The sequence below is a fragment of the Pseudorhodobacter aquimaris genome, from assembly GCF_001202025.1.
In the GTDB taxonomy this organism is placed as follows: Bacteria; Pseudomonadota; Alphaproteobacteria; order Rhodobacterales; family Rhodobacteraceae; genus Pseudorhodobacter; species Pseudorhodobacter aquimaris.
The window spans coordinates 1-56,978 of record NZ_LGHS01000029.1; the positions used below are offsets into that span (position 1 = coordinate 1).

At 58.8% G+C, this 56,978-nt stretch carries 50 protein-coding genes, 1 tRNA gene and 1 pseudogene (1 of these 52 running past the window's edge); 25 read left to right on the forward strand and 27 right to left on the reverse strand.

The window, feature by feature from the left end:
* Window positions 1–21: 21 nt before the first annotated feature.
* The 4 genes and pseudogenes from AKU94_RS18990 to pyrH all read right to left on the reverse strand — a co-directional run.
* Window positions 22–799 (reverse strand): annotated as a pseudogene (locus AKU94_RS18990) (transposase); the annotation flags it as partial.
* A gap of 330 nt (window positions 800–1,129) precedes the next feature.
* On the reverse strand, window positions 1,130–2,653 hold the full coding sequence (gene adh, locus AKU94_RS03765) for an aldehyde dehydrogenase (protein WP_050526004.1): 1,524 nt from the start codon (window positions 2,651–2,653) through the stop codon (window positions 1,130–1,132).
* A gap of 126 nt (window positions 2,654–2,779) precedes the next feature.
* Window positions 2,780–3,739 carry a GAF domain-containing protein gene (locus AKU94_RS03770; RefSeq protein ID WP_083444915.1) on the reverse strand — a complete coding sequence of 320 codons (960 nt, stop codon included), beginning with the start codon at window positions 3,737–3,739 and terminating at the stop codon, window positions 2,780–2,782.
* A gap of 96 nt (window positions 3,740–3,835) precedes the next feature.
* Window positions 3,836–4,573 (reverse strand): UMP kinase, encoded by a 738-nt coding sequence (gene pyrH / locus AKU94_RS03775; protein WP_050526005.1) that lies wholly within the window; start codon window positions 4,571–4,573, stop codon window positions 3,836–3,838.
* Between the two features lie 191 nt (window positions 4,574–4,764).
* On the opposite strand from pyrH, the gene miaA reads away from it, so the two are divergent.
* The 3 genes from miaA to AKU94_RS03790 all read left to right on the forward strand — a co-directional run bounded on the left by miaA (window position 4,765) and on the right by AKU94_RS03790 (window position 8,456).
* On the forward strand, window positions 4,765–5,637 hold the full coding sequence (gene miaA, locus AKU94_RS03780) for a tRNA (adenosine(37)-N6)-dimethylallyltransferase MiaA (RefSeq protein ID WP_050526086.1): 873 nt from the start codon (window positions 4,765–4,767) through the stop codon (window positions 5,635–5,637).
* A 124-nt stretch (window positions 5,638–5,761) separates the two neighbouring features.
* Window positions 5,762–6,559: an AraC family transcriptional regulator gene (locus AKU94_RS03785; RefSeq protein ID WP_050526006.1), complete on the forward strand. Its 798-nt coding sequence runs from the start codon at window positions 5,762–5,764 to the stop codon at window positions 6,557–6,559.
* A gap of 253 nt (window positions 6,560–6,812) precedes the next feature.
* Window positions 6,813–8,456, forward strand: a complete 1,644-nt coding sequence (locus AKU94_RS03790; RefSeq protein ID WP_050526007.1) for an ABC transporter substrate-binding protein — start codon at window positions 6,813–6,815, stop codon at window positions 8,454–8,456.
* Window positions 8,457–8,521: 65 nt separating this feature from the next.
* On the opposite strand, the gene der is transcribed toward AKU94_RS03790, so the two are convergent.
* From der to AKU94_RS03805, 3 genes are all read right to left on the reverse strand, one after another.
* Window positions 8,522–10,000 carry a ribosome biogenesis GTPase Der gene (gene der / locus AKU94_RS03795; protein WP_050526008.1) on the reverse strand — a complete coding sequence of 493 codons (1,479 nt, stop codon included), beginning with the start codon at window positions 9,998–10,000 and terminating at the stop codon, window positions 8,522–8,524.
* A 60-nt stretch (window positions 10,001–10,060) separates the two neighbouring features.
* On the reverse strand, window positions 10,061–11,425 hold the full coding sequence (locus AKU94_RS03800; protein ID WP_232295673.1) for a PQQ-like beta-propeller repeat protein: 1,365 nt from the start codon (window positions 11,423–11,425) through the stop codon (window positions 10,061–10,063).
* 81 nt (window positions 11,426–11,506) lie between these two features.
* On the reverse strand, window positions 11,507–12,166 hold the full coding sequence (locus AKU94_RS03805; RefSeq protein WP_050526009.1) for a hypothetical protein: 660 nt from the start codon (window positions 12,164–12,166) through the stop codon (window positions 11,507–11,509).
* Between the two features lie 291 nt (window positions 12,167–12,457).
* Here AKU94_RS03805 and AKU94_RS03810 point away from each other — a divergent pair, with 291 nt between their 5' ends.
* Both AKU94_RS03810 and AKU94_RS03815 read left to right on the forward strand, forming a co-directional pair.
* The gene (locus tag AKU94_RS03810) at window positions 12,458–13,690 is read left to right on the forward strand and encodes an efflux RND transporter periplasmic adaptor subunit (RefSeq protein WP_050526010.1); all 1,233 of its coding nucleotides are present in this window, start codon (window positions 12,458–12,460) and stop codon (window positions 13,688–13,690) included.
* A complete protein-coding gene (locus tag AKU94_RS03815) occupies window positions 13,687–17,364 on the forward strand; it encodes an efflux RND transporter permease subunit (protein WP_050526011.1) in 3,678 nt (1,225 codons plus the stop codon). The genes AKU94_RS03810 and AKU94_RS03815 overlap by 4 nt, the downstream gene beginning before the upstream one ends.
* Before the next feature lie 82 nt (window positions 17,365–17,446).
* Here the strand turns inward: AKU94_RS03815 and AKU94_RS03820 are convergent, their stop codons facing one another.
* The 4 genes from AKU94_RS03820 to fabD all read right to left on the reverse strand — a co-directional run bounded on the left by AKU94_RS03820 (window position 17,447) and on the right by fabD (window position 20,306).
* Window positions 17,447–17,818 carry a hypothetical protein gene (locus AKU94_RS03820; RefSeq protein WP_050526012.1) on the reverse strand — a complete coding sequence of 124 codons (372 nt, stop codon included), beginning with the start codon at window positions 17,816–17,818 and terminating at the stop codon, window positions 17,447–17,449.
* Between the two features lie 278 nt (window positions 17,819–18,096).
* Window positions 18,097–18,330: an acyl carrier protein gene (locus tag AKU94_RS03825; RefSeq protein WP_050526013.1), complete on the reverse strand. Its 234-nt coding sequence runs from the start codon at window positions 18,328–18,330 to the stop codon at window positions 18,097–18,099.
* 274 nt (window positions 18,331–18,604) lie between these two features.
* Window positions 18,605–19,342 carry a 3-oxoacyl-ACP reductase FabG gene (gene fabG, locus AKU94_RS03830; protein WP_050526014.1) on the reverse strand — a complete coding sequence of 246 codons (738 nt, stop codon included), beginning with the start codon at window positions 19,340–19,342 and terminating at the stop codon, window positions 18,605–18,607.
* Between the two features lie 34 nt (window positions 19,343–19,376).
* Complete coding sequence (gene fabD / locus AKU94_RS03835) at window positions 19,377–20,306, reverse strand: ACP S-malonyltransferase (protein ID WP_050526088.1); 930 nt, start codon at window positions 20,304–20,306, stop codon at window positions 19,377–19,379.
* A 238-nt stretch (window positions 20,307–20,544) separates the two neighbouring features.
* On the opposite strand from fabD, the gene rpsF reads away from it, so the two are divergent.
* From rpsF to rplI, 3 genes are read left to right on the forward strand one after another with little or no spacing between them, the layout of a single operon-like run.
* Window positions 20,545–20,901, forward strand: coding sequence for a 30S ribosomal protein S6 (rpsF, locus tag AKU94_RS03840; protein WP_050526089.1), 357 nt, complete (start codon window positions 20,545–20,547; stop codon window positions 20,899–20,901).
* A gap of 27 nt (window positions 20,902–20,928) precedes the next feature.
* Window positions 20,929–21,156, forward strand: coding sequence for a 30S ribosomal protein S18 (rpsR, locus tag AKU94_RS03845; protein ID WP_011747229.1), 228 nt, complete (start codon window positions 20,929–20,931; stop codon window positions 21,154–21,156).
* Between the two features lie 12 nt (window positions 21,157–21,168).
* Complete coding sequence (rplI, locus tag AKU94_RS03850) at window positions 21,169–21,756, forward strand: 50S ribosomal protein L9 (RefSeq protein ID WP_050526015.1); 588 nt, start codon at window positions 21,169–21,171, stop codon at window positions 21,754–21,756.
* 77 nt (window positions 21,757–21,833) lie between these two features.
* On the opposite strand, the gene AKU94_RS03855 is transcribed toward rplI, so the two are convergent.
* From AKU94_RS03855 to AKU94_RS03865, 3 genes are all read right to left on the reverse strand, one after another.
* Entirely contained in the window at window positions 21,834–22,577 is a 744-nt protein-coding gene (locus tag AKU94_RS03855) for a PGN_0703 family putative restriction endonuclease (RefSeq protein WP_050526016.1), read from the reverse strand.
* Between the two features lie 82 nt (window positions 22,578–22,659).
* Window positions 22,660–23,994 carry a trigger factor gene (gene tig, locus AKU94_RS03860; RefSeq protein ID WP_050526017.1) on the reverse strand — a complete coding sequence of 445 codons (1,335 nt, stop codon included), beginning with the start codon at window positions 23,992–23,994 and terminating at the stop codon, window positions 22,660–22,662.
* A gap of 24 nt (window positions 23,995–24,018) precedes the next feature.
* Window positions 24,019–24,103: transfer RNA gene (locus tag AKU94_RS03865), tRNA-Leu, on the reverse strand.
* A 197-nt stretch (window positions 24,104–24,300) separates the two neighbouring features.
* On the opposite strand from AKU94_RS03865, the gene AKU94_RS03870 reads away from it, so the two are divergent.
* Window positions 24,301–24,771, forward strand: coding sequence for a Hint domain-containing protein (locus tag AKU94_RS03870; protein WP_050526018.1), 471 nt, complete (start codon window positions 24,301–24,303; stop codon window positions 24,769–24,771).
* A gap of 19 nt (window positions 24,772–24,790) precedes the next feature.
* On the opposite strand, the gene AKU94_RS03875 is transcribed toward AKU94_RS03870, so the two are convergent.
* Window positions 24,791–26,395: a bifunctional ADP-dependent NAD(P)H-hydrate dehydratase/NAD(P)H-hydrate epimerase gene (locus AKU94_RS03875; protein WP_050526019.1), complete on the reverse strand. Its 1,605-nt coding sequence runs from the start codon at window positions 26,393–26,395 to the stop codon at window positions 24,791–24,793.
* Between the two features lie 178 nt (window positions 26,396–26,573).
* On the opposite strand from AKU94_RS03875, the gene AKU94_RS03880 reads away from it, so the two are divergent.
* The 6 genes from AKU94_RS03880 to AKU94_RS03905 all read left to right on the forward strand — a co-directional run bounded on the left by AKU94_RS03880 (window position 26,574) and on the right by AKU94_RS03905 (window position 33,375).
* Window positions 26,574–26,912, forward strand: coding sequence for a P-II family nitrogen regulator (locus AKU94_RS03880; RefSeq protein ID WP_050526020.1), 339 nt, complete (start codon window positions 26,574–26,576; stop codon window positions 26,910–26,912).
* 31 nt (window positions 26,913–26,943) lie between these two features.
* Window positions 26,944–28,353, forward strand: coding sequence for a type I glutamate--ammonia ligase (glnA, locus tag AKU94_RS03885; RefSeq protein ID WP_050526021.1), 1,410 nt, complete (start codon window positions 26,944–26,946; stop codon window positions 28,351–28,353).
* A 157-nt stretch (window positions 28,354–28,510) separates the two neighbouring features.
* The gene (locus AKU94_RS03890) at window positions 28,511–29,737 is read left to right on the forward strand and encodes a bifunctional alpha/beta hydrolase/OsmC family protein (protein WP_050526022.1); all 1,227 of its coding nucleotides are present in this window, start codon (window positions 28,511–28,513) and stop codon (window positions 29,735–29,737) included.
* A gap of 104 nt (window positions 29,738–29,841) precedes the next feature.
* Window positions 29,842–31,143 carry an adenylosuccinate lyase gene (gene purB, locus AKU94_RS03895; RefSeq protein WP_050526023.1) on the forward strand — a complete coding sequence of 434 codons (1,302 nt, stop codon included), beginning with the start codon at window positions 29,842–29,844 and terminating at the stop codon, window positions 31,141–31,143.
* A gap of 120 nt (window positions 31,144–31,263) precedes the next feature.
* Window positions 31,264–32,343, forward strand: coding sequence for a flagellar motor switch protein FliG (locus tag AKU94_RS03900; protein WP_083444917.1), 1,080 nt, complete (start codon window positions 31,264–31,266; stop codon window positions 32,341–32,343).
* Between the two features lie 165 nt (window positions 32,344–32,508).
* Complete coding sequence (locus AKU94_RS03905) at window positions 32,509–33,375, forward strand: lysophospholipid acyltransferase family protein (protein ID WP_050526024.1); 867 nt, start codon at window positions 32,509–32,511, stop codon at window positions 33,373–33,375.
* A gap of 3 nt (window positions 33,376–33,378) precedes the next feature.
* Here AKU94_RS03905 and AKU94_RS03910 read toward each other — a convergent pair whose 3' ends face one another.
* Window positions 33,379–34,080 (reverse strand): DUF1223 domain-containing protein, encoded by a 702-nt coding sequence (locus AKU94_RS03910; protein ID WP_050526025.1) that lies wholly within the window; start codon window positions 34,078–34,080, stop codon window positions 33,379–33,381.
* Window positions 34,081–34,329: 249 nt separating this feature from the next.
* Between AKU94_RS03910 and acnA the strand changes: the two genes are divergently transcribed.
* The gene (acnA, locus tag AKU94_RS03915; RefSeq protein ID WP_050526026.1) at window positions 34,330–37,107 is read left to right on the forward strand and encodes an aconitate hydratase AcnA; all 2,778 of its coding nucleotides are present in this window, start codon (window positions 34,330–34,332) and stop codon (window positions 37,105–37,107) included.
* Window positions 37,108–37,302: 195 nt separating this feature from the next.
* On the opposite strand, the gene AKU94_RS03920 is transcribed toward acnA, so the two are convergent.
* Both AKU94_RS03920 and AKU94_RS03925 read right to left on the reverse strand, forming a co-directional pair.
* A complete protein-coding gene (locus AKU94_RS03920) occupies window positions 37,303–37,518 on the reverse strand; it encodes a DUF2842 domain-containing protein (RefSeq protein WP_050526027.1) in 216 nt (71 codons plus the stop codon).
* 17 nt (window positions 37,519–37,535) lie between these two features.
* Window positions 37,536–38,828: an adenylosuccinate synthase gene (locus AKU94_RS03925; RefSeq protein WP_050526028.1), complete on the reverse strand. Its 1,293-nt coding sequence runs from the start codon at window positions 38,826–38,828 to the stop codon at window positions 37,536–37,538.
* 188 nt (window positions 38,829–39,016) lie between these two features.
* On the opposite strand from AKU94_RS03925, the gene secG reads away from it, so the two are divergent.
* On the forward strand, window positions 39,017–39,397 hold the full coding sequence (gene secG / locus AKU94_RS03930) for a preprotein translocase subunit SecG (RefSeq protein WP_050526029.1): 381 nt from the start codon (window positions 39,017–39,019) through the stop codon (window positions 39,395–39,397).
* 166 nt (window positions 39,398–39,563) lie between these two features.
* The gene (locus tag AKU94_RS03935) at window positions 39,564–41,207 is read left to right on the forward strand and encodes a CTP synthase (protein WP_050526030.1); all 1,644 of its coding nucleotides are present in this window, start codon (window positions 39,564–39,566) and stop codon (window positions 41,205–41,207) included.
* 54 nt (window positions 41,208–41,261) lie between these two features.
* Here AKU94_RS03935 and AKU94_RS03940 read toward each other — a convergent pair whose 3' ends face one another.
* Together AKU94_RS03940 and parE are read right to left on the reverse strand one after the other, a co-directional pair.
* Window positions 41,262–41,570: a hypothetical protein gene (locus tag AKU94_RS03940; protein ID WP_050526031.1), complete on the reverse strand. Its 309-nt coding sequence runs from the start codon at window positions 41,568–41,570 to the stop codon at window positions 41,262–41,264.
* 218 nt (window positions 41,571–41,788) lie between these two features.
* Window positions 41,789–43,744, reverse strand: a complete 1,956-nt coding sequence (gene parE / locus AKU94_RS03945) for a DNA topoisomerase IV subunit B (protein WP_050526032.1) — start codon at window positions 43,742–43,744, stop codon at window positions 41,789–41,791.
* Window positions 43,745–43,983: 239 nt separating this feature from the next.
* Here parE and ppk2 point away from each other — a divergent pair, with 239 nt between their 5' ends.
* On the forward strand, window positions 43,984–44,943 hold the full coding sequence (ppk2, locus tag AKU94_RS03950; protein ID WP_050526033.1) for a polyphosphate kinase 2: 960 nt from the start codon (window positions 43,984–43,986) through the stop codon (window positions 44,941–44,943).
* A gap of 86 nt (window positions 44,944–45,029) precedes the next feature.
* Window positions 45,030–46,391, forward strand: coding sequence for an MATE family efflux transporter (locus AKU94_RS03955; RefSeq protein ID WP_050526034.1), 1,362 nt, complete (start codon window positions 45,030–45,032; stop codon window positions 46,389–46,391).
* Here AKU94_RS03955 and AKU94_RS03960 read toward each other — a convergent pair.
* Window positions 46,388–46,684: a DUF1330 domain-containing protein gene (locus AKU94_RS03960; RefSeq protein WP_050526035.1), complete on the reverse strand. Its 297-nt coding sequence runs from the start codon at window positions 46,682–46,684 to the stop codon at window positions 46,388–46,390. The genes AKU94_RS03955 and AKU94_RS03960 overlap by 4 nt on opposite strands.
* Window positions 46,685–46,689: 5 nt before the next feature.
* Window positions 46,690–47,469: a 23S rRNA (adenine(2030)-N(6))-methyltransferase RlmJ gene (gene rlmJ, locus AKU94_RS03965; protein ID WP_050526036.1), complete on the reverse strand. Its 780-nt coding sequence runs from the start codon at window positions 47,467–47,469 to the stop codon at window positions 46,690–46,692.
* 111 nt (window positions 47,470–47,580) lie between these two features.
* On the opposite strand from rlmJ, the gene AKU94_RS03970 reads away from it, so the two are divergent.
* The gene (locus tag AKU94_RS03970) at window positions 47,581–48,045 is read left to right on the forward strand and encodes a DMT family transporter (RefSeq protein WP_050526037.1); all 465 of its coding nucleotides are present in this window, start codon (window positions 47,581–47,583) and stop codon (window positions 48,043–48,045) included.
* Here AKU94_RS03970 and AKU94_RS03975 read toward each other — a convergent pair.
* The 5 genes from AKU94_RS03975 to proS all read right to left on the reverse strand — a co-directional run bounded on the left by AKU94_RS03975 (window position 48,023) and on the right by proS (window position 52,655).
* Window positions 48,023–48,670, reverse strand: coding sequence for a DUF3047 domain-containing protein (locus AKU94_RS03975; RefSeq protein ID WP_050526038.1), 648 nt, complete (start codon window positions 48,668–48,670; stop codon window positions 48,023–48,025). The two genes, AKU94_RS03970 and AKU94_RS03975, sit on opposite strands and share 23 nt — an antisense overlap.
* A gap of 81 nt (window positions 48,671–48,751) precedes the next feature.
* Window positions 48,752–49,432 carry an ABC transporter ATP-binding protein gene (locus AKU94_RS03980; RefSeq protein WP_050526039.1) on the reverse strand — a complete coding sequence of 227 codons (681 nt, stop codon included), beginning with the start codon at window positions 49,430–49,432 and terminating at the stop codon, window positions 48,752–48,754.
* Window positions 49,425–50,675 carry a lipoprotein-releasing ABC transporter permease subunit gene (locus AKU94_RS03985; protein WP_050526091.1) on the reverse strand — a complete coding sequence of 417 codons (1,251 nt, stop codon included), beginning with the start codon at window positions 50,673–50,675 and terminating at the stop codon, window positions 49,425–49,427. The genes AKU94_RS03980 and AKU94_RS03985 overlap by 8 nt, the downstream gene beginning before the upstream one ends.
* Before the next feature lie 126 nt (window positions 50,676–50,801).
* The gene (locus AKU94_RS03990) at window positions 50,802–51,299 is read right to left on the reverse strand and encodes a DUF2937 family protein (RefSeq protein ID WP_050526040.1); all 498 of its coding nucleotides are present in this window, start codon (window positions 51,297–51,299) and stop codon (window positions 50,802–50,804) included.
* Window positions 51,300–51,317: 18 nt separating this feature from the next.
* Window positions 51,318–52,655 carry a proline--tRNA ligase gene (gene proS, locus AKU94_RS03995; protein WP_050526041.1) on the reverse strand — a complete coding sequence of 446 codons (1,338 nt, stop codon included), beginning with the start codon at window positions 52,653–52,655 and terminating at the stop codon, window positions 51,318–51,320.
* Window positions 52,656–52,802: 147 nt separating this feature from the next.
* Between proS and AKU94_RS04000 the strand changes: the two genes are divergently transcribed.
* From AKU94_RS04000 to AKU94_RS04015, 4 genes are all read left to right on the forward strand, one after another.
* Window positions 52,803–53,885, forward strand: coding sequence for an AI-2E family transporter (locus tag AKU94_RS04000; RefSeq protein ID WP_050526042.1), 1,083 nt, complete (start codon window positions 52,803–52,805; stop codon window positions 53,883–53,885).
* Window positions 53,882–54,553 carry a P-loop NTPase family protein gene (locus AKU94_RS04005; RefSeq protein WP_050526043.1) on the forward strand — a complete coding sequence of 224 codons (672 nt, stop codon included), beginning with the start codon at window positions 53,882–53,884 and terminating at the stop codon, window positions 54,551–54,553. Before AKU94_RS04000 ends, AKU94_RS04005 begins: the two co-directional genes overlap by 4 nt.
* Window positions 54,554–54,605: 52 nt before the next feature.
* Window positions 54,606–56,792, forward strand: a complete 2,187-nt coding sequence (locus tag AKU94_RS04010) for an RNA degradosome polyphosphate kinase (protein WP_050526044.1) — start codon at window positions 54,606–54,608, stop codon at window positions 56,790–56,792.
* Between the two features lie 66 nt (window positions 56,793–56,858).
* Window positions 56,859–56,978, forward strand: the beginning of a protein-coding gene (locus AKU94_RS04015) for a Ppx/GppA family phosphatase (protein WP_050526092.1). The gene runs 1,461 nt beyond the window's last position; 120 of the gene's 1,581 nt are visible here — the first part of the coding sequence; it begins with the start codon at window positions 56,859–56,861; its stop codon lies beyond the right edge, outside the window.

Here is a 56,978-nt window from a genome sequence, read left to right on the forward strand (position 1 = left end):
TGTTTACATGCGCGAGAGGGAGGTCATGTTCGGCGCTTCTGGCACCACCTGCGCGTCGGGCTTGTCCCGCTTCATCCTTTTGCGGGGTTTGATCTGTTACCCGGCAGGGCATTGCGTAGCAATGGCCCGAAAGGGCGCAGGTTCAGTTCAAGTTCACAGTAGATGCGGTAAACTCTTTTGTGCCTTCTCATGCATGTGAACATGCACTGCCAGGTAACAGTATCCAAGGCTGCCCCTTCACGTTGCGCAGATGCAGAAAGCATAATCCAGATCCCCAAGTCTTCCGGGCTTCGGTCAGCCCAACAAGCAGATCGGCAATATGCTCATTCTCGTCGCTCAGCAGCGGGCTGTAACGATAGCAGGTCTCGCTGACACCAAAGGCGCGGCAAGCCAGCGCAATGCTGACTGCGCAGCGCGCCACAGCATTCACGGCCATCTCTCGGCGTTGAGATGGCCCGCCTACTTTTTTCCAAGAGCTTCCTTCAGCAAATCAGCCTGCATGCTCAGGTCCGCATACATCCGCTTCAGCCGACGGTTCTCGTTCGGCGCGCTCTCGGACCAATGGCGTTTGCGCCTCACTCCATGGCCTTCATCTGGCTGATCATGGACGCGTCTGTTACCCGGCAGGGTTTTGCAAAGCAAAAGCCCGAGAGGGCATGCCGCCATACTTCGCCCGCCATTTATAGAAGGACGCGTTGCTCATACCGTGCTCGCGGCACAGCTCTGCCACCGGCACGCCACCTTCGCCCTGGCGCAGGATCGAAAGGATCTGCGCCTCAGTGTATCTGCTTTTCTGCATTCAAAATCTCCTCAGACATCTTGCCGAGAAAATTCTACTTATGAAGCCCCTTAATTTTGGGGGGGGATTACCAATAAACTTCGCCATGAAGTGCGCGGTGGTCTCGTTCTGGAACGCATGGATGACTATTGCGCAACGCCCTCTTGCGGTACGCCCGGTGATCCCAACCAGCCAATCGCTGGCTATGGCCGAAATTGCTTATCGTTTCATAGGTGCGATCAGGCGCAGTTTTCACCGCTGTTCAAAAGCCAATTCGCTGCTACGCCATCGGAATGCTGTCCGCCCGTAAAAGGTCTGGCCCCCGCGATAGGATACGGGGGCCAATCAGGATTAGAAGAAACCCAGTTTGTTCGGATTATAGCTGACCAACATATTTTTGGTCTGCTGATAATGATCCAACATCATCTTGTGGTTCTCACGCCCGATACCCGATTGCTTGTAGCCGCCAAAGGCCGCATGGGCGGGATAGGCGTGATAGTTGTTCACCCAGACGCGGCCCGCCTCGATCGCGCGGCCCATGCGGTAACAGGTGTTCATGTCGCGTGACCAGACCCCCGCGCCAAGCCCGTACATCGTGTCATTGGCAATTGCGAGGGCCTCGGCCTCATCCTTGAAGGTGGTGACGGAAACAACGGGACCAAAGATTTCCTCCTGGAACACGCGCATCTTGTTATGGCCTTTGAGGATTGTCGGCTCGATATAATTGCCCCCTGCCAGCTCACCCTTAAACTGCGCGGCCTTGCCGCCGATCAGGACCTCGGCCCCTTCTTCGCGCCCGATGGTGAAATAGGACAATATCTTTTCCTGCTGTGCCTTGCTCGCCTGCGCGCCGACCATGGTTTCAGGATCGCGCGGATCGCCGTGTTTGATGGCTTTGACCCGCTCAATCACCCGCTCCATGAAGGCGTCATAGATATCTTCCTGCACCAGCGCGCGCGACGGGCAGGTGCAGACCTCACCTTGGTTGAAGGCAAAGAGGACAAAGCCCTCAACCGCCTTGTCCAAAAAGGCGTCATCCTCACGCATGATGTCCGAGAAGAACACATTGGGGCTTTTGCCGCCCAGCTCAAGGGTGACAGGGATCAGATTTTCGGTCGCCGCCTGCATAATCGTGCGGCCGGTGGCGGTAGAGCCGGTAAAGGCGATCTTGGCGATCCGTTTCGATGTGGCCAAAGCCGCGCCAACCTCGGCACCGTATCCGTTGACGATATTCAAGACACCGCCAGGCAGCAGGTCATTGATGATCTCGGCCAGCACCATGATCGCCGCCGGAGTTTGTTCAGCCGGTTTCAGGACAACGCAATTGCCCGCCGCCAGCGCCGGCGCCAATTTCCACGCCGCCATCAGGATCGAGAAATTCCACGGGATGATCTGGCCGACAACGCCAAGCGGCTCATGATAGTGATAGGCCACCGTATCGGCGTCGATCTCGCTCATGGAGCCTTCTTGCCCGCGCAGAACGCTTGCGAAATAGCGGAAGTGATCGGCAGCCAGCGGGATATCGGCGGCCATTGTCTCGCGGATCGGCTTACCGTTGTCCCATGTCTCGGCGCGGGCGATCAGCTCCAGGTTCGCCTCGATCGCATCGGCAATCTTGAGCAGCACATTCGCACGCTCGGTGGCTGATTTGCTGCCCCATCCGGCCTTGGCGGCATGGGCAGCATCCAGCGCCAGTTCCACATCAGCCGCGTCCGAGCGTGCGACGTCATTGATCTTTTCACCTGTGATCGGCGTTACATTCTCAAAATAGCGACCATTGACAGGGGCCACGAACTTGCCGCCGATAAAGTTGTCATACCGTGTTTTGAAGGGCGACGTATATGTGCCCGCCTCGGTGTGCGCGATGTCTTTCATGATTGTTCCTCCAAACGTCCCAAGTCCTCCACCTGGGATTAGGACCATCATGACCAGCTTTAAGGCCCGCGTCATCATGGCAAAACCGGAACTCTGCCAGTTGTGTATCAGGGGTGAGACAGTCCGTCAGCTTTCGTGCAAGCCAAGCCGTTTCATCCGGCGGTAAAGCGTGGCGCGCCCCACCCCAAGCTGACGTGCCGCCTGTGAGACATTGCCATCCGCCCGCGCCAAGGCCCGCACCACGGCGGCCTTTTCGGCACGCTCAAACCCTGTCGGGCCATCCTCTCGCCCAAGAATATCGCGCGCAGGGCGCGGCGTCAGCGGGCCGGTCGCGGCCAGACCAAAGGCTCGGCGCGCCTCACGCGTGGCGCCGATCACAAGGTCGTGGTCATCAATCGCCAAAAGCGTGGCAGAGCCGGTATCATCGCAATCGGCAACCACAATCCGTGCCGCGTTAAATGTGGCGCGAAAATTGGCCTCCTCAATCGCGCGGGCGGTTTGGGCAACCTGCGCGGCGATCAGCCGGTTAAACGCCTCGGTCTGGTCCACCCGCGCCGAGGATACGTCCAGTGCCGCCATAATCTGCCCCTGCGCGCCAAAGATCGGCGCGTCGATGCAGCTCATCCCCGTGTTGCGGGCATAGAAATGTTCGTCCTGATGGATGATGACCCGCCTGCTTTCGGTCAGGCAGGTGCCAATGCCATTGGTGCCCTCGCGTTGCTCACTCCAATCGGCACCTTTGCGCAGGCCCCAACTGTCGAAAACCGGCTTGTCGGCCGCGGATATACGTTGATCCAGCACCACGCCATCCACATCCGACAGTAAAACCGCGCAACCCGACTGCCCCACCAGCGAATAAAGCATATCCAGACGCGGGGCTGCGATCATCATGAAGGTGTCATTCGCCGCAAGACGCGCCGAGAGTGCGGCCTCTTCGATCACCTCGGGCGGGCGGCGGTCATCAGGGTCCAGCCCGTATTTCAGGACCGAACGATGCCAGCTTGCCGCAATTTGCGACCGTGCCGCCGCCGAGGCAGAATCCGCTACCTCAAGAACTTTGCCCGCATGGGAGGTCTTATGTCGCATGGATATCCCGACCAAGAGCTGTGTTTCAGGATGTTACGAAACCTTTGCAGATTTCGCAACAATCCTGTTTACCCCCGCAGGATGCCCACGCCCGGCTTAGCCATGCACCTTGGTATAGGTGCCCTGTCCGGCCAAAATCCCGCGAAAACCGCCGGGCTCATCAAGGCTGAACACGATGATCGGCAGGTTATTATCTCGCGCCAATGCGATGGCCGAGGCATCCATGACCCCAAGATGCTTTTGCAAGACCTCGTCATAGGTCACGTTCTCATAGCGTTTGGCATCGGCAAATTTCTTGGGGTCTTTGTCATAGACGCCGTCAACCTTGGTGCCCTTGAAGATCGCCTCACAGGCCATCTCGTTGGCGCGCAGCGTGGCCGCCGTGTCGGTGGTGAAATAGGGGTTACCGGTGCCCGCAGCAAATATGCAGACGCGCTTTTTTTCAAGGTGGCGCACGGCGCGGCGGCGGATGTAGGGTTCGCAAACCTGATCCATTGGAATGGCGGAAATCACGCGGGTGTGGATCTTTAGCGCCTCCAAGGCCGCCTGCATCGCCAGCGCGTTCATCACCGTGGCCAGCATGCCCATGTAATCGGCGGTCGTCCGCTCCATCCCTTGGGCCGAACCTTGCAACCCGCGAAAGATATTGCCGCCGCCGATCACCATGCAGATCTCGACGCCCAGATCATGCACCGATTTCACCTCTTGCGCGATGCGGGCAACGGTTGGCGGATGCAGCCCGTAGCCTTGATCCCCCATCAACGCCTCACCCGAGATTTTGAGCATGACACGGCCATGGGTGGTGACGGGCAATTCAGTGAGATTGACGGGCATTGCAGCATTCCTGACAGGCTGGCGCCGGTTCACCGTGACGCGCAGCCACGGCTGTGCAATGAGGGAATCCAGACGGGGTTTATCTGTCGCGTAAAATGTCGCAAAACGGCGGCAGGTTCAACAGTCCAAAACCCGCAAGCCGCCAAAAGCCCGTCCGGAACCGCGACAGCCCAGAGAAAAGTGAGCCAAACGTGATCGAAACCATCTCAACCGAGCGTCCGGTCTTGATCGCCGGCCCGACGGCAAGCGGCAAATCGGCGCTGGCCGCCGCGATTGTGGAACGCTCGGGCGGGGTGGTGGTCAATGCCGATGCCTTGCAGGTTTACGGCTGCTGGCGGTTGTTGACCGCACGGCCAAGCAAGGCCGAAGAGGCCGCCCTGCCCCACCGGCTTTACGGGCATATCGGGCGCGATGATCCCTATTCCGTTGGCCACTGGCTGCGGGAGGTGGCACGCGTGATTGCTGAGGGCGCGCGCCCTGTGATCGTGGGCGGGACGGGACTTTATTTCAGCGCCCTGACCGAAGGTCTGGCAGAGATCCCGGAAATCCCGCCCGCGACCCGCGCCCTTGCCGATGCCCGCCGGCTCCATGAGGGAATGACAGGCATGCTGGACGAGCTCGACGCCCCCACCCGCGCCCGCATCGATCAGCGCAACCCCGCAAGGGTGCAGCGCGCTTGGGAGGTTCTGCACGCCACCGGCCGCGGTTTGGCGGATTGGCAGGCCGATACAGCCCCCCCGTTGATGCCGCTGGCGGATGTGGAACCGATTGTGCTGCGCCCCGATGTCGGTTGGCTCAATGCCCGTATTGACCGGCGTTTCGATATGATGATGACCCAAGGCGCGCTGGAAGAAGTGCGCGCCGAATTGCCGACATGGGATCCCTTGCGCCCTTCGGCCCGTGCCATTGGCGCGCCGGAACTGGTGGCTTATCTGCGCGCCGAAACCGGGCTGGATGAGGCGATTGGCGCGGCCAAGCTTGCCTCGCGCCAATATGCGAAACGACAACGGACATGGTTCCGCAATCGGATGAAAAACTGGATCTCGCTCGATCCCGCCGCGTAAATTGGTACTTGCATGGCAAACCTGTGGATAAATCTGTGGATGTGTTCGATTTTCACTATTTTTAGCTTGGGACATGACCCCGCTGCTGCTTAAATTGCATCATCAAGCAAGGGATAGCCCCGATATGAATGATCTTTCAGCCCTGTCACAATTGCGCTTTGTCGCGATCCCCCGTCTTGCCGCGCAAGGGCGCTGGCGTGTGGAGGCGATGCGGTCCCTGTCCGAGCCGGTGCTGCTTTGGTTCACCAAAGGGCAAGGCCGGATCACCATCGCCGGATCGACTCGGGGCTATACCGCGCATAACGCGGTGTTCATCCCGCCAGGCGTCATGCATGGGTTCGAAGTGGGGCCACAGGTTTTTGGCACGGCCGTGTTCTTTGGCCGCAACTGCAGCCTGCCCTTGCCCAAGGCGCCGCAACACCTGCGCATCCGTGAGGCATCGGCCCAGCAAGAACTGAACATGACGCTTGATGCCATCCAGCGCGAAATGAACAGCGATACCCCCGCCCATGACCGCGCGACACTGCACCATCTTGGCTTGCTGAGCGTCTGGCTGGAACGTCAGGTCCATAAAGCAGGCGGCGAGATGCGCGACAGCGACGCCGCAGGGCGGCTGGTTGCACGCTATGCCAATCTTTTGGAACGCAATTTCAAATCAGGCATGGGCGTTGCCGAATTTGCCGAAGCCCTGGGCGTGACCCCGACGCATTTGACCCGCTGTTGCAAACAGACCTGCGGCAAGCCTGCCTCGAATCTGCTCCATGACCGCCTGATCTTTGAGGCGAGCACGCTGCTTTGCGACACCAAGACACCGGTTGGCAAGATCGCATCCGATCTCGGCTTTGCCTCCCCCGCCTATTTCACCCGCGCCTTTCAGCACAAGACCGGGAAATCCCCTTCGGCGTTCCGAAAACAGGCCTGACCGGTTGCACCGCAAAGGCACAGTGGCTAACAGTGATAAATGTTGTTTTTTTTGACAAGTTCTCGCCCTGCTGGTGACAGGCAACTGCGGTTTTGAATCGTTTTGGGCAGCGCTACGGATTGACTGCCGGGAAAAACCGCGCAGAATTAGAGATCTGCCAAGGTCTTCTGTCATCACCCACCAATTTACCAAGATGCGATCCGCCCCGGCCTGAAAGACCGAAGCGAAGTGCCAAACATTCGGGGAGAATGCTGTGACACAGACGACGCGAAACCTACATCCGGCGGCCCTTGCCTATGCCGCCGAAGTTGGCGCAGGCACGCTTGATCGGCGTGACTTCCTGACACGCGCCTGCGCCTTGGGTATCGCAGCCCCCACAGCTTACGGCCTTTTGGGCCTTGCCGCCCCGCAAGCCAACGCTGCAACGCCCATACCGGGCGGCGTTTTGCGCATGGCGATGGAGACCAGAAACCTTAGGGATCCGCGCACCGCTGACTGGTCGCAGATCGCCAATTTCACACGGGGATGGCTGGAATATCTGGTGGAATACAACGCCGATGGCACGCTTCGCGGCATGTTGTTGGAAAGCTGGAAAACAAATGAGGATGCGACTGAATACTGGCTGACCCTCCGCAAGGGGGTAACCTGGAACAATGGCGATGCCTTTACCGCCCATGATGTCGCCCATAACATCACCCGCTGGTGCGATGGCAGGGTCAGGGGCAACTCCATGTCCGCACGTATGAGCGCGCTAGTTGACCCCGCAATCAACACCGCAGCCGAGGGTGCAATCTCGGTCATTGATGACCACACCGTCAAGCTGACGCTGAACGCGCCAGATATCGCCTTGATTGTGAATATGTCCGACTATCCTGCGGCAGTGGTGCACCCCTCTTATGACGATGGCGACCCCTCGTTGAACCCGATCGGAACCGGTCCCTATTTGCCTGAAACCAATCTGGTTGGTCTACGCCAAAGCTTGCTACGCAATAGCGCGCATGGATGGTGGGGGACAGAGGTTTACGGCGGACCATATCTGGATAGAATTGATTACATCGACCTTGGCACCGACCCCGGTGCCGCCATCGCGGCCGCGCGTGCAGAAGAAATTGACGCGACCTATCAATCCATTGGCGATTTTATCGAAATTCTCGATGATCTCGGCTGGGAAAAATCGGAAATCGATACAGCCGCCACGATTACTCTGCGTTTCAACCAAAACGCCGAGGAATACAAGGACCTGCGCGTCCGCCGCGCGCTTGCGATGGCCGTCGACAATGGTATCATCCTTGAGCTTGGCTATAGCAACCTTGGCACGGTTGCACAGAACCATCATGTCTGTGACATCCACCCCGAATATGCCGCGCTTCCGCCTTTGAAGGCAGATCCGAAGGCGGCTCTGGCCCTTCTGACAGAGGCTGGGATGGCGGATTTCGAGTTTGAGCTGCACTCCCTTGATGACACATGGCAAGCCAGAACAAGCGATGCGGTGGCGGCCCAGTTGCGCGATGCCGGCATCAGGGTAAAGCGGACGATGCATCCGGGTATAACCATTTCTACCGACTGGAAAAAATTTCCCTTCTCGGCAACCGAATGGAATATGCGGCCCCTTGGCGTGCAAATCCTGACGCTCGCTTATCGCACGGGCGGCGCATGGAATGAGACAGCCTTTTCAGATGCAGAATTCGATACGCTTTTGGCACAGGCCAATGCCATCGCCGACGCCGATGATCGCCGCGTGGTGATGAAACGGCTGGAGGAAATCCTGCAAGACCAAGCTGTCATGATACAGCCCTACTGGCGCAAGCTTTATAGGCACGTCGATCCAAAGGTGAAAGGTGCCGAAATGCACCCGACCTTTGAGCACCATCATTACAAATGGTGGATTGAAGTCTGACCCAAGCAAACGGGATAAGATTTCCGCATGCGCAGCAAAAAAGGGGGCCAAGCCCCCCTTTGATTTCAAAACCGTTTATCGGGATCTTTTGACGCCTTGTGCTTGCGCAAGCGGCTTGGCGTGTGAAATTTCTTGTCCTTAAAGGGGTTCCTGTCGCCCTGCCCGCGCAGCGTGATACGAATCGGCGTGCCTGGCATATCAAAGTGATCGCGCAGCCCGTTGACCAGATACCGCTTATAGCTTTCCTGCATCAAATCGGGATGGGAGCACATGACAACAAACCCCGGTGGACGGGTTTTCACCTGGGTCATATAGCGCAGCTTGATCCGCCGCCCGCCCGGTGCCGGTGGCGGGTGCGCCTCGGTCATGGCTTGGAGCCAGGTATTCAGCCGGTTGGTCGGAATACGCCGGTTCCAGATGTCATGCGCACGCATGATCGCCCCGTGCAGACGGTCCAACCCGCGCCCCGTTTTGGCCGAAACGGTCACAAGCGGCGCACCCCGAAGCTGTGGCAATAACCGCTCAAAGCTTTCGCGCAGCTCGGCAAGCTTTTCCTGCTTTTCGTCTTCAAGGTCCCATTTGTTGACCGCCACAACAACGGCGCGGCCCTCGGTCTCCGCGAAATCGGCGATGCGCAGGTCTTGTTGTTCAAAGGGGATCTCGACATCCAGCAGGACCACGATCACCTCGGCAAAACGCACCGCACGAAGCCCGTCCGAAACCGACATCTTTTCCAGCTTGTCGTTGATCCGCGCTTTTTTGCGCATCCCAGCGGTATCGAAAATCCGCGTTGGCGTGCCGTACCAATCTGTTTTGACCGAGATCGCATCACGGGTGATCCCCGCCTCCGGCCCTGTCAAAAGTCGCTCTTGCCCGATGATCTTGTTGATCAGCGTCGACTTTCCGGCATTGGGGCGCCCGATGACTGCGATTTGCAACGGCTTGTCAATGGTCGGCTTGTGCCATTCGGGATCGGCCTCAAGATCGGCCTCATCCTCGGGGATATCCACATCGACAATGGGCGCATCTGCCTCGGCGCGGGCCTCGAACTCGGAACTGATCGGGCGCAACACGTGATAAAGGTCATCGACCCCTTCGCCATGTTCTGCCGACAAGCGCAAGGGTTCGCCCAGACCAAGCGACCAGGCATCAATCGCGCCGACATCGCCCGCCTTGCCCTCGGCCTTGTTCACGCCCAGAATAACCCGCGCCCCACGTTTGCGCAGGATATCGGCAAAGACCAGATCCGTCGCGGTCACGCCTGCACGCCCGTCAATCAGGAACAGACAGACATCGGCCATATCAACGGCACGTTCCGTCAGGCGGCGCATACGCCCCTGAAGGCTGTCATCGGTCACATCCTCAAGCCCCGCCGTGTCGATCACGGTAAAGCGCATGTCAAATATCTTGGCATCGCCTTCGCGCAAATCACGGGTCACGCCGGGTTGGTCATCGACCAACGCCAGCCTGCGCCCCACGAGGCGGTTGAAAAGAGTAGATTTGCCCACATTGGGGCGGCCAACTATGGCAAGGGTAAAGCTCATCTCGGCCCCTCCGGGGGCTTGGGTCAGGTCATCAATCCTTGGCCATACACCGCTTGGGCCTTAACGGAAAGCGTGAAGTTGGCCATTTTCCGAAACGATATACATTACCCCGCCTGCAAAGGCAGGTGCCGCAGCCGCGCCGCCGGGCAATTCCACCGTTCCGACAAGCGCGCCGTTGACGGGGTTGAACATCCGAACCACGCCATCGCCCGAAGCAACAATCAGCCGCCCGCCTGCCAGTACCGGCCCGTAATGCGCCGTGATCCGCGACAGTTTCTTGGCCTTTGTGGCCTCAAAATAAGGCATCTCAACGGACCAGATCGGTTCGCCGGTCTCGGCGTCCAGCCGCACCAGCCTTGCCTCATCCGAGATCAGAAAGACAGAGCCGCCGACCGGCAGAACCGCACCATAAGCCGCCTCGCGGGCCGACCATTTCTCGGTTCCCGATGCGGTTTCCACCGCCATCAAACGCCCGCTTTGGTTGCCCATATAGGTGGTCTTGCCATCAACCACCGGATCGCCGGTGATATCGGTCACACCCGTATGCCCACGACCAAGGCGCTGCCCCACCACATTTGCCGTCCAAAGCTGGATACCGCCGGTTTTCAGCGCGGCCGTCACCGTCCCGTTACCCGAAGGAATCAGCACCGTTCGTGCCGTCACCGCAGGGGCTGCCGAAGCGATCATACCCGAAGGAGACGGTACCCCCGGCAGTTGCCATTGCACCTTGCCGGTTTTGGCATTGATCGCCCAGGCCGTATTGTTCCGCCCGACGACATAGACCACACCATCCGCCACCGTCGGCGTTCCCGCCGCAGGCGAATTGATGTTCTGCCGCCAGATCACGCCGCCGGTTGCCGGGTCAATCGCCACCACCTCGCCGTGGGCCGTGGTCGCAAACAGCCGCCCCTCGCCGAATGCAAGCCCGCCACCCGACACATCACCGCGCGCGCTCTCTGGTTTCAGGTTCGCAGTCCACAGCAACGCGCCCGAGGTCGACACCGCCGAGACCCCCGTGGTGGCATCCATTGTGAACACCCGCCCCCCCGCAACGACAGGCGCGGCAGAAATGCGGTATTTGCGACTGTTGCCACTGCCGATATTCGCCGACCAGATCCGTGCAGGTGCCGATGACAGGGCCACATGCGGCATCAGATGCGCGGCATTGCCGGCCCGGTGGGTCCAATCAGCATTGGCACGCGCAGCAGGCAGGTTGATCGCGACAGACCGGTTTTCAATCATGCCAAAGCTGTCGGTTGGCTGCGCCTCACCCTCGGCGCGGATCGAATCAGAGAGCGGCGTGCGGGGGTTGAACCGCTCCCCCTCAAGGATAAGTTCCTTTTCGCAGCCCGCGAGCAGCGCCAGCCCGGCCATCAGGCACAGGGTTCTGCCTGCCTTGTTCCGCGTATCAAAGAAAGAAGTCATCTTCTATCTACCCTTTGTCTTGGCGCCCGTTTGCGCGATATGTTCCATCGGCTGCGCATCAAATGCAAGCGAATGCCCGCATTAACCTTCTGCCGTCTCGCCGCCCAAGGCCGCGATCATCTGGGCCGCACGTTGGCGCAGGCCTGTCGGTGCCTCCTGATCTTGCGAAAGCGCGCGCAGTTGCGAAATCGCCCCTGCGTCATCTCCGGTTTCCACCATCAGATAGGCCAGTTGCTCCAGCGCCAAGGTGCGGAAGGGGCGGCCGGGAATTGCCAGCGGATCAAGGGCCGCACGGCGGGCAGAAATCTCCATGTCCGTTCCCGCAAGGATAACACGGCGCAGGGTTGCCAGATCGCGGTAGGTCGGGGCCAAACGCGTATCGGCAATCACGGCATCCAGCGCGGCCAATATGCTTGCCTTGTCGCCCGTGGCATCCGAGGCAACCAGCAGCTTTTGCAGCGCCAGCCTGTCAGCCTCCCCCCCCGCAGCAATATCCGCGCCGACAAGGGCAGCGCGACGTGCCGATGGCGTGTCCTGATCCAGCGCGTCCAGCAATGCATCACCAAAGGCCTCGGATTCGGCCGCGCGGCTTGCTTTTTGCCATTCGGTATAAGCAGCCCCACCCACGATCAAGACCACCAATAATGCCCCGATCCAGCCGTACTTGCGAAACATCGCAAAAAGTCGGTCGCGGCGGACCTCTTCGGTGACCTCTTCAATGAAGCTTTCTGGATTACTCACGCCTGTCTCCAATTCTTTGAAACCGTCTTACACGCAAGGCCAAGGGCTTGCCAAGCCCCGGCCCGCTTCTACCTGTCCGCGACCACCCCCGTTAGGCTTGTTTTTAGGGAAATAATCCGTCATCCAGCGCGTAGGCCCTCCCAAGCGGTGATGCAACATCGGGGCAAGAAACTTGCGGGGCGCGGAAAAATACTTACTCTGCACTCACCCTTTCAGAGTATAGCCACGCAAAGAGCCATCTCCCGGTCAGGCTGTTGATGCCCCTTTTGCGGGCCCAAGATAAGGTAAACTATGCGCCTCTTTCCCGTTGTCACCGCAATTCTGGTTTCCCTTTCATTGTTCTTACTGGTCTTCCAGCGTGAGCGCCTGCTGGCCTTTGTCACCGGCAATGATGCGGCCGAAACCCGCCCCGATCTGCCGGTGGATGCCCCGGAGAGCGCGCCCGAGGCACGCCTGTCCGTTCTGGTGCAGCGCAGCACCGCCCAGCCCGTGGACAGCATGATCTTGGCTCGTGGCCAGACCGAGGCCGCGCGTCAGGTGATTGTCAAATCGGAAACCTCCGGTCTTATCATCTCCGAGCCCCTGCGCCGCGGCGCCTATGTCAGCGCGGGCCAGCCGCTTTGCGTGCTCGATACCGGCACCCGCGAGACCCAATTGATGGAAGCCGAGGCCCGCAAGCTAGAGGCGCAAAGCCGTCTGCCCGAGGCCGAAGCGCGCCTGATCGAAGCGCGCGCCATGTTGGCCGAGGCAGAGATCAACGCCCGTGCCGCAGCCAAACTGATCGAGGGCGGCTTTGCCTCGGAAACCCGGGTGGCGGCGACAACGGCGGCGGTTGAAAGCGCCCGCGCCGGTATCAATTCGGCCCAATCGGGGGTGACGGCGGCGACATCAGGCATCCGCGCCGCCGAGGCTGCGGTTGAGGCCGCCCGCCGCGAGATCGCGCGGCTGACCCTAAGCGCGCCTTTCGGGGGCCTGTTGGAAACCGATACCGCCGAGCTGGGCGCGTTGCTGCAACCGGGATCTCCTTGTGCAACCGTGATCCAGCTGGACCCGATCAAGCTGGTGGGATTTCTGGCCGAAACCGATGTCGATAAGGTCAGCGTGGGCGCAATGGCACAGGCGCGGCTGGCCTCGGGGCATGAAACCCTTGGGCGGGTGACATTCCTGAGCCGCTCTGCCGACCCCTTGACCCGCACCTTTCGGGTAGAGGTCACGGTGCCCAACGGCGGCCTTGCGATCCGCGACGGGCAGACCGCCGAGCTGATGATCGCCACCGAGGGCAAGCCTGCGCATCTGCTGCCGGCCTCATCCCTGACGCTGGATGATGACGGGCGGCTTGGCCTGCGGGTGGTGGATGGCGACAGCAACCGCGTGGCCTTTGTGCCCGTCACCTTGCTGCGCGATACGCCCCAAGGGGTCTGGGTCACGGGCCTGCCGGATGTCGCCGATGTGATCGTCGTGGGGCAGGAATATGTCGTTGCGGGCATTGCCGTCGATGTCACCTATGAGGACGCCGCCCAATGACCGGCCTTATCGACTGGGCCGCCAATCGCGCCCGCATGGTGATCGCCTTTGTGGCACTTTCGCTGATGGCGGGCGCTTTTGCCTATACCTCTCTGCCCAAAGAAGGCGAGCCGGACATCGAAATTCCGGCTCTTTTTGTTTCTGTCCCCTTTCCCGGCATTTCGGCGGCTGACAGCGAAACCCTTCTGGTCAAGGTGATGGAGACAGAGCTTTCAGGCCTTGACGGGTTGAAAACCATTTCCGGCACCGCCGCCGAAAATTATGGCGGTGTGGCGCTGGAATTCGAATTCGGCTGGGACAAGACCAAGATCATCGCCGATGTGCGCGACAAGATGAACACGGCCGAGGCGAAATTTCCCGATGGGGCCGATAAATACAGCATCACCGAGATCAATTTCTCCGAATTCCCGATCATCATCATCGCGCTTTCCGGTCAGGTGCCCGAGCGCACGCTGCTGCGCGCTGCCAAATCCATGCAGGACCGGATTGAGGGGATGGACGCCGTCCTCAAGGTGGAGCTGGCCGGACACCGCGACGAGATGCTGGAGGTTGAAATCGACCCCCTGCGGCTTGAGGCTTATAACGTTACCGCCGCCGAGCTGGTCGCCGTTGTGCGCAACAACAACCAGTTGATCGCGGCGGGAGAGGTGGAAACCGACAATGGCGCCTATTCGGTCAAGATCCCCTCCTCCTTCAAAACACCGGCGCAGGTTTATGCGCTGCCGGTCAAGGTGAATGGTGACCGCGTTGTGACACTGGGCGATCTGGCCAATATCCGCCTGACGTTTGAGGATCGCACCGGCACCGCGCGGTTTAACGGCGAAACCACGGTCGCGCTTCAGGTGGTCAAACGCAAGGGTTTCAACCTGATCGACACCGCCGCCGAGGTCCGCGCCCTTGTCGAAGAGGAACGCGCCACATGGCCCCAAGACATGCGCAACGCGGTAGAGATAAAGGCCTCTCTCGATCAATCCAATCAGGTCAAAAGCATGGTCAGCCAGTTGGAAGGCTCTGTTCTGACGGCGATTGCACTGGTGATGATCGTGGTACTGGCCTCGCTGGGCACGCGCTCGGCGCTTTTGGTGGGTTTTGCGATTCCGACCTCTTTCCTGTTGTGCTTTGTGCTGTTGGCGGCGATGGGGATTACGGTGTCCAACATTGTGATGTTCGGGCTTATTCTGGCGGTGGGGATGCTGGTCGACGGGGCGATCGTGATCGTGGAATATGCCGATACGCGTATCTCCGAAGGCTCTGGGCCGATGGCGGCTTATACCGAGGCGGCCAAGAGGATGTTCTGGCCGGTGGTCTCCTCAACCGCGACCACGCTTTGCGCCTTTTTGCCGATGCTGTTCTGGCCCGGCGTCCCCGGAGAGTTCATGGGCATGTTGCCCGTCACGCTGATCTTTGTGCTTTCGGCCAGCCTGATCGTGGCGCTGATCTATCTGCCGGTCTTGGGCGGGGTGTCGGGCCGTATCAGCCGTCAGTTTGAAGGGGCCGCAAAGCGGCTTGCTCCCCTGCCATGGATGCTGCGCGCGGCCCTTGTGCCGCCTGCGATCTATCTGGTGTTTCTGGGCGCGATGCAGCTTTTGAACCCCGCCTATCTGCTGGGCGATCTCGCCCCCACGGGGGCGATGACCCCGGTGCCCGGTGCGCTGATGTTTGTGCTGGGGGGCGCGCTGACCTCCATCACCATGACTGCCGCCACGCCAAAGCGCGCCCCCGGCAAGATCAAAGGCAGCTACCGGCGCACCCCTTTTGGTCATTTCACCAAGGCGATTGCGGGAAATCCGGTGATGCCGCTTGTCTCGGTCGTCGCGGTTCTGGGGGTGGTCGGTTTCACCTTCAACTATTACGCCACCCATTCCAAAGGGGTGGAGTTTTTCGTCGAATCAGAGATCGAACAGGCCATCGTCTATGTCCGTGCGCGCGGGAACCTATCGCTGGCGGAAAAGGATGTGCTGCTACGTCAGGCCGAAGATGTGATCTTGCAAACCGAAGGGGTCGACAGCGTCTTTGCCTTTGCCGGTGAGGGCGGGCTGAATTCAAATACCGGCGGTGCGAATGAACCGCGCGACACCATCGGGCAGGTTCAGGTGGAAATGATCCCTTGGGAAGACCGCGCCGATCAACCCGCATTGGACGGCGATCTGGTGATGGCGCGGATCATGGAAGAACTTACGCGCATCCCCGGCATCCAGACCGAATATCTGGCGCAAAGCCGTGGACCTGCCAGCGGCAAGCCTATCCACCTGCGGCTGAAGGGGGATGATTTCGCCGCATTGGAACAAGCCGTTATAACGGTCCGCAACAAGCTGGCCCTGATGCCCGCGATCGTCGGGGTAGAGGATACCCTCCCCCTGCCCGGCATTGACTGGCAGATTGATGTCGATGTCGAGAAAGCCGGCCGTTTCGGGGCCGATGTGGCCAGCGTTGGCGGTATGGTGCAGCTTGTGACACGGGGGATCTTGCTGGATACGATGCGCGTCGACAGCTCGGACGAGGAAATAGAGATTCGCGTGCGCCTGCCCGCAAAGGACCGCCTGCTCTCGACGCTCGATACGTTGAAGCTGCGCACCAATGACGGGCTGGTGCCCCTGTCCAATTTCATCACCCGCACCCCTGTGCCCAAGCTGGGCCGGATTGATCGCGTGAACCAAACCCGCCACTATGACGTAAAGGCAGATGTCATGGCGGGTTTTGCCACCGTCAAGGAAAACGGCACCATCATCGGCCTGGCCAAAGCCCGCGAGGAAAACAGCACCACCCCGCGCGATCTGGCAGGCGGTGATTACGGATATACCCTTGTAAGCGCTGACAAGCCCTTGGACGCGTTGGACCGCACGAGCCTTATCCTTGAGCCGGTCAACGCGAATGAACGTATCACCCGCCTGACCGAATGGCTGACCGAAGCCGATCCTCTGCCCGATGGCGTCGAATGGGAATGGACCGGCGACCAAGAGGATCAGGCCGAAAGCGGTGCCTTTCTTGCCAAGGCCTTTGCGGGCGCGCTGGCCTTGATGTTCATCATCCTGCTGGCGCAGTTCAACAGCTTTTACAATGCGGTTCTGGTGTTGATTGCAGTGGTACTTTCGACCACCGGCGTCCTGATCGGTATGTTGGTGATGGAGCAGACCTTTTCCATCATCATGACCGGCACCGGCATTGTCGCGCTGGCCGGGATCGTGGTGAACAACAATATCGTGTTGATCGATACCTATCAGGACTTCAGCCGCTATATGCCCAAGCTCGAGGCGATTATCCGCACCGCCGAACAGCGCATCCGGCCGGTTTTGCTGACAACCATTACCACCATGGCAGGGCTGGCACCGATGATGTTCGGCCTTAGCCTCGACTTCATCCATGGCGGCTATTCCATCGACAGCCCAACGGCCCTTTGGTGGAAACAACTGGCAACGGCGGTGGTTTTCGGCCTTGGCATCGCAACCGTTCTGACCTTGATCTTTACCCCCGCCCTCTTGGCGCTGCGGGTGTGGTTCGGCATTGGCGCATACCGCAGTATCGCCGCGCTCACGGCCCTGTCCAAGGGGGCCGACAGTCAGGCCGCCCGCGACATCGCGCTTGATCGGGCCGCGCGCAAAATCGACTCCGTCTTGTTGATCTGGGACGACGAAGGCACAAAGCCCGCAGAGGAACGAATCCTAACCCGCCCATAACATCCGCAGTGTGATTGAGCAGTTTGGACGTGAAACATGGCCGCCCGTTTTAGGCAGCCAATATACCGGTCATTGCAGCGCTTTAAACTTTTGTTTCAGCTGCAAACATCGACTGTGCGGCGGCATAGCCTTCAGTCGCGATAGAGCTCAAGGTTTCCAGGAGGCTGGCCTCATCGGTGCTGTCCTCTTCCGCTTCAAGTGCTTCGAACAGGCTTTGCAGCAGTGCTTCGGGATCTGCATCGCTGCTTATATTGGACGCGCTGTCTTCTTCTGGTGGGGGTGGAGGTGGCGGTGGCCGGTTCTCGGCGGCCTGCGACTTGCCCGCGTCTTCTGTGCCGGAAACGCCACCGACAACCTGTCCGCTCTTTGCTGTTTCACTTGTTGGCGAAGTGATTTGGCCGGCACTCGTAAGTTGGCCGAGGTAAAGGTTTTGTGAGCCAATGCTCGAAATCATAATAGAGGTTCCTTTCTCATTACGCAGCCCTTTGATAGGATCAATCCCCTAACGATGAGCTAAACGTAAATATTGAAACATCCATAGATAACAGCCATTCGGAAAAAATTAGAAACTTTCCAGTGGTTATGCCCCCCACAATGCAGTGGCCACAATGGATGGGCGCGACAAGCCGCCAGCAAAGAAAAAGCCCGCAGCGTGAAACTGCGGGCTTTGATTTTAACGCAAATGGGCGACCCGAAGGCTACCGAAGTGCAAATCCTAAGGATCTATCGATCTCAAGACGCGCTTGAGATGAACTTGACCGCATCGCCAAAGGTTTGGATGGTTTCAGCAGCATCATCCGGAATTTCGATCCCGAACTCTTCCTCAAAAGCCATAACCAGCTCGACGGTATCAAGGCTGTCCGCGCCCAGATCGTCAATAAACGAGGCGTTTTCAACGACCTTATCTTCTTCGACGCCCAGATGCTCGACGACGATCTTCTTAACGCGGTCAGCGATGTCGCTCATGTCAATTCCTCATGCAGTTACGGGCATCATCGCCCGATCTTAATCTCGTGCTCTATAAGAGCGGCTCATCCCGAAACCATCGGGAAACCAGAACGCGTTACACGCCCTAGCCTTATTAACGCCGCCTATAACACGTTCCAGTGCCATGGCAAACGCTTTCGGTTGCAGGATGTAGGGCCATTTGCCCCCCCAGATCAAGAGGCTGCGGCGCTTTCGCGCGCATTTCCTTGTCAAAATCTGGCCACAGTTGCGGCAAATGGCCCAAAATCACGTCTTAAATCATCGCCATTCCGCCGTTTACATGCAGCGTTGTCCCCGTGACATAGCCCGCCTCGGGGCTGGCCAGATAAAGGCACGCGGATGCAATCTCATTCACATCCCCCATGCGACCGGCGGGAACCTGGGTAAGAATCTTGGCCTTTTGGTCGTCTGTCAGCTTTTCGGTCATCGCTGTGGTGATAAAGCCCGGTGCCACACAGTTCACGGTGATTCCACGGCTTGCCACCTCATAGGCGAGGCTTTTGGACATGCCGACCATCCCCGCCTTGGAGGCCGCATAATTGGCCTGCCCCGGATTGCCCGTTGTACCCACAACGCTGGAGATATTCACGATCCGGCCCCAACGCGCCTTCATCATCCCGCGCAAGACACCTCGACACAAACGGAAGGTCGAGGTCAGGTTGACCTCCAGCACACTGGCCCATTCGTCATCGGACATGCGCATGAACAGGTTGTCACGGGTAATGCCTGCGTTGTTTACCAGCACATCGACCGATCCCATCGCCGCCGCTGCCGCCTTGGGCAGGGCCTCGACACTTGCCGCATCCGAAAGGTTGCAGGTCAGCACATGGGCGCGGCTGCCCAGCTCGGATGCCAGCGCCTCCAGCGGGGCCTCCCGCGTGCCCGAAAGCGCGACGGTTGCGCCCGCCGCATGCAGCTTGCGCGCAATCTCGCCACCGATTCCGCCCGAGGCGCCGGTCACCAGCGCATTCTTTCCTGTCAGATCAAACATATAAATTCCTTTCTCTAAATAGCCTGCCTGCCGGTTATGCTTTCAACGGGGTAATGTCGTCGGGCGTGCCGATATTGCGTTGCACTGTGTCGCACTCGATCCGCTTGATCATGCCCGAAAGCGCCTTTCCCGCGCCAACCTCCCAAAATTCGGTCACACCGGCCCGCGCCAGCCATTGCACGGATTCGCGCCAGCGCACCTCACCCGTCACCTGAGCGACCAACAACGCACGCACGCGGTCGGCCTCGGTCACGGCTTCGGCGCGCACATTCACGACCACGGGCACGCTTGGATCGCGGATCACAACGGCGGCCAAAGCCTCGCCCATCACAGCGGCGGCAGGCTCCATCAAGGCGCAGTGAAACGGCGCGCTGACCGGCAGCATCAGCGCACGCTTGGCACCTTTTTCCTTGGCGATCACACAGGCCCGCTCTACCGCGCCCTTATGGCCAGAGATCACCACCTGTGCCGGGTCATTGTCATTGGCAACCTGACAGACCTCATCGCCGGCGGCCTCACCCGCAACGCTGGTCACCGTGTCGTAATCAAGGCCCAGAATCGCCGCCATAGCGCCGACACCGACATGCACCGCCTCTTGCATCGCGGCACCGCGAATCCGCAACAAACGCGCCACGTCGCCCAGATCCATCGATCCCGCCGCACAAAGCGCCGAGTATTCGCCAAGGCTGTGACCCGCCACAAAATCGGCCTGCGCCATGCCCAGACCCTCGGCCTCCAGCGCGGCAAGGGCCGCCATCGATGTTGCCATGATCGCAGGCTGGGCGTTTTGGGTCAGCGTCAGATCATCGATCGCGCCCTCCCAGATCAGTGCCGAGAGCTTCTCGTCCAAAGCATCATCGACCTCTTCAAATACCGCGCGCGCGGCAGGATAGGCCTCGGCCAATGCACGGCCCATGCCGATCGCCTGCGACCCCTGCCCCGGAAATACGAATGCTCTGCTCATACTGCTCTCCAATTTCTTGATACTATCGCAATAGCGCAGCCCCCCGCCCATCGCAATCTTTCCTGTATTCCATCGGTTCCAAACCGCATAAAAGCTTGCCTCGCCCGCCTGCGCCCGCTATACGCGCCTGATCTTGCCGTATCTTTCTTTTGATCCGGTGCAGCCTCTCGTGGTCGGGACGCGGCAAGGTGATGACCCCGGCCTATGAAATGCACCTAGAATAATGAACGGAGACAGCATGCCGCTTTACGAGCATGTCATGATCGCGCGTCAGGATCTTTCCAGCACGCAAGCCGAAGGGCTTATCGAACACTTCTCCACAGTCCTCAGCGACAACGACGGTAAAGTCTTGGAGCATGAGTACTGGGGCGTCAAAACGATGGCCTATAAGATCAACAAGAACCGCAAGGGCCATTTCGCCTTTCTGCGTACGGATGCGCCAGCCGCCGCCGTGCAGGAAATGGAACGCCTGATGCGCCTGCACGATGACGTGATGCGTGTGCTGACCATCAAGGTCGATGCACATCAAGAAGGCCCATCTGTGCAGATGCAAAAGCGTGACGACCGCGACCGCGGCGATCGCCCGCGTCGTTGATCTCAGGCATAGGAAAGGACCATTCAAATGGCGAATAAACCATTCTTCCGTCGCCGCAAGGTCTGCCCCTTCTCGGGCGACAATGCACCAGCGATCGACTATAAAGACACACGTCTTTTGCAGCGCTACATCTCTGAGCGTGGCAAAATCGTGCCATCCCGTATCACTGCCGTCTCGGCGAAAAAGCAGCGTGAACTGGCCCGTGCGATCAAACGCGCCCGCTTTCTCGCCCTGCTGCCCTACGCTGTGAAATAAGGAGACACCAACATGCAAGTGATCCTTCTTCAGCGCGTGGCAAAGCTGGGCCAGATGGGCGACGTTGTGTCCGTCAAGCAAGGCTATGCCCGTAACTTTCTTTTGCCACAGGGCAAAGCCCTGCGCGCAAACGAAAGCAACATCAAATCCTTTGAGGCCCGCAAGGCCCAGCTTGAGGCACAAAACCTCGAGACAAAGGCAGAAGCAGAAGCCATCTTCGAAAAGCTCGACGGCCAGAACTTCGTCATCATCCGCTCCGCCTCTGATGCAGGTGCGCTCTATGGTTCGGTCACCACCCGTGACGCCGCCGATGTCGCAACCGCCGAAGGCTTTACCGTGGATCGTGGTCAGGTTGTCTTGAACAAGCCGATCAAAGATCTGGGCCTGCACACGGTTTCCGTCGTGCTGCACCCCGAAGTGACAGCAAGCATCGTCATGAACGTTGCGCGCTCCACCGAAGAGGCCGAGCTGCAAGCCGCTGGTAAATCCATTCAGGAGCTGGCTGCCGAAGCAGAAGCAGAAGCAGAGTTCGAAATCGCCGAGTTGTTCGACGAAATGGGCGCTGCAAATGAAGACGGCGAGGATATGGGCCGCGACTAAGGCCCCTTCTCCAGAACATCAAACCGCGCAGGGGCTGGCCCTTTGCGCGGTTTTTTTTATGCGCCATCGGGACAGCATTACAGCGGCGCAAATTGATCCCGGACGCGGGCGGCATGATCAGCCAGCGCCATCTTACCCCGCCCCCAAAGCGCCAACATCTCATCCCATGTCATCGCGGCAAAGCCGACCTCATCGCCCTCAACGCTTTCGGAAAACAGCTTCAGATCCGCACGATGTGCCGTGATCAACTGCGGATCTACAGGCTTGCCACTCGCCCATGTCGCAGGCTCGGCATATAGATAGAGCAAAATAGGCCGCAAATTGCGCCGCGCGGCCTCGGTCCGCAACCCGTAAGCATCCTTGACCAGCTCTACGTCATCCAGCGTGGCAAAGCGGCGTGCGCCATTGGCATGTGTGCGGCGCAAACGGGTATAGCCCGCCATATTCTCGCCCCAGACCTTGCGATCAAAGTTCTCGCCAAAATCGCTTTTCTTGGCTGGACGAAATGGCTCATAGCGTTTGCATTCAACGCCGATCAAATAGCGGTCGGTTTCAATCGCCGCATCCAGACAGGTATGTTTGCCACCAGCCCAAGGAAAGCGCATCTCGGCCTCGATCACCACCTCTTTGGCCTTGCCGAGACCGCCGGGCAGCACCGGAAAGGCCTCGGGTCGTTCCAGAAACCAGCCAAACGCATTGACCGACAAGGCAGCGGAGGATTCGGGGCTGTCGAACTTGCCGGATTTCAACCGGTTCCCCGGTGCGGCGCGGAGGGCTTCAAGGATCTTTTCAACCGGAAGATCAGGCAGGAAATCGGGCATATGTCACCTCAATAGGCCAAATAGGAAAAGGGCCGCGCACAATGGCACGGCCCCCAATCTTTCAAAGCATGAAAGCCGAGGCTTACAGCTCGTCCAATGCTTCAACAGCCTTTTGCAGACCGTCCTTATCGACTTCCTTGTCGGAAACATTTGCCCCGGCAACGATGTGATCGACAACTTTATCTTCAAAGATCGGCGCGCGCAGCTGCTGCTGCATCTGCGGATTTTTCTGAACGAATTCAAAGAACTGACGTTCCTGACCGGGGTACTGACGCGCCTGGTTCATAACCGCTTGGGTCATTTCCTGATCGGTCACGGTGATCTCGGCTTTGCGGCCCACTTCGGCCAGCAACAGGCCCAAACGGACGCGACGCTCAGCCAATGTCTTATGCTCGTCGGTGGTCTCGATCTCAGGGTGATCGTGACCCTGAACATCGGGGTTTTCCTCGTGCCACAGCTGATGTGCGATTTGGCCAGCTTCAGCTTCGACCAAGGATGGTGGCAGTTCAAATTTCACAAGCGCGTCCAATTGGTCAAGCAGCGAACGCTTTATCACAGCGCGGGCGGCACCCTGATATTCCATTTCCAGACGCTCAGCGATCTGACCCTTCAGCGCTTCGAGCGACTCGGCGCCGTATTTGGTCGCCAACTCGTCATTCACTTCGGCAGGCTTGGGCTCTTTGACCGCTTTCACGGTGCACTCGAACACGGCCGCTTTGCCAGCAAGATGTGCTGCGCCATATTCATCGGGGAAGGAAACTTCGACCTTGACCTCTTCACCGGCTTTTGCGCCGACGAGTTGCTCTTCAAAGCCGGGAATAAAGGAGTTGGAGCCCAGAACCAGCGGATGATCCTCACCGGCACCACCTTCAAAATACTCCCCGTCAACGGAGCCTTTGAAGTCGATCACAACCTGATCGCCGTCCTTGGCTTTGCTGCCTTTTCTGCGGTCTGCGAAATTTTGGGCTGATTCGGCCAGATTTGCCAACGCCTCTTCGACGGCCGCATCCTCAGCTTTTACCACCAGACGCTCCAGCGTGACCTTGCTTGCGTCAACATCGGGGATCTCCGGCAGGGCTTCATAGGTCATTTCGACCACAACGTCCTGACCTTCTTTCCACTCTTCGCCGTCTTTCATCTTGACGTCGGGCTGCATCGCAGGACGGTCGCCAGAGGCTTCGAAGTGTTCCTTCATCGCGCCATCGACGGCATCTTGAATGGCTTCGCCCATGACGCGCTCACCAAACTGCTTGCGCAGCATCGCCATTGGCACTTTTCCCTTCCGAAAGCCCTTCATTTCGACTTCGGGCTGCGCCTCGAGCAGTTTCTCTTGTACTTTCGCATCAAGTTCTGCCGCGGTCACCGTGATGGTGTAGCCGCGCTTGAGGCCTTCGTTCAGGGTCTCGGTGACCTGCATATAAATCCGTCCTTCTCACATATCTGGTGCGGGTAGAGGGACTTGAACCCCCACGCCTTGCGGCGCCAGAACCTAAATCTGGTGCGTCTGCCAATTTCGCCATACCCGCAAACTCAAAGCGCCCAGCGACCCGTATGGCCGACACGCGCAGTGATTTCCGCGCCCTTCTAGCAAAGGTGCGCGCAGGATGCGAGAGGAAAAGCTGCTCTGAATTAGGAAGATTCAAACCCGAAACTTGACGTTTCCTTAACGCGTTGTTGCCACATTCGGTGTTTGGACAGGGCAGGAAGAAGAGGAGAGATTAATATGACATATCACACCGCTTTATTTGAACCGACATCCGCCCGACTTTCCGAAGGCATTGTCGCAGGGACGACCGTATTGACCCTGAGCGGTGAAAAACGCGTTGAAGCTCTCAAGGTTGGTGATCGTATCATCACCCGCTCAGGGGCGCGCAGCCTGCGTGCGGTGCGCCAAATCGTGTATCCAGCTGTAAACCTTGTATCAATCTCTGCAGCCGCTTTTGGTGTGGAACAGCCTCAGGAAAATATCCTTGTCCTTCCGGATCAAGGCGTATTGATCCGCGGCCAGCGTGCAAAAGCTCTCTGTGGGGTCGCACAGGCCGTTATTGCGGCGCGCGAATTGACGGATGGCGAATTTATCCGCATGGAAACCCATTTCACGGCTTCGGTGTTTGCGCTGGAATTCGATCACCCCGAGGTCATCATCGCCGATGGTATCGAATTGACCTGCACCCCGGCCACAGTCGCCGCGTGATTCGCGCCTTGGGGCGTCCTTATTGAAAGCAGTGCCCTGATCCGGGAGTCGCTGCTGGCCGCGCCTCTAGGGCATGAAATACCTTAGGCAGTACTTCCGGCAAATCCTCTGCAATCAGGCCGGGCCCAAAGTAGTTTGCGCATTCAACATGCAGCCACGCGCCGATGCCGGCCGCCTCAAAAGGCCCCATGCCCCGCGCCAAGAGGCCAGTGACAAGCCCTGCCAGAACATCACCCGATCCCGCTGTCGCCAGCCAGGGCGCCGCCCGGTCGTAACAGGCCGCATTGAGCGCACATCGTCCATCTGGCGCCGCGATCACCGTATCCGGTCCTTTGAACAACACTGTACACCCCGCGCGCGCCGCTGCCTCTTGGCAGGCATCTATTTTGGAAAAGGCCGGGCCTTTTGTTGGCGACGCTGTCAGCCGTGCCGCAATATCGGGAAAGAGCCGCGCAAATTCACCGGCATGCGGCGTCAACACGCAGGCCGGATGAAGCAAGCCGAATAATCGTGGTTCTTGGGCCAGCAAGGTCAGCGCGTCAGCATCCAGCACCATGGGCCGTTGCCCCGTCAAAGCAACCCCCAAAAGGTTCACCTGTACAGGCCCACTGCCCATTCCCGGTCCCAAACATAATGCAGTAATACGTTTGTCCTTTAATATACATTCCAGATCCCTGCCATCCGCGACAGGTTTTACCATAACCGCGTTCAACTGTGCTGCATTTACAAGCAAAGCAGAGGGCGGGCAGCCAAGTGTGACCAACCCCGCCCCCATTCGCAGGGCCGCCCGCGCCGCCAGCCGTGCAGCCCCACCCGAGGCAATGCCACCCGACAGGACAAGCGCATGACCATGGGAAAACTTATGCGCCCGCCCCGACTTCTTGATCTGCTGAAAAATCACAGGATCATCTTGCGGTGATTCGACAAGAACGGTCACAGCAGGGCCGCCCGCCCCTGAAAGCCCAATGTCGACAATCCTCAGCCGCCCACAATGCGCCGGGGCAGCCCCAAGATAATGCCCTCGCTTTGCGCGGTGAAAAGTCACCGTAAGATGCGCCATATAGGTCGCCACATCCGGCACATTACCTTTGATCACGCGACCGGAATCACTGCAACGATCCGAAGGAATATCGATTGCGACAATAGTGGGTCCGGACGCTTTGTCGTCATGACGTCCGCGCTGCATCAACTGCTCCACCGGCTTCAGGCGGGGGGCTTGTCGTGTCAGCCCGGTACCAAAAAGCGCATCGACAACCAAGGCAAGATCATCTCTGTCAAGCGCCGCAGCAAGGGTCTCAGCCAAGAGCAGCTTTCCCGACCACCGGTCAAAATTCACACGCGCATCAGGCGGCAGATTGGCCGGATCGCCATAGAGAAAGACCTCTACCGACCAGCCCGCCTCTTGCAACAGGCGCGCCACAACGAAACCGTCACCGCCATTATTCCCCGGCCCGCACAGCACCACCGCCCGCGCCGGCACGCGCAACGCAGGCCATTCATCATGTATCGCCTGCACCACGCCCCGCCCGGCCCGCTCCATCAGCTCCAATCCGGTTACCGAACCAGAGGCAATAGCGGCCTGTTCAATGGCGCGCATTTGGGCGGAGGTCAGCAATTCGGTCATGTTTTATCCTTTTCGGGTTCATTTCCTGCCCATCAACCAAGCGTATCGCACAAAATTTAGGCGAAGCTGCTGAATGACAGGCTTTTTGGGCCGGCCCAACGGCCCTCTCAATTGTTCCGACGAACAATAGATGGTCAACATGTGTCAGATCAAAAGTTGCCCGCAAAGGATTCGGCCGATGAAGAAAATCGAAGCGATCATCAAGCCCTTCAAGCTCGACGAAGTAAAAGAAGCGCTGCAAGAGGCGGGCATACAAGGGCTTTCCGTCACGGAAGTCAAAGGTTTTGGCCGCCAGAAAGGTCACACCGAACTCTACCGTGGTGCCGAATATGTCGTGGATTTTTTGCCCAAAGTGAAAATTGAGGTCGTATTGCCCGATGATCTGGTCGATGCTGCTGTTGAGGCAATTATCGCCGCCGCCCGCACCGATAAAATTGGCGATGGCAAGATTTTTGTTTCACCGGTTGAGCAGGCAATCCGTATCCGTACCGGCGAAACCGGTGACGACGCGCTTTAAGAACAACGTTACAGTATAAGGAACTGACCATATGAAAACGGTCGCAGATGTGATGCAATTGATGAAGGACGAAGAGGTCGCCTATGTCGACGTTCGTTTCACCGACCCCAAGGGCAAGTTGCAACATGTAACGATGGATGTCGACCTTGTAGATGAGGACTTCTTTGAAGAAGGCTTCATGTTCGACGGCTCCTCCATCGCGGGTTGGAAATCGATTGACCAATCTGACATGAAACTGATCCTTGATCCGAATTCGGTTTATATCGATCCCTTCTATGCCGAGAAAACCCTCTGCGTGCATTGTAACGTGGTCGAGCCGGACACGGGTGAGGCCTATTCGCGCGATCCGCGCGGCACCGCAACCAAAGCCGAAGCCTACCTGAAAGCCTCGGGCATTGGCGACACGTCATACTACGGGCCAGAGGCCGAGTTTTTCCTCTTTGACGATGTGCGCTATTCCGTCACGCCGCAAAAAGTGGCGTTCCAGTTGGATGCAGAAGCTGCATCCTGGAACACCGACGCGGAATTTGAGGGCGGCAACCTTGGCCACCGCGCACCGCATAAGGGCGGTTATTTCCCGGTGAACCCGGTGGATGAGGCCCAGGATATCCGCGGCGAAATGCTGTCCACCATGAAACGTATGGGCATTAAGGTCGACAAGCACCACCATGAGGTCGCGACCTGCCAGCACGAGCTGGGCATGATCTTTGGCGGGCTGGTTGAACAGGCCGACAATATCCAGAAATACAAATATGTGATCCACAATGTGGCCCACGCTTACGGCAAAACGGCGACCTTCATGCCCAAGCCGATGAAGGGCGACAACGGGTCGGGTATGCACGTGAACATGTCGATCTGGAAAGATGGCAAGCCATTGTTCGCAGGCGACAAATATGCCGATCTTTCGCAAGAGGCCCTGTGGTTCATCGGGGGTATCCTCAAGCACGCAAAGTCGCTCAACGCGTTGACCAACCCGTCGACCAACAGCTATAAACGCCTGATCCCCGGCTTTGAGGCCCCTGTTCTGCGTGCCTATTCCGCGCGCAACCGCTCCGGTGCCGTGCGTATTCCATGGACCGAAAGCCCCAAGGCAAAACGCGTCGAGGCACGTTTCCCCGATCCGGCTGCGAACCCCTATCTGGCCTTTGCCGCTCTGTTGATGGCCGGTCTTGACGGCATCAAGAACAAGATCGATCCCGGCCCTGCATCGGACAAGGATCTTTATGACCTGCCCCCAGAAGAGCTGGCCGCAATCCCCACCGTTTGCGGGTCGCTGCGCGAGGCGCTGGAGGCGTTGGAGGCGGATCACGATTATCTCTTGGCCGGTGACGTCTTCACCAAGGATCAGCTGGATGGCTACATGGCCCTGAAATGGGAAGAGGTCTATGCCTATGAGCACACGCCACACCCCGTTGAATACCTGATGTATTATTCCTGCTAAGGCGCAGATATCACACTGAAAATCAGGCCATCCTTCGGGGTGGCCTTTTTATTGGCCAGTGGCGGCAGGGCGCGATTTCATACAAGGATGGTGGCAAAGGGCTTCATCTTCGCAAGAAAACCGCAGATACTTGGCCAAAAGCTAACGGGAGCTCGCCATGACCAGCACGCCATTCGAATTCACCGGAAAAGACGGGCAAAGCCTTGTGGGGCGATTGGAGCGCCCACCCGGCCCTGTTCGCGCCACTGCATTGTTCGCGCATTGCTTTACCTGCGGCAAGGATATCTTTGCGGCCCGCCGTGTCAGTCGACGTTTGGCCGCCATGGGCATCGCCGTGTTACGCTTTGACTTTACCGGATTGGGCCATTCGGATGGGGAGTTCGCCAATTCCGGCTTCTCGGGCAATGTCGAGGATCTGGTCGCCGCGGCACAGGCGCTTTCGGATGCAGGCCTGCCCCCCGGCTTGCTGATCGGGCACAGCTTGGGTGGTGCTGCGGTGATTGCGGCCGCTTCACAGATCCCCTCATCCAAGGCGGTGGCGGTGATTGGCACGCCTGCGGACCCCTCGCATGTGACCCATCACTTTGCCCATGCCGAAGATGATATAGAGACAAATGGCGAGGCGCCCGTAACCCTCGGCGGGCGTGATTTCACCATCTCTCGCAGCTTTTTGCGCGATCTGCGCAGCGCTACGCTTTCCGAGCATCTACACAACTTGCGCCGCGCCCTGCTGATCCTCCACGCCCCCCGTGACGCGATCGTCGGCATTGAAAATGCGTCCTCGCTGTTCATCGCCGCCCGCCATCCCAAAAGTTTTGTCACATTGGACGGCGCCGACCACCTGCTGACCCGCGCCGAGGATGCCGATTATGCCGCCAATACCATCGCCACATGGGCTGAACGCTATCTGGATATGGACCCGCAGGACGACGACAGCGAGACCCCCGAAGGTATCACACGGGTAACAGAGGCTGATCCAAACGGCTTTTTGCAAGATGTGCATCTGGGCCGTCACCACCTCAAGGCAGATGAGCCCGAAGCCTTTGGCGGCACCGACCTTGGTCCATCGCCCTATCAGTATCTCGCCGCCGGTCTGGGGGCCTGCACCGCGATGACCATCCGCATGTATGCCCGACGCAAAGGCTGGGATCTGGTGGGGGTTTCAGTTGATGTATCACATGAAAAACGACACGCAACAGACTGCGATAATTGTGAAAAATCGGCAAAGATCGACACCTTTACCCGTCATATTTCCCTACCGGGCACACTGGACAGCGCACAACGCGATAAGCTGATCGAGATTGCCGATAAATGCCCCGTTCACCGCACATTAGAGGCCAAGGCCGCCATTATCACCATCGAGGTGCCGACCACAGACGGATGAACCCAAAACCTGACGGCGCCGGTCTTGCCCTTGCAGGCCAACACGCCTAAGCAAAGCCCCATTCCTTGCCGCAACTCCCTGCTGCCCCAAGAAAGGCCCTGCCCATGATCCCGCGTTACTCCCGACCTGATATGGTCGCCATCTGGTCACCGGAAACAAAGTTCAAGATATGGTATGAGATCGAGGCCCATGCCTGTGATGCACAGGCCGCACTTGGTGTGATCCCCAAAGAGAACGCCGAGGCCGTCTGGAAGGCGCGCGACGTGACCTTTGATGTGGCCCGCATCGACGAGATCGAAGCCGTCACCAAACATGATGTCATCGCCTTTCTGACCCATCTGGCCGAACATATCGGTTCCGATCAGGCGCGCTTTGTGCATCAGGGCATGACCTCCTCTGACGTGTTGGATACGACGCTGAACGTACAGCTGGTGCGCGCGACCGATCTGCTTTTGGCAGGGATGGACCGGGTGCTGGCCGCGCTGAAATCCCGCGCGCTGGAACATAAGGATACGGTGCGCATCGGTCGCAGCCACGGGATTCACGCAGAACCCACAACCATGGGCCTGACCTTTGCGCGTTTTTATGCCGAGATGGATCGTGGCCGGGCGCGCCTTGCCCTTGCCCGCGCGGAAATTGCCACCGGTGCCGTGTCGGGCGCTGTCGGCACATTTGCCAATATCGACCCTTCGGTTGAGGAGCACGTCTGCCAGATGATGGGCCTGACGCCGGAACCGATCAGCACCCAGGTTATCCCGCGCGACCGCCACGCGATGTTCTTTGCAACCCTCGGCGTCATTGCATCGTCGATCGAGAATATCGCCATCGAGGTGCGCCATATGCAGCGCACCGAGGTGCTTGAGGCCGAAGAGTTCTTCTCCCCCGGTCAAAAGGGCTCCTCTGCGATGCCGCACAAGCGCAATCCGGTCTTGTCGGAAAACCTGACAGGGCTGGCGCGACTGGTCCGGATGTCGGTCATTCCGGCGCTGGAAAATGTGGCGCTTTGGCATGAGCGCGACATCAGCCATTCCAGCGTCGAACGCGCGATTGGCCCCGACACCACGATCACGCTGGATTTCGCGCTGCACCGTCTTGCTGGCCTGATCGAGAAACTGGTGATCTACCCCGACAACATGCTCGCCAACATGAACAAATTCCGCGGCCTCGTGATGAGCCAGCGCGTGCTGCTTGCCCTGACACAAGCAGGTGTATCGCGTGAGGACAGCTACCGTTTGGTGCAGCGCAACGCCATGAAGGTCTGGGAAAAAGGGGCGGATTTCAAAACCGAACTTCTGGCAGACCCCGAAGTGACAGCAGCCCTAATCCCCGCCGAGATCGAGGAGAAATTCGATCTGGGGTATCACACCAAACATGTCGATACGATCTTTGCCCGGGTGTTTGGCTAAAACTTGAAGCGTTAAGTCGGGATACCGGCACAGGACACGGGCTTCACGATGGATATGTGTAAGCCCGTGTTAACTTCGATCTGCCACCTTTGCCTCAAGCAATAGAATATTGAGGGCACTATGGAAAACGGGTCGACAGAACTGGCACAGATTAGCCCGACACAGGCTTTTCCCCCCAACCGTGAACGCCGCGCCGCACGTCGGGCGCTGACCAACCGCGAAAAGGCAGCAGTTATCGTCAGGCTGTTGGTGGCACAGGATGCACCACTTACACTATCTTCTTTGCCCGAACATACTCAGGCCGCCCTTACCGAGCAGATGAGCAAGATGCGGCTGGTCGACCGCGACACCTTGAACGCAGTTGTGATCGAATTCGTGACCGAGTTGGAAGAGGTTGGCCTCTCCTTTCCCGGCGGGATCGAGGGGGCGCTTTCGATCATGGATGGCCATATCTCTACGACTGCCGCCAACAGGCTGCGCCGCCTTGCGGGGGCGTCCTCACGCGCCGACCCTTGGGACCGGATTTCCGCGATGGAGGTCGACCGCCTGCTGCCCGTAATCGCCGAAGAGAGTATCGAGGTTGCGGCCGTCATGCTGTCCAAGCTTGTTGTCCCCAAAGCGGCAGAGCTTTTGGGGCGGCTAGAAGGGGCGCGTGCGCGCCGTGTTGCCTATGCTGTGTCCCAGACGGTCAATGTTGACCCCGAAACCGTGCGCCGCATTGGTCTTTCGCTTGCCGCGCAACTCGAAAACCAGCCCCCCCGCGCCTTTGATACAGGGGCGGTCGAACGTGTCGGGGCCATTTTGAACTTTACCCCACAGCTTGTCCGCGAGGATGTTCTGGCCGGACTGGATCAGGACGATGAAGAATTTGCCATGCAGGTGCGCAAAGCGATTTTTACCTTCTTCCATATCCCTGCCCGCATCAGCCCGCGCGATGTGCCAAAAATCGCACGTGCGCTGGATCAGGATATTTTGATTACCGCGCTGACCTTTGCCGGAACAAAAAAAGATCTGGCCCCCACCTCAGAATTTATTCTGAACAACATGTCGCAACGCATGGCGCAAACGCTTCGCGAGGAAATCGGCGAACGGGGCAAGGTCACCGAAAAGGATGGCGAAGCTGCACAGGGTGAGGTTATTGCCGCCATCCGCAGGTTGGAAAGCGCTGGTGAACTGGCCCTTATTCAGGACGATGAATAGCCCGGCATGGTCCAACACGTGAGGTGTGAACCTCAGGCGGGCACGATCTCCAGACAGGCAAGCGCCCTCATTTCAGGTATCTGCGGCGCTTGTGGTCATAGGTGCAGGGCCTTATGTAGGGCTGCATAAAACCTGCTTGGATCGGCACATGAACTGGACGGCTCCATGACCAAAACCACTGTGAAGAAAAGCCGGACAGAACGGTTTCGCAATCTGTTCATACGCGGATTGATCAACCTTCTACTGGCCTTGCCCTACCGTTGGCGCGTGCCGCTTTGTGGCTGGGTCATGGCTTATATCGTCGGCCCTATCGCAGGGTATGATAAACGGGTGCGCGACAATCTGGCCTTGGTGATGCCCGATCTTCCACAAGCAGAGGTCAGGCGGTTGATGCGCGAGGTGCCGCGTAATGTGGGTCGCACTCTCATCGAGATTTACTCCGGCAAGGAATTTATTGAACGCGCCACCGCCGAGCCGTTGCAGGGTGAGGGTTTGGCCGCATTGGATGAGGCCCATGCAGCCGGTCGGCCCGTCATTCTGGTCACCGGGCATTTTGGCAATTATGACGCGAGCCGCGCCGCCCTGATCGCGCGCGGTTATAATGTTGGCGCGCTCTACCGTCCGATGGGCGATCCCGATTTCAACGCCCATTACGTCAAGGCGATTTCGCGCATTGGCACGCCCGTTTTCCCGCGTGGCCGTGCCGGGCTGGCCGATATGGTGCGCTTCTTACGGGGTGGCGGCATGCTGGGTCTGCTGATGGATCAGAAAATCAGCAGCGGCGAGCCGCTTTCGTTTATGGGGCAACCCGCGATGACGGCCCTTTCGGCGGCAGATCTGGCCCTGAAATATGACGCGCTGGTGGTGCCAACCTATGCCGTGCGCCGTGGCCTCGATTTCGATATTATCATCGAACCCCCGATCCCGCATAGCACCCCGACCGAAATGACCCAAGCCTTGAACGATTCACTGGAAAAACTTGTGCGACAGCACATGGATCAATGGTTCTGGATCCACCGCCGCTGGAAATAAGGCCTAGCGCAAGACATCCGCGCTCAAGATCTCAGCCGGGCCAACGGCTTGCAGGATCACCGCCAAGGGCGCAGCCCCCGGTGCAGCCGCCTCAATCGACAGGGGGCTGGTGCCGTTCCAATCCGTCAGATGTTGCCAGGATTTTACGACATTGTGATAGGTAACCGTCTTGCCTGCATTTTCTCCACGTTCGATAGTGACGGATTCCGAAGGTGAAAACCGCACCAATTGGACATGTATCGGCCCCGCCACACTCAAGACAGGCGCAGATGTGATTAAGACGCGATCTCCCTGACGGTCCAGATGCAGCCCATTGCGCCCCGCCCGCTCCAGCTGGGCCTGAACAGCGGCCTCTACCTCCGCACCGCGATTGCCGATCAGCCTGGCCTGGCCTTGCACCACGACTTGCGGTGTATAAACCATCTTCTCGCGGGCATGTCGCGCATATGCTTTCTGGCGGGCCGTGAACTGAGGGCTGGCAAAGCGGTCCTTCCATCCCAGATAATCCCAATAATCCACATGCAGCGATAGCGCGATTACCCCAGCCCTCGCGTCAATTTCCCCCATAATCGCATCTGCCGGCGGGCAAGACGCACAGCCTTGCGAGGTAAACAGTTCCACCACAACCGCATCTTCACTTTGCGCAAAGGCTGGCGCCGCAAGGGTCAGCAGGGCCGCGCATACGGGTATGAACCTGTTTCTCATTCTTCAACGCCTCACTCTTGGTACAAGCCCATATCTAGCCACATATACCCTATGGGGCCAATCAAGGTTTTGCGAGGCAGCGTTACAAATATGCAAGATTTGCGCTTTGTAACGCTAGGTTAAAAATTGGGGCTGGTTTTCCGGCATACAATTGTATACAAAGGCACGACTCCCTTGTTTTTTGCTGCAATAGTCGGCATTACCGTTAGGGAAGATCACGATATTCACGCCCCAGCCAGGAGGTTAGACATGACCGTAACCGTCGGACATGACAGCACCAAAGCCCGCCGTACCCTTACCAGCGGTGGTTCGTCCATCGCCTATTACTCCATCCCCGCCGCGCAAGAGGCCGGGTTGGGTGATTTCACCCGTCTGCCCGCCTGCCTCAAGGTGGTGCTGGAAAACATGTTGCGCTTTGAAGATGGCAAGACCGTCTCGGTCGACGATATCAAGGCCTTTGGCGCATGGGCTGACAATGGCGGCAAAAACCCGCGCGAAATCGCCTACCGCCCTGCCCGCGTCTTGATGCAGGATTTCACCGGTGTTCCGGCCGTGGTGGATCTTGCCGCCATGCGCGACGGCATCATTGGTCTTGGTGGAAACGCCCAGCAAATCAACCCATTGGCCCCTGTTGACCTTGTCATTGACCACTCGGTTATGATTGACCAGTTCGGCACGCCGCGCGCATTCCAGATGAACGTGGACCGCGAATACGAACGCAACATGGAGCGCTATACCTTCCTGAAATGGGGCCAGAATGCGTTTAACAACTTCCGCGTTGTGCCGCCCGGCACCGGTATTTGCCATCAGGTGAACCTTGAGTATCTGTCGCAAACCGTCTGGACCGACAAGGATCAGGACGGTGTAGAGGTTGCTTACCCAGACACATTGGTCGGCACCGACAGCCACACCACCATGGTCAACGGCCTGGCCGTTCTGGGTTGGGGCGCTGGTGGGATTGAGGCTGAGGCCGCAATGCTGGGCCAGCCGGTCTCAATGCTGATCCCCGAGGTTGTCGGCTTCAAACTGACAGGGACGATGGTTGAGGGCACCACCGCCACTGACCTTGTGCTGAAGGTTGTGCAAATGCTGCGCCAGCACGGTGTGGTCAGCAAATTCGTCGAATTTTATGGGGACGGGCTTGACCGTTTGCCACTGGCAGACCGTGCGACCATCGCCAATATGGCACCGGAATATGGTGCGACTTGCGGCTTCTTCCCGATCGATAATGAGACCCTGCGCTACCTTCGCAACACCGGCCGCGACGAGGCCCGGATCGCGTTGGTAGAAGCCTATGCCAAGGCAAACGGCATGTGGCGCGATGCCGATTACAACCCGATCTATACCTCCACGCTGGAGCTGGATATGGGCACCATCGTGCCTGCAATCTCGGGTCCAAAACGGCCACAGGATTTCGTGGCACTGGACGTAGCCGCAGAGACCTTCGGCGAATATGTGACCGGTCAGCGCAGCGAAAAGCAGGCCAATAAAAAACAAAAGGGCCGCTGGGAAGATGAGGGTGGTCAGCCCGCGCCGGTTGATATTCCCGGCGACAAGGGTGATCACAAGCGTGGTTACGTGAAAACCGAGGATGGGCACTACCAGCTGCATGACGGCTCTATCGTCATTGCGTCCATCACCTCTTGTACCAACACCTCCAACCCCTATGTGATGATCGCAGCCGGTCTGGTGGCGCGCAAAGCCCGTGCCAAAGGTCTGGATCGCAAGCCTTGGGTAAAAACCTCGCTGGCCCCCGGTTCGCAGGTTGTGACCGAATATCTTGAGGCCGCCGGTCTGCAAGATGATCTTGATGCCATCGGCTTCAACCTTGTCGGCTATGGTTGCACGACCTGTATCGGTAACTCTGGCCCGTTGGACCCTGCGATTTCCAAAGCGATCAACGATTATGACCTGATCGCCACCTCCGTATTGTCGGGCAACCGCAACTTTGAAGGCCGGATCAGCCCCGATGTGCGCGCAAATTATCTTGCGTCGCCACCGCTGGTTGTCGCCTACTCGCTGATCGGTGATATGAATATCGACATCACCAAAGCCAGCCTTGGCAATGATCAGGATGGGAACCCCGTCTATCTCAAGGACATCTGGCCCTCGAACGCCGAGATTGCGGAGCTGGTCGAAAGCACTGTGACACGCGAGGCGTTCCTCAAGAAATACGCCGATGTCTTCAAGGGTGATGAGAAGTGGCAGGGCGTGCAAACGCCGGATTCTGAGACCTACGACTGGCCTCCAACTTCGACCTACATTCAGAACCCGCCCTATTTCCAGAATATGTCCAAGGATCCGGGCGTTATTTCTGATATCAAAGGCGCGCGTGTCTTGGCCCTTTTGGGCGATATGATCACCACCGACCACATCTCGCCAGCGGGGTCGTTCAAAGACACCTCCCCTGCCGGGAAATACCTTGTGGAACGCCAGATCAAACCGGCAGAGTTCAACTCTTACGGGTCGCGTCGTGGGAACCACGAGGTGATGATGCGCGGCACCTTTGCCAATATCCGCATCAAGAACGAAATGCTCGACGGCGTTGAGGGTGGCTACACCAAAGGGCCCGACGGGGCGCAGACCTCTATCTTTGATGCGGCCATGGCCTATCAAGAGACAGGCACACCGCTGGTGATCTTTGGTGGTGCGGAATACGGTGCAGGCTCCAGCCGTGACTGGGCGGCAAAAGGGACGGCGCTGCTTGGCGTCAAGGCCGTGGTTGCCGAATCCTTTGAGCGTATTCACCGCTCCAACCTCGTTGGTATGGGCGTAATTCCGTTTGAGTTCACCAATGGCGACACCCGCAAATCCCTTGCCCTTACCGGCGATGAGGTGATCGACATCGAAGGGCTGGAAGGCGACCTCAAACCGCTCTCTACCGTTCCATGCCATGTCACCTATGCGGATGGCACAACCAAAACCATCCAGATCAAATGCCGCATCGATACGGCAATTGAGAAGGAATATGTCGAACATGGCGGCGTTCTGGCCTATGTGCTGCGCGATCTGGCCAAAACGGCCTGAACACCTAACGGGATTTGAGCCATAGCTGTAATCCTTCACACCCCGCCAGTTATCTGGCGGGGTGTTTTTATTGCGGGTATTGACGTGTAAAACACTGCCCGCTTTCCGGCATTTTCCATAAAAAATCCGCCGCGAGGAACGCGGCGGATTACTTTAGGGTTCATATTCCCAAAATTTGCAGGTCAGCACCCGCTACTAAGCGTCCGGATCAGCCTTGCCCACCCCGAGGAAGACAAATTTGAAAGGCAGCATCCACAAGAACCCCAAGAATACATAGACGATGAGTTCAAGCCAGAAGGGCGGCCGGTCAAACAGGGAAATCACGAACAGAGCCGCCGCGATATAAAGCGGCAGACCTATAAGTAGCAGGACCAATGACCAACGCCGCCGTGCTTTATATGACAGTTTCATCGCGCCCTTCCCCCCGCTCAATCCGCAAAGGGATCGGTTACAAGGATCGTATCATCACGCTCCGGGCTGGTGGAAAGCAAAGCGACCGGGCATTGGATCAACTCTTCGATCCGGCGCACATATTTGATCGCCGCCCCCGGAAGATCGGCCCAAGAGCGCGCGCCAGCGGTGTTTTCAGTCCAGCCTTCCATCTCTTCATAGATCGGGGTGCAGCGCGCCTGTTGATCGGCGGCAGTGGGCAGATAATCCAGCCGCTTGCCGTCCAGTTCATAGCCGACACAGATCTTGATGATCGGGAAGCCGTCCATCACATCCAGCTTGGTCAGCGCAATACCGGTCACACCGCTGGTTGCACAGGTCTGGCGCACCAGAACCGCGTCGAACCAGCCGCAACGACGCTTGCGCCCGGTGACGGTGCCAAACTCATGCCCGCGCTCGCCCAGACGGGTGCCATCGGCATCGTCCAGTTCGGCGGGGAACGGGCCTTCGCCGACGCGGGTGGTATAGGCCTTGACGATTCCCAGCACGAAATCAATCGCGCCTGGCCCAAGGCCCGTACCCGTCGCGGCCTGCCCTGCAATCACATTGGAGGAGGTCACGAACGGATAGGTACCGAAATCGATATCCAAAAGCGCACCTTGCGCCCCTTCGAACAAAATCCGTTTGCCTGCACGGCGCGCCTCATTGAGAACTTTCCACACAGGTTGCGCATAGGGCAGCACTTGCGGCGCGATCTCACGCAGTTGCGCCAAGAGCGCATCACGGTCAATCGGCTCAAGGCCCAGCCCGCGGCGCAGCGCGTCATGGTGGGTCAACATGCGGTCAACGCGCAACTCCAGCGTGGCATCATCTGCCAGATCGGCCACACGAATCGCTCGACGACCGACTTTATCCTCATAGGCCGGACCGATACCGCGGCCGGTGGTGCCGATCTTGGCCACGGCTGTCTGATCTTCACGCGCGCGGTCCAATTCGCCATGTACCGGCAGGATAAGCGGCGCATTTTCCGCGATCATCAGGTTTTCGGTTGTGATTTCAACACCCTGCGCACGCAGCTTCTCGATCTCGGTAATCAGGTGCCAAGGGTCAAGGACCACGCCATTGCCGATAACAGACAGCTTGCCACCGCGCACAATCCCCGAGGGCAGCAACGACAGCTTGTAGACCTTGCCGTCGATGACCAACGTATGGCCCGCGTTATGCCCACCCTGAAACCGTGCGATGACATCGGCACGTTCCGACAGCCAGTCCACAATCTTGCCTTTTCCTTCGTCACCCCATTGGGCGCCGACTACGACGACATTGGCCATTCTCAATGATCCCTTCACGCATTGGTCCAAGTGAAACCGCTTGGGGTATAGCCGCCTTACGCGCAGGTGGAAACCACTAAATGATTTGGCCGATATCTAGATTGGACGGCTTTGCCCGCGAAGGGCTTGCCCCCGGACCGAGTTCCGCCTAAACAGACGCGTCAGCCCAGCGAAAAGCCGAAAGTCCTATGGAAAACGTCGTTCTTACCATCCACCTGATCCTTGCACTTTGCCTGATTGGCGTTGTGTTGCTGCAACGTTCCGAAGGGGGCGGCTTGGGCATGGGCGGCGGGGGCGGCGGCGGTGCCATGTCGGGCCGTGCGGCAGCAACCGCATTGACCAAGCTGACATGGCTGCTTGCGATCGGCTTTATCATTACCTCCATCTCGCTGACCCTGATTGCGGCCAAAGGGGCAACCGGCACATCCGTTGTCGATCAGTTCGGCGGCACGATCTCTGCGCCCGTGGTCCCCGAGGCACCTTTGGGCACAGATCTGTTGCCTCCTGCGCCTGCCGATGCGCCGCTAACGCCGCCACGTGCGGATGACGGCACCACCACCGGTAATTAATCCGTATACGGGTTGGCCCCATAATTTGGGGCTGCCCGATTGTTCACCTCATCATATTGCGGGCTTATTGCGGTCCGTCCTCTTTTCGGTTATCTCTCGTCTCCCGTGATGGTGCGATTCTGAGGCGCCGAATCGCATTGGCCAATTCTTCACGGGGGTTCACCACATGGCACGTTATATCTTCATCACCGGCGGTGTTGTCTCCTCTCTGGGCAAGGGTCTTGCCTCGGCGGCTTTGGGCGCGCTTTTGCAGGCCCGCGGCTATTCGGTGCGGCTGCGCAAGCTTGACCCCTATCTGAACGTCGACCCCGGCACGATGTCACCCTTTGAACATGGTGAGGTCTTTGTGACCGATGATGGTGCGGAAACCGACCTTGACCTTGGCCATTATGAGCGTTTTACCGGCGTGCCCGCGCGCAAAACCGATAGCGTCTCTTCGGGGCGGATCTATTCCAACGTGCTGGAAAAGGAACGTCGCGGCGATTATCTGGGCAAGACCATTCAAGTCGTCCCGCACGTCACCAATGAGATCAAGGACTATTTGCGCATCGGTGCGGATGAGGTTGATTTCATGCTCTGTGAAATTGGCGGCACCGTGGGCGATATCGAGGGTCTGCCTTTCTTTGAGGCGATCCGCCAGTTTATCCATGAGCGTCCGGCCGGCGAATGTATTTTGCTTCACCTGACGCTTCTGCCCTATCTGGCCGCAAGCGGCGAGTTGAAAACCAAGCCAACCCAGCATTCAGTCAAGGAACTGCAAAGCATCGGTCTTGCGCCGGATGTTCTGTTGCTGCGCTCAGAACATCCGATTCCGGAAAAAGAGCGCGAAAAGATTGCCTTGTTCTGCAATGTTCGCAAAGAATCGGTTATCGCCGCCTATGATCTGAAAACCATCTATGAGGCCCCCCTCGCCTATCACCGCGAAGGGCTGGATCAAGCCGTTCTGGACGCCTTCGGCATCTCACCTGCCCCGCGCCCCAACCTGAGCCGCTGGGAAGATGTGATGGACCGCATGACCAACGCCGAAGGCGAAGTGCGCGTGGCCATCGTCGGCAAATACACCCAGCTTGGTGACGCCTATAAATCCATCGCCGAAGCGCTTACCCATGGTGGCATGGCCAACCGCACCCGTGTACGCGTTGATTGGGTTGATAGCGAGCTGTTTGAGCGCGAAGACCCTGCCCCGCACCTGCAACCCTATCACGCGATCCTCGTCCCCGGCGGCTTTGGTGAGCGCGGCACCGAAGGCAAGATCAAGGCGGTTGAATTTGCCCGCACCCGTGGCGTGCCCTATCTGGGGATTTGTCTGGGCATGCAAATGGCCGTGATCGAATCCGCCCGCAACCTTGCTGGGCTCAAGAACGCGGGTTCCGAGGAATTCGACCATGAGGCGGGCGCAAAACGGTTCACACCGGTGATCTATCACCTCAAGGAATGGGTACAGGGCAGCCATGTCGTCGAACGCAAAGTGACCGACGATAAGGGCGGGTCAATGCGCTTGGGGGCCTATAATGCCACGCTGACACCGGGCTCAAAAGTGGCCGAGATCTATGGCACCACCAAAATCGAGGAACGCCACCGTCACCGCTATGAGGTTGATATGACCTACCGCGAGCAGCTGGAGGCCAAGGGCTTGATCTTTTCCGGCATCTCGCCCGACGGTCGTCTGCCCGAAATCGTAGAGGTCAAAGGCCACCCGTGGTTCATCGGCGTGCAATTCCACCCCGAGCTGAAATCCAAACCCTTCGCGCCCCACCCGCTGTTCGCCGACTTTATTCGTGCCGCGGTAGAGGCGTCTCGGCTGGTTTAGGTTGTACGCGGCGCCTTGAGCCATAAATCCACTCAGGGCGCTTCACCCGGCGGCTTAGAGAGAGCTGATGGAGTCGGCCAGACCTGTTACAAATGCAGGATTGAACGTAGCAATTAGCCCGACGACGAGTGGAAGTCCGAAGTCAACCGCGAATAGCCCTAACGCAGAGAAAATAAAGGTAAGGCGAGAGTATCTTTCTTCAATGCGAGCAAGGGCGGAGTTTTTCTCATTTTCGATTGCATCTAGATCCCCCTGAGGGCTGTCATCTTCAAAAGCACCTTCAACATGCCCATGCATGGACCAAAACTGACTATTTCTAAGAAAAAATGCTCGCTTTGTCCTATCGTCGCTTAATTTTTTCATTACACGAAAACAACCAAAAGTACCGACGCCCCCAATTGACCAAAGGAAACCAGTCTGGGCTGGTTCACTCTGAATGTAAGGCCAAATAAGGTGAGTTCATCAGAAATGAACTCCATATTTCCAATGAAAAAAGTCAAGAGGGCAACTGTCAAAAGTGCTTTTCTTGCCGTCTTCTCATCAGAATGCTCGATATAATTATTTAACACATCCCGACTCCCTCAAACGTCCAGCTCCTCCACAAACTGCGCGTTTTCTTGGATATACTGGAACCGAAGCTCGGGCTTTTTACCCATCAGGCGTTCCACCAGATCGCCGGTTTCGCCCGGCTCGTCCTCATCAATGGACACGCGGATCAGTTTACGGGTTTCGGGCTGCATCGTGGTTTCTTTCAGGTCTTTGGCGTCCATCTCGCCCAGACCCTTAAAGCGTTGCACGTCGATCTTGCCCTTGCCGCCAAGGCCTTTTTCTAGCCAGTAATCCTTTTCCGCATCATCGGAAACATAAAGCCGCTTGGCCCCTTGCGTCAGCCGATAAAGCGGTGGGCAAGCCAGATAGAGGTGACCTTGGTCAATCAAGGGGCGCATTTGGGTAAAGAAGAACGTCATCAACAGCGCCGCGATATGGGCACCGTCCACATCGGCATCGGTCATGATGATGATCTTGTCATAGCGCAGATCGTCGACCTTGAATTTCGTCCCCATCTGCACGCCCAAGGCCTCACAGATATCGCGGATCTCGGAGTTGTCATGCAGCTTGTTCGAGGCCGCCCCCAGCACGTTCAGGATCTTGCCCTTGAGTGGCAATAGCGCCTGATTGACCCGGTTGCGCGCGCCCTTGGCAGAGCCGCCGGCCGAGTCCCCCTCCACGATAAACAGCTCCGTGCCTTCGCGGTTTTTAGCGGTGCAATCGGTCAGCTTGCCCGGCAGGCGCAGCTTTTTGGTGGCCGATTTACGGGCGGTTTCCTTTTCCTGACGACGGCGCAGACGCTCTTCGGCGCGCAGCACAAGAAAATCTAGGATCGCCCCTGCTGATTTGGTATCCGCGGCCAGCCAGTTGTCGAAATGGTCCCGCACCGAGCCTTCGACCAGCTTGGCCGCCTCTTCGGTCGCCAGACGGTCCTTGGTCTGGCCCACAAACTGCGGCTCACGGATGAACACCGATATCAGCGCACAGCCGCCCGTCATCATATCATCGCGGGTGATCAGCTCTGCCTTGCGGTTTTTCACCAGATCGCCGTAGGCACGAATACCCTTGAGGATCGCGGTCCAAAAGCCCGCCTCATGCGTGCCGCCCTCGGGGGTGGGCACGGTATTGGTATAGGACTGGATGAACCCGTCGCGCGACGGCGTCCAGTTGATCGCCCATTCCACCGAGCCCGGCTGGCCGAATTTTTCCTGAAAGCTGACCTTGCCCGCAAAAGGCCGATCGGCATAGGTCGTGGCCCCTGTCAGGCTCTCGCCCAGATAATCGGCAAGCCCGCCGGGAAAGTGAAACACCGCCTCCATCGGTGTATCGCCATCGGGAATGGCGGTTTTCCAGCGGATCTCCACCCCCGAAAACAGATAGGCCTTGGAGCGGACCATCTTCATCAGCCGCGCGGGCTTGAACTGCAATGAGCCGAAGATTTGCGGATCGGGGTGGAACATCACCGAGGTGCCGCGCCGGTTGGGGGCCGCGCCCACCTTTTCCACCGGCCCTTGCGGGATGCCCCGCGAAAATTCCTGCACATAAAGCTCTTTGTTGCGGGCGACCTCGACGCGCATGATATCGGACAGCGCATTCACCACGGACGCCCCTACCCCGTGCAAACCGCCCGATGTCTCATAGGCCTTGCCCGAAAACTTGCCGCCCGCGTGCAGGGTACAAAGGATAACCTCCAGCGCGGATTTATCCGGGAACTTGGGGTGCGGATCAATCGGGATGCCGCGGCCGTTGTCGCGGATGGTGATGGCGTAATCCGCGTGCAGCTCCACCTCGATGCGCGTGGCATGACCTGCCACCGCCTCATCCATGGAGTTGTCGAGCACCTCGGCCACCAGATGGTGCAGCGCGCGCTCATCCGTACCGCCGATATACATGCCGGGGCGTTTGCGAACAGGCTCCAGCCCCTCCAGCACCTCGATGTCATTGGCATCATAGGTTTCCGGTGCGGCAGAAAGAAGATCATTGGCCATGTGCTGCTCGATTCTTATTAGGCTTGTTTGAGGCCGGATTAGACCACCTGAGGCGCGCACACGCAAGGCTCGGGCCGCAGGGGCCGCGAGTTTGAGGGCCCGTCCAGCCGAACACAAGACGTTGACACCGATCAGGCGCGGCCGTTTGTCTATGTGCTAAAATGCCGTATTCCTGCTACTTTTTACCTATCCGGCCGGGGCGAAGTTGTTGGAAATTACATCTGTGGAATGGAGGCATCATGGCAGCGAAAACAGCAAAGAAATCGGACAAGCAGAAAAAGCCACGCAAATCAAAAAGCGTAGAAAAACGGGCCCCCGCGACCACCGAGGCGCTGCGCATGACGTTCGAGCAAGGCAAATACCCCTACAAACGCAAAATGAAGCGCAAGACGTATGAGGCCGAAAAAGCCGAACTTCAGGCCGAACTGCTGAAAGTGCAGATCTGGGCCCAAGAGACCGGACAGAAATTTGTGATCTTGATGGAAGGGCGCGATGCGGCCGGTAAGGGCGGCACCATCAAACGCTTTATGGAACACCTGAACCCGCGCTATGCACGTGTTGTGGCCCTCTCCAAACCCGGTGAGCGTGAAACCGGCCAGTGGTTCTTTCAACGGTATATCGAGCATCTGCCAACACGGGGCGAGATCGTTTTCTTTGACCGCTCGTGGTACAATCGTGCCGGCGTAGAGCGGGTCATGGGCTTTTGTAACCCGTCGGAATATCTGGAATTCATGCGTCAGGCCCCGCAGGTGGAACAAATGCTGGTCCGCTCTGGTATCCGGCTTTACAAATACTGGTTCTCGGTCACCCAAGAGGAACAGCGCGCGCGTTTCAAAAGCCGTGAGACAGATCCCCTCAAGCGTTGGAAGCTGTCGCCGATCGATAAGGCGTCCTTGGGCCGTTGGGATGATTACACCGAAGCGAAGGAGGCGATGTTCTTTTATACCGATACCGCAGATGCGCCTTGGACCGTGGTCAAATCCAACCAGAAAAAACGCGCGCGCCTGAACTGCATGCGGCATTTTCTGGCAAGCATCGATTACCCCGGCAAGGACGTCGATGTGGTCGGCCAGCCCGATCCCTTGATCGTGGGCAAGGCCGATCAGGTCGTCAATATGGAAGAGGCCACAGTTGCACCGCTGGATATTGTCCGGCCAAAAAAAGCAAAAGCCAATGGTCGGGCCGACGCGCAGCCCTGATCACAGGCGCGCGGGGTGATCCCTCTTTTGACCGGGCAGGCGCAAGCACTCTTGCCCGGTTGCATTTGTGCGGCTAATGCTCATGGATGAACAGTGTATCCAACACAAGCAAACCGCAACATGCCCGCGCCCTACTGACGCTTGGCCTGCCCCTTGTCGGCAGCCATCTGGCGCAGATGATGCTGCATGTCACCGATACCGTCATGCTGGGCTGGTACGGGGTGCTGGAGCTGGCCTCGGTGGTGCTGGGGGCCTCGCTGTTCTTTATCATCTTTATCCTCGGAGCGGGATTTGGTCAGGCCGTGATGCCGATGGTGGCCCAGGCCCTCGGGCGCGGCGATGAGGTACAGGTCCGCCGCGACACCCGTATGGGGCTATGGCTCTCGATCGGCTTTGGGGTGCTGTGCTATCCGGTGTTCTGGTGGTCGGGGTCGCTTTTGCTGGCCTTGGGGCAAAAGGCGGATGTTTCGGCCACGGCACAGGTTTACTTGCGCATTGCCGGACTGGGGATGATCCCGACCCTGCTGGTGATGAGCCTGAAAAGCTATCTTGCCGCACTGGAAAAAACCCAGGTCGTGCTATGGGTCACTGTGGCGGCTGTGGTGATGAATGCGGGCGTGAATTACGCCTTGATCTTTGGCAATTGGGGCGCGCCTGAGCTGGGGGTGAAGGGGGCGGCGATTGCCTCGGTCTTCACGCAAGCGGTGACCTTTGTTGCCTTGGCCCTTTATGCGCATTGGCTGCCGGAACTGAAACGTTTCAACCTGTTCCAGCGGTTCTGGCGGCCCGATTGGCAGGCGATGCAGCAGGTCTACCGGATCGGCTGGCCCATTGGATTGACGGGTCTGGCCGAGGGCGGATTGTTTCAGGCATCCGCAATCATGATGGGCTGGATCGGCACGATGGAGCTGGCCGCCCACGGTATCGCGCTAGAGGTCACAGCGCTGGCCTTTATGGTGCATCTGGGGCTTTCAAATGCCGCCACCGTGCGGGTCGGTCGCGCGATGGGTCAAAACAACGCGCAAAGCTTGCGCAACGGGGCCAAAGTGGCCTTGATGATGTCGCTTGGTTTCGGCGTGACGATGGTGGTTCTGTTCCTGACACTGCCCGCCCAGATCATCGCGTTGTTTCTGGACAACGCAAACCCGCAGAGCGCCGCCATTGTGGCCTTTGGCACCACGCTTCTGGCACTTTCGGCGCTGTTTCAGATGGTTGATGCCACGCAAGTCATGGCGCTGGGGTTCCTGCGCGGGATGCAAGACACCAAGGTGCCGATGTGGCTTGCCGCCCTGAGCTATTGGGTGATCGGTATCCCCGTCAGCTATGTGCTGGCCTTTCCCCTAGGGCTTGGCGGGCCGGGGCTGTGGCTTGGGTTGACGGTGGGGCTTAGCGTGGCGGCGGCGCTGTTGCTCTGGCGGTTCTGGACCACTGCACCCAAGCCGGACTAGACACCTTCATAACCTTCGACAATCAGGCAATCACCGGTCGAGACCGGATCGCGCAGCGCCTTGGCCGCCTGATATTCAGGGCTGTTGTAACAATCATGCGCCGCTTGCAGGTCTGGAAACTCGATGACCACCGTGCGTGCACGGCAGGCCCCCTCGACCTGCGTTTGTGGCGCACCGCGCACCAAAAACCGCGCGCCGTATTTGGCAAAGGCTGCGGCATTGGCGGCGCGGTACGCCTCATAGGCCTGCGGGTCATGCACGTCGACATGGGCAACCCAATATCCTTTGGCCATGGGGGCTATCCTTCCTGTTGGAAAATCTTGGACACGGTCTTGGCATGATCGGCCAGCCCGTATGGCGGGTTGATGATAAACATCCCCGATCCGATCATCCGGTGGCCGTCACGCACGGGCGCGAAACGCACCTCATGGCGCAGCGCATCGGGAAAACTATCGGTCAGTTGCGCCAGCATCGGCCCATGTGTCCCCGAGGTCAGCATGGGATACCACAGCGCAAGAATGCCCACATTCCATTTGCGTGCAATCTTGGTCAACTCTTTGGGGATGCTGTCATATTCGGCCTTCACCTCATAGGAAGGATCAACCAGCATCATCCCGCGCCGCGGGGTCGGCGGGCAGACCGCCTGCGCCAGTTTGAACCCGTCCTGTTGGCGGATATGGGCATCCCATTGGGTCAGATGCTCGGCCAGAACGGCGTTCTCGCCGGGGTGAAGCTCAGCCAGATGGACCGTATCCATCTCGCGCAGGGTCATGGCGGCGATCAATGGCGATCCGGGATAGGCCGCCTCACCGTATTTGAACCGCACCTCATTGAGCCGCTGGCGGTAGGGGTGGTCCTTGGGCAGATGGTGTTCCAGTGCCTGAACACCTTTTTCCGCCTCGCCGGTTTTCAAGGCCGCCTCATCGCCCAGATCATAAAGCCCCCGCCCCGAATGGGTTTCGATATAGGTGAGGGGCTTGTCCTTTTGGACGAGGTAATCCAGCATCCACGCCAAAAGCGCGTGTTTATGGACATCGGCCGGGTTTCCGGCATGGTAATGGTGTTGATAACTCAGCATAGCGCCCGTCCTATCAGCCCACGCAGACCGGCGAAAGGGGCGCCATCAAAAAGCCCTCGCACAATCTTCAAACCGCGCTAAGCTGCACCGGAAATCATCAAAGGCCCTGATATGACCCCAGAGACCCTGCGCTACGGCGCGATCATGCTTGCCGCAGGTTTCGGCATCCCGCTTCTTGCCGCGCTGAACACGCAATTGGGCGCGCGGATCGGCAGCCCCTCGGCGGCGGCGATGATCCTGTTTACGGTGGCCTTCACGGCGGCCTTGATTACCTCGCTGCTGTCCAAGGGTCTGGGGCCACTGGCCCTTGCGCCGACACAACCCAAACACCTGTTTCTGGCCGGGCTTTGCGTGGCCTTTTATGTGATTTCCATCACCACCGTCGCGCCAAAGTTCGGCGTCGGCAATGCGATCTTCTTTGTACTGATCGGCCAGATGATCATGGCTGCACTGATCGATCATTTCGGAATGTTCGGCGCAATCATCAAGCCAATGACCCTTGCCCGTGGGGCGGGGATCATCCTGATGATCGCAGGCGTTGCCCTGATCCAGCTCAGTTCAGCGAAAGCCCCGTGATGCTGGCGCGGATGCGGCTTTTGGTATCATCCGAATCTGCTGAAACTGCCAGCCCGACCAAGGCCCCCGCCTGCCCGCCAAAGGCGCGTTTGTAATCGGCGGCCAGATTGACCTGTTCGGCATGACTGCCTGTCCCCGCCGCACGCAGCAAAATGGTCTTGCCGCGACTGCCCAGATAGGGGCTGGGCAAAACCGTTCCGCGCCCACGGTCATCCCCCCATGAATAGACCAGAACCCGCGCCGACTGACTGGTCAGAAGTTTGCGCACATCGGCCTTGGCGCCCAATGCTTTTGCCTCTGCCTCGGGCAAGAACACGAAATAGAGCGAGGCATTGCGATCATCCCCGCCTTTTTTCGCCAGATCCGTGGCTGGCACCGATTGGCTGACGGCCCATGACCATTTGGCCGATCGTGCCCCCCAAAGCGGTTCTGCCACACGGGTATAGGCCAGCGATACCGAGCCATCCGAAGCGATGGTCATCTCCCGCCCTTTAAACCCGTATTTATTCGACGAAAACAGCGAGAACCGCTGGGTGGACCATGATTTATCGAACGCCACCCCCTCGGCCGATACAACGGGTGCAAATGACAGGGCGATAAGGGCGGCGGAAAGGGTACGAAACATGGGAACTCCTGTAATTGCCTCTGTCCTAGCATTGATCGCGCGTCACAGGGCACACATCTGCTTGAACCTTTCGTGAGCCGCCTAAAGGATCACCCGCCCCGCCTCCAGCCGCACCACTCGGTCCATCCGCGCCGCCAGCTCCATGTTATGGGTGGCGATCAGGGCCGAAAGGCCGGTTTCCCGCACCAATGTCATCAGCGCGCCGAACACCTGATCCGAGGTGCCCGGATCAAGGTTGCCCGTCGGCTCATCCGCCAGAAGCAGGCGCGGGCCATTCGCCAAGGCACGGCAAAAGGCGATGCGCTGTTGTTCGCCGCCCGACAGGGCCGCAGGGCGATGATCGGCGCGGGGGCCGACGCCGACCTGATCGAGCAACATCCGCGCGCGGGCCTCGGCCTCTTTGCGCGGGGTGCCATTGGCAAGTTGCGGCAGGATGATATTTTCCAGCGCGGTGAATTCGGGCAGCAGGTGGTGGAACTGATAGATAAACCCCACATCGCGCCGCCGCGCCTGTGTCCTGGCACGATCCGACAGCCCCGCAAGATCGGTGCCATCCAGCCGCATCTGCCCGCTATCAGCCGTATCGAGCAGCCCCGCAATATGCAAAAGCGTGGATTTCCCCGCCCCCGAGGGCGCGACCAATGCCACCACCTCACCGCGCGCGACCGAAAGCGAGGCCCCGCGCAGCACCACCACCTCGGCCGGTTTGCCCTTGTTATAGGCCTTGGTCACATTTTCCAGCGACAGCATCACATCACTCATAGCGCAGCGCCTCAACAGGGTTCATCCGTGCGGCACGGCGCGCGGGAAAGATGGTCACAACAAAGGAAAGCCCCAGCGACAGCCCCACCGCCGCCATCACATCCCCCCATTGCAGCTTGGCAGGCAGCGCATAGATCCCGCGGATTGCCGGATCCCAGACCCCACCGCCTGAGATATAATTCACCAATGAGAAAATCGGATCAATATAGATCGCGAACAGACAGCCAAGCAAAACGCCCAAGCCCGTCCCGATGATCCCCGTAAACGCCCCGCAGATAAAGAAAACCCGCAAGATCGACCCTTCGGTCAGCCCCATCGTGCGCAGGATGCCAATATCGCGGCCCTTGTTCTTCACCAGCATGATCAGCCCCGACACAATGTTCATCGCCGCGATCAGCACCAAGACCGAAAGGATGACGAACATCACGTTATCCTCGATATCCAGTGCCCGCAAAAACCCGCCCGAGCTGTCCTTCCACGTCCAGACATTGGCATAGGGCCCCGCAGCCTGCATCAAGGCGATCTGCGCGTCGGTGCCAATATTGTCCGGGTCCGTCACCATCACCTCCAGCTCGTCGGCCAAACCCTCGCGGTTGAAATAGGTCTGGGCCTCTTGCAGCGGCATATAGATGCGGGTGCGGTCGATGTCATAGCGCCCGGCGGTAAAGATATAGACCACCTCATAGGCCGAAACCCGCGGGCTGGTGCCAAGGGCGGTTTTAACCCCGTCGGGGGAAATAAGCCGGATACGGTCGCCTAAACCAACGCCCAATTCCCGCGCGATGCCCGAGCCGATGGCGATCCCTTCACCGTAGCGGGCCAGATCCCCCTCGGCATCGGCCCCCTCACCCACACGAGGGATGCTGCGCAGATCCTCGGCGCGCATGCCGTAGACCTCAGCCCCCGCATTGCGGCTGTTTGCGGTGATCATCACCTGTCCGCGCACCATGGGCGCGGCGCGGGTGACAAACTCCAGCGCGGCAACATCGCGCGCCGCCGCGTCGTAATCCTCAAAGCTGCTGATGCTGCGACCGTCAGCCGTTTCATGGCGGGCGGCATAGATCGTTACATGGGCGTTGGCCCCGAGGATCGTATCAACGAACTCCGCCCGGAACCCCGCCCGCACCGACAGCGTGGCAATCAGCGCAAATACGGCGAGGGTGATGCCGATCAGGCTGATCCATGTCATTACCGAGACGCCCCCCTCGGCCCGTTTGGCGCGCAGGTATCGCCATGCGATCATCCATTCAAAAGCCGCAAAAGGCGGGGGGGATGCAGGGGCTGACACGGCGGGTCTCCATTTGATGGGGCGGGATGCAATTTGGCGCGAACCTGCGGGAATTGCGGTACAGGGTCAAGCCTTGGCCAATCAAGGTTTCGGCACGGTCCGCGGCGCGCGCCACCGCAAGGGCCACAACAACAGGCGCAGCGCGCCCCAGCCGCCCAAAAACCCCAAAGCCGCCGCAATCACCCCCGCCACGGTCAAGGGGACAGCGGGGCGAAAATCCGCCCAAGTGGCGCGCAGTGTATCGGTATCGGCCATGCGGTGCGGCATGGTGATCCGCTCAACAGGGGTGGCAAGACGCAGGAATGTAAGGTTTTGCGACAAGCACGCCTGCCGCTCAAAAGCGCGTTCCATATCCGCCTTGCGGGCCGTCAGAAACGCGGTGCCTTGCATTTGGTCCAAAGCAGCCGCGCGTGTCAGCCCGTTGGCCGTGGCAGAGCGGTCAAATTCCTCAACCACCAAGGTGAGTGCATCAACCTGCCCGCCAAGCCGCTGGATATATTGCTGCGAGAACTCGGGGTATTGCGACAAACCAGCCGCCCCCGAGATCCCGCCCGCAAGGGCAAGGGCGCGGGCGATCATTGCCCCCGCCCCATGGCCTCAGATCCCGGCATAGACCTGTGTGACCCGCTCAACAGCGGCCTCTGCGGTCATTTCCTCGCTTTCGCCGGTGCGACGGCTGGTCAGCTCAACCACACCGTTTTTCAAACCACGCGGCCCGACGGTGATCCGCCACGGCAGGCCGATCAGGTCCATCGTTGCAAATTTGGCCCCCGCCCGTTCGTCGCGGTCATCATAAAGCGGGTCCAGACCGGCCTTTTGCAACGCCTTATAGATCTCCTCGCAGGCCGCATCCGTGCCCTCGTCGCCTTGCTTGAGGTTCACGATCCCGCAATGGAACGGGGTGACGCCTTCGGGCCAGATGATGCCTTTGTCGTCATGGCTCGCCTCGATGATCGCACCCAAGAGACGCGACACGCCGATGCCGTGGCTGCCCATATGAACCGGCACGCGGCCCCCGTCAGGGGTGACAACCGTGGCGCCCATAGCCTCGGAATACTTGGTCCCGAAATAGAAGATCTGCCCGACCTCGATGCCGCGCGCAGATTTTCGGCGTTCCTCGGGGACCGCCTCGAACAGATCGGCGTCATGGGTCTCATCGGTGCGGGCATAGAGCGAGGTGAACTCTTCCATCACCGCGGCACATTGCGCCTTGTCGTCGTAATCAATCTCACGCGCACCAAGTTTGATGTCGGTCACGGTGGCATCATAGAACACTTCGGATTCGCCGGTTTCGGCCAGAACCAGGAATTCATGTGTGTCATCGCCACCGATCGGGCCGCTGTCGGCGCGCATCGGGATCGCTTGCAGGCCCATACGCTCATAGGTGCGCAAATAGCTGACCAGATGGCGGTTATAGGCGTGCAGCGCGTCCTCTTTGGTCAGATCGAAGTTATAGCCGTCTTTCATCAGGAACTCACGCCCCCGCATCACACCAAAACGCGGGCGCATCTCATCGCGGAATTTCCACTGGATATGATAGAGCGTCAGCGGCAGGTCTTTGTAGCTGCCGACATGGGCGCGGAAAATGTCGGTGATCATTTCCTCATTCGTGGGACCGTAAAGCATATCCCGTCCCTGACGGTCCTTGATCCGCAGCATTTCCAAACCGTAATCATCATAGCGACCGGATTCGCGCCACAGATCGGCGGGCTGCAAAGTAGGCATCAACAAGGGGATATGGCCCGCGCGGACCTGTTCCTCATGCACGATCTGTTCGATCCGCTTGAGGACCTTATACCCCAGTGGCAACCACGAATAGATCCCCGCGGCCTGTTGTTTGATCATGCCGGCACGCAGCATATAACGGTGGCTGACGATTTGCGCATCGGCAGGGTTTTCTTTCAGAACGGGAAGGAAATAGCGCGTCAGCCGCATGGGGACACCTTTTTTGGCAAGGGGATTTGGCCCGCAGCTTTAGGCAGAATCGCCGCGCCTCGCAAGGGTTCGCCCCCTCATTTCGCCGAGGCCTTGAAAATCACGGGCCAATAGGCAATGTGTCAGGGAACAAAAACTGGGGGCGCAATGGCATTGCCGATAAACAAACAGCTGACCTACTGGGGTATTGCAGCCGCCATCTTTCTGGCCATTCTGTGGTCATTGGGACAGGTGTTGGCGCCCTTTCTGGTGGGCGGGGCGATCGCCTATTTCCTTGATCCGGTGGCCGACCGGCTGGAACGGCTGGGGCTGAGCCGTGCGATTGCGACCTCGCTGATCTCCTTGACGGTGCTGCTGGTCACGGTGCTTTTGGTGCTGGCCGTCATCCCCTCGCTGGCTGCACAGCTGACCGGGCTGGTTGAGGCATTCCCCGAAATTTTCAAACGGCTTCAGGCCTATTTGACCGAGAAGTTCCCCGATCTTTTGAATGAAGACAGCGTAATACGCCAAACCCTTCTGTCTGCCGGTGAAACTTTGAAAGGCTGGGGCACCGAGGCGGCCAAGACCCTGTTTACCAGTGCCTTGGGGGTCTTGAACGTGATCTTGTTCATGGTCGTCGTGCCGGTGGTGGCCTTTTACCTGCTGCTGGACTGGGACAATATGATTGCGCGTATCGACGGGCTTTTGCCGCGCGACCATGCGCCAACCGTCCGGCTTCTGGCGGGCCGGATCGACCGGGTTCTGGCGGCATTTGTGCGCGGCCAACTGAGCGTTTGCATCGTGCTGGGTGTGTTTTATTCGGTCGCCCTAATGCTGGCAGGATTGGATTTCGGGCTGTTGGTGGGGGCGATTGCGGGCGCGATTACCTTTATCCCCTATGTCGGGGCTTTGGTGGGCGGCGCTTTGGCAATCGGGCTTGCGCTGTTTCAATTCTGGGGGGATTGGGTGTCTATCGCGATCATCGCGGGGATTTTCGCCTTTGGCCAGTTTCTGGAAGGCAATATCATCACCCCGCGCCTTGTCGGCAATTCGGTGGGGCTGCACCCCGTCTGGTTGCTCTTTGCGCTTTCGGCTTTCGGCTCTGCCTTCGGGTTTGTCGGCATGCTGGTTGCAGTTCCGGTAACGGCGGCAATCGGGGTTTTGATGCGTTGGGCGACCGAGAAATACAAGGAGAGCCTGCTTTACCGCGGGGTTGAACAAGCCACCGTCTTTCCCAGAGATGAACTGTGACCGATCAACTGGCCTTCGATCTGCCCTTTCGCACAGGACTGGAGCGCGGGGATTTCTTTGTCTCGGCAACCAATGCGCAGGCCTTGGCGGCGCTGGATGCGTGGCGTGACTGGCCCAGCGGGAAAATGGTGCTGACCGGGCCGCCCGCTTCGGGCAAGACCCATCTGGCCCATGTCTGGTCCGATATGTCGGGCGCGGTACTGGTCGCTGCGGCAGGTCTTGCGCAGGCCGACCTGCCGGCCATCGCCAAAGCCCCCGCCGTGGTGGTCGAGGATTGCGAATCCCTGCCCCGCCATTCCGGCGCACAAGAGGCGATGTTCCATCTGCACAATATGCTGGCGGCAAAACCGGCCCCGCTGCTTATGACCGCCGCCAGCGCCCCGCGCGATTGGGGTCTGACGCTGGCCGATCTGGCAAGCCGGGTGCAGGCGGCCCCGCTGACACGGCTGGAGGCACCCGATGACGCGCTTTTGGCCGCTGTTCTGGTCAAGCTGTTTTCGGACCGGCAGATCAGCGTGAACCCCGCCCTTGTCTCCTATCTTCTGCCACGGATGGAACGCAGCTTTGACGCCGCCCGCGCGCTGGTCGCCCGGCTTGACGCCGCAGCCCTTGCCCGCCGCAGTCCGGTTTCGCGGGCTTTGGCGGCAACTGTGCTGGACAATCCCTGATCCCCCCGCCAAACTTGCGCCGGAATCATTCGCCAAAAGAGAACCCGCTCCAATGACACAAGCAGATTTTCTCGTAGCGCCGTTTCCCGATGCCATCGACCTGCCTGACGACGAACGCCTTGGTCCGCACCGTTTCTTTAACCGCGAGCTCAGCTGGCTTGCATTCAACTGGCGCGTGCTTGATGAAGCATCAAACCCCGGTGTGCCCCTGCTGGAACGTTTGCGGTTCTTGTCGATCTCGGCCACCAATCTGGATGAGTTTTATACCGTGCGCGTCGCAGGCTACCGCGCCCTGATGCGCAGCGGCAAACCTGCCCTTTCCGATGATGGTCGCACACCTACCGAACAATTGGTCCTTATCAACGAAAATGCCCGTCGGCTGTTGCAAACACAACAAAGTGTCTTTGACGCCCTGACCACCGAAATGGATACGCAGGGCATCGCGATTGAGACCCGCGCCGATTTGTCAGAAGATGATCTGAAACATCTTGAGGAGCATTTCCTCAACAAGGTGTTTCCGGTGCTGTCCCCGCTTGCGATTGATCCAGCGCATCCCTTTCCCTTCATCCCCAACGCCGGTTTCTGCCTCGCGCTGGAGTTGGAGCGCGCAAAGGACAAACGCGCCTTGCAGGCCCTGCTGCCCATCCCGCAGCAAATTGACCGCTTTGTGCCGCTGCCTGCCCAAAGCGGCGAGGCCCGGTTTTTACCCTTGGAAGAATTGCTTTTGCTGCATCTGGGTATGCTCTTTCCCGGCTATACCGACCGGGGTCACTGCACATTCCGCGTGCTGCGCGACAGTGATCTGGAGGTAGAGGACGAGGCCGAAGACCTTGTACGCGAATTTGAGACCGCCCTCAAACGCCGCCGCCGCGGCGAGGTGATCCGCCTGAAGATCAGTGCCGGCGCGCCCAAGGATCTGCGCGCCATCATCATGCAAGAGCTACAGGTCACCAATGATGACGTGGTGGAACTGCACGGGCTTTTGGGGGTTGCCGACCTCAAGGAACTGGTTCTCGACAGCCGCAAAGACCTGCAATGGCCCAAATTCAACCCACGCATCCCCGAGCGCGTGCAGGATCATGAGGGCGATATGTTCGCAGCCATCCGCAAAAAGGATATGCTGCTGCATCACCCCTATGAGACCTTTGACATGGTCATACGTTTTCTGGAACAGGCGGCGCGCGACCCGGATGTTCTGGCGATCAAGCAAACGCTTTACCGCACCAGTCAGGACAGCCCCATCGTCAGCGCGCTTTGTGAAGCGGCCGAAGCCGGCAAATCCGTAACCGCGCTGGTCGAACTCAAGGCCCGCTTTGACGAGGCCGCCAATATCCGCCAGTCGCGCCGTTTGGAGCGTGCGGGCGCCCATGTGGTTTACGGCTTTATGACCCTGAAAACCCATGCGAAAATCAGTACCGTCGTGCGGCGTGAAGGTGAAAACCTTGTCACCTATACCCATTACGGCACCGGCAATTACCACCCGATCACGGCGCGCATCTATACCGATCTGTCGTTTTTCACCTGTGATGGCCCGCTGGGCCGTGATGCGACCAAAGTGTTCAACTATCTTTCGGGCTATGTTCAGCCCGAGGGTCTGGAAAACCTTGCTATCGCGCCCAGCACCCTCAAGCCCCGCTTGCAGGAACTGATCGCCGCCGAGGCCGAACATGCCGCCGCAGGCCGCCCCGCCGAGATCTGGGTCAAGCTGAATGCGCTGGTTGAACCCGACATCATCGATGCGCTTTATGCGGCCTCAAATGCAGGTGTCAGGATCAGTCTTGTGGTGCGCGGGATCTGCGCGCTGCGTCCGGGCATCAAGGGGCTATCGGAAAACATCCGCGTAAAATCCATCGTGGGCCGGTTTTTGGAACATTCCCGCATTGTGTGCTTTGGCAACGGGCACGGCCTGCCCTCCAAGAAGGCGCGGGTGTTCATGTCCTCGGCCGACTGGATGGAACGCAACCTGTCGCGCCGGGTGGAAACCCTGTTCGAGGCCAAGAACCCGACCGTCAAGGCGCAAATTGTCAGTCAGATAATGGCCGCCAATATGGCCGATGAGGCGCAAAGCTGGGTGCTTGATGCCCATGGGAAATATACCCGCACACTGGACGCCACGGACGGGCAGCTTTTCAACTGTCACCGCTTCTTTATGGAAAACCCCTCGCTTTCAGGCCGGGGAAGTGCCGGCGCAAAGGATGTCCCCAAGCTTACCCACAGTCGCGATGAGCCCGCGAGCTAATCAATCACGTTGACCTTTTTGCTGCAACGCGGCATCAAGCACATGCAGCACCGCAGAGAGACGCCAATGGCCAAATCCAAACTCGTCGCCGCCACGCCGCCGCCTGAACCGCCTCAGGATGGCAATCCGTTTGGCCGGTCGCTTTTTGATGATCCTTCGGCCCGCGCCCTAAGCCGGTTCGGCGTG

What these genes read in the sequence shown, in the direction of transcription:
- AKU94_RS03770 (WP_083444915.1), bottom strand. Translation starts at nt 3,739, where the DNA reads ATGCGACATAAGACCTCCCATGCGGGCAAAGTTCTTGAGGTAGCGGAT.
- fabD (WP_050526088.1), bottom strand. Translation starts at nt 20,306, where the DNA reads ATGAGCAGAGCATTCGTATTTCCGGGGCAGGGGTCGCAGGCGATCGGC.
- tig (WP_050526017.1), bottom strand. Translation starts at nt 23,994, where the DNA reads ATGCAGGTCACCGAGACCCTGAACGAAGGCCTCAAGCGCGGCTACACC.
- AKU94_RS03935 (WP_050526030.1), top strand. Translation starts at nt 39,564, where the DNA reads ATGGCACGTTATATCTTCATCACCGGCGGTGTTGTCTCCTCTCTGGGC.
- rlmJ (WP_050526036.1), bottom strand. Translation starts at nt 47,469, where the DNA reads ATGCTGAGTTATCAACACCATTACCATGCCGGAAACCCGGCCGATGTC.
- rpsR (WP_011747229.1), top strand. Translation starts at nt 20,929, where the DNA reads ATGGCGAATAAACCATTCTTCCGTCGCCGCAAGGTCTGCCCCTTCTCG.
- AKU94_RS03990 (WP_050526040.1), bottom strand. Translation starts at nt 51,299, where the DNA reads ATGATCGCCCGCGCCCTTGCCCTTGCGGGCGGGATCTCGGGGGCGGCT.
- rpsF (WP_050526089.1), top strand. Translation starts at nt 20,545, where the DNA reads ATGCCGCTTTACGAGCATGTCATGATCGCGCGTCAGGATCTTTCCAGC.
- AKU94_RS04000 (WP_050526042.1), top strand. Translation starts at nt 52,803, where the DNA reads ATGGCATTGCCGATAAACAAACAGCTGACCTACTGGGGTATTGCAGCC.
- AKU94_RS03855 (WP_050526016.1), bottom strand. Translation starts at nt 22,577, where the DNA reads ATGCCCGATTTCCTGCCTGATCTTCCGGTTGAAAAGATCCTTGAAGCC.
- AKU94_RS03940 (WP_050526031.1), bottom strand. Translation starts at nt 41,570, where the DNA reads ATGAAAAAATTAAGCGACGATAGGACAAAGCGAGCATTTTTTCTTAGA.
- der (WP_050526008.1), bottom strand. Translation starts at nt 10,000, where the DNA reads ATGAGCTTTACCCTTGCCATAGTTGGCCGCCCCAATGTGGGCAAATCT.
- AKU94_RS03980 (WP_050526039.1), bottom strand. Translation starts at nt 49,432, where the DNA reads ATGAGTGATGTGATGCTGTCGCTGGAAAATGTGACCAAGGCCTATAAC.
- purB (WP_050526023.1), top strand. Translation starts at nt 29,842, where the DNA reads ATGATCCCGCGTTACTCCCGACCTGATATGGTCGCCATCTGGTCACCG.
- AKU94_RS03785 (WP_050526006.1), top strand. Translation starts at nt 5,762, where the DNA reads ATGAATGATCTTTCAGCCCTGTCACAATTGCGCTTTGTCGCGATCCCC.
- acnA (WP_050526026.1), top strand. Translation starts at nt 34,330, where the DNA reads ATGACCGTAACCGTCGGACATGACAGCACCAAAGCCCGCCGTACCCTT.
- proS (WP_050526041.1), bottom strand. Translation starts at nt 52,655, where the DNA reads ATGCGGCTGACGCGCTATTTCCTTCCCGTTCTGAAAGAAAACCCTGCC.
- secG (WP_050526029.1), top strand. Translation starts at nt 39,017, where the DNA reads ATGGAAAACGTCGTTCTTACCATCCACCTGATCCTTGCACTTTGCCTG.
- AKU94_RS03920 (WP_050526027.1), bottom strand. Translation starts at nt 37,518, where the DNA reads ATGAAACTGTCATATAAAGCACGGCGGCGTTGGTCATTGGTCCTGCTA.
- adh (WP_050526004.1), bottom strand. Translation starts at nt 2,653, where the DNA reads ATGAAAGACATCGCGCACACCGAGGCGGGCACATATACGTCGCCCTTC.
- AKU94_RS03955 (WP_050526034.1), top strand. Translation starts at nt 45,030, where the DNA reads ATGAACAGTGTATCCAACACAAGCAAACCGCAACATGCCCGCGCCCTA.
- AKU94_RS03875 (WP_050526019.1), bottom strand. Translation starts at nt 26,395, where the DNA reads ATGACCGAATTGCTGACCTCCGCCCAAATGCGCGCCATTGAACAGGCC.
- fabG (WP_050526014.1), bottom strand. Translation starts at nt 19,342, where the DNA reads ATGTTTGATCTGACAGGAAAGAATGCGCTGGTGACCGGCGCCTCGGGC.
- AKU94_RS03985 (WP_050526091.1), bottom strand. Translation starts at nt 50,675, where the DNA reads ATGATCGCATGGCGATACCTGCGCGCCAAACGGGCCGAGGGGGGCGTC.
- AKU94_RS03880 (WP_050526020.1), top strand. Translation starts at nt 26,574, where the DNA reads ATGAAGAAAATCGAAGCGATCATCAAGCCCTTCAAGCTCGACGAAGTA.
- AKU94_RS03910 (WP_050526025.1), bottom strand. Translation starts at nt 34,080, where the DNA reads ATGAGAAACAGGTTCATACCCGTATGCGCGGCCCTGCTGACCCTTGCG.
- AKU94_RS03890 (WP_050526022.1), top strand. Translation starts at nt 28,511, where the DNA reads ATGACCAGCACGCCATTCGAATTCACCGGAAAAGACGGGCAAAGCCTT.
- ppk2 (WP_050526033.1), top strand. Translation starts at nt 43,984, where the DNA reads ATGGCAGCGAAAACAGCAAAGAAATCGGACAAGCAGAAAAAGCCACGC.
- AKU94_RS03815 (WP_050526011.1), top strand. Translation starts at nt 13,687, where the DNA reads ATGACCGGCCTTATCGACTGGGCCGCCAATCGCGCCCGCATGGTGATC.
- AKU94_RS03800 (WP_232295673.1), bottom strand. Translation starts at nt 11,425, where the DNA reads ATGACTTCTTTCTTTGATACGCGGAACAAGGCAGGCAGAACCCTGTGC.
- AKU94_RS03925 (WP_050526028.1), bottom strand. Translation starts at nt 38,828, where the DNA reads ATGGCCAATGTCGTCGTAGTCGGCGCCCAATGGGGTGACGAAGGAAAA.
- rplI (WP_050526015.1), top strand. Translation starts at nt 21,169, where the DNA reads ATGCAAGTGATCCTTCTTCAGCGCGTGGCAAAGCTGGGCCAGATGGGC.
- AKU94_RS04010 (WP_050526044.1), top strand. Translation starts at nt 54,606, where the DNA reads ATGACACAAGCAGATTTTCTCGTAGCGCCGTTTCCCGATGCCATCGAC.
- parE (WP_050526032.1), bottom strand. Translation starts at nt 43,744, where the DNA reads ATGGCCAATGATCTTCTTTCTGCCGCACCGGAAACCTATGATGCCAAT.
- AKU94_RS03825 (WP_050526013.1), bottom strand. Translation starts at nt 18,330, where the DNA reads ATGAGCGACATCGCTGACCGCGTTAAGAAGATCGTCGTCGAGCATCTG.
- AKU94_RS03905 (WP_050526024.1), top strand. Translation starts at nt 32,509, where the DNA reads ATGACCAAAACCACTGTGAAGAAAAGCCGGACAGAACGGTTTCGCAAT.
- pyrH (WP_050526005.1), bottom strand. Translation starts at nt 4,573, where the DNA reads ATGCCCGTCAATCTCACTGAATTGCCCGTCACCACCCATGGCCGTGTC.
- AKU94_RS03900 (WP_083444917.1), top strand. Translation starts at nt 31,264, where the DNA reads ATGGAAAACGGGTCGACAGAACTGGCACAGATTAGCCCGACACAGGCT.
- AKU94_RS03960 (WP_050526035.1), bottom strand. Translation starts at nt 46,684, where the DNA reads ATGGCCAAAGGATATTGGGTTGCCCATGTCGACGTGCATGACCCGCAG.
- AKU94_RS03870 (WP_050526018.1), top strand. Translation starts at nt 24,301, where the DNA reads ATGACATATCACACCGCTTTATTTGAACCGACATCCGCCCGACTTTCC.
- AKU94_RS03820 (WP_050526012.1), bottom strand. Translation starts at nt 17,818, where the DNA reads ATGATTTCGAGCATTGGCTCACAAAACCTTTACCTCGGCCAACTTACG.
- glnA (WP_050526021.1), top strand. Translation starts at nt 26,944, where the DNA reads ATGAAAACGGTCGCAGATGTGATGCAATTGATGAAGGACGAAGAGGTC.
- AKU94_RS03810 (WP_050526010.1), top strand. Translation starts at nt 12,458, where the DNA reads ATGCGCCTCTTTCCCGTTGTCACCGCAATTCTGGTTTCCCTTTCATTG.
- AKU94_RS03970 (WP_050526037.1), top strand. Translation starts at nt 47,581, where the DNA reads ATGACCCCAGAGACCCTGCGCTACGGCGCGATCATGCTTGCCGCAGGT.
- AKU94_RS03975 (WP_050526038.1), bottom strand. Translation starts at nt 48,670, where the DNA reads ATGTTTCGTACCCTTTCCGCCGCCCTTATCGCCCTGTCATTTGCACCC.